Genomic DNA, 57,671 nt, shown 5'->3' with positions numbered 1-57,671 from the left:
GTAGGGGCACGGCACTGCCCATTGGTGTCAACTTAAGCTAAAAGCTTTGTCAAATATCGTTTCCAGCCTCTGGGCTGGAAATGCAACTCAAAAAGCGGCTCTGCCGCCAGCAAAGGAGGCGGAGCTTCTAAGATGGCATTCCCAGTCTCCGACTGGGAACGAGGCAATGAGACAATATGTAAAAGCTGTTTCTAGACAGGCTTTCAGGTCAAAAAATCTCACAAAATGGTCGTGTAGGCAGACTCAGTTACAACGGACAAAATTTTTGTACTCCTCTTTTGTTTCTCAGTGGTATCTTTAATGCATTCGGCTATAACCCAAAGATGCTGTGCAAGTAAAGATTTAAACGAATTCAGAGGTTAGTTCATGGATTTTCTCTCGGACACCGTTGCCCTCTCACGGATGCAGTTTGCACTGACGGCGATCTTTCACATGCTATGGCCTGTTCTCACCACTGGGATGGGGATTTATCTGGTCATCGTCGAAGGAATATGGCTCAAAACACGCAATCCCGATTACTACTACCATGCTCGTTTCTGGGCAAAGTTATATGTGTTGAACTTCGGCATTGGTGTAGCATCCGGTTTGCCGATGGAGTTTCAATTTGGCACGAACTGGGCACCGTTTTCCGAAGCGGTAGGCGACTTTTTTGGCAGCATTTTAGGCTTTGAGGCTTCGATGGCATTCATGCTCGAAGCTGGATTTCTGGGGATTATGCTGTTTGGCTGGGAACGAGTAAACCCAGTGATTCACTATTTTGCCACGATTATGGTTGCCTTTGGTGCAAACCTATCTACCTTCTGGATTTTAGCTGCAAACTCTTGGTTGCAGACCCCGGCAGGCGGAGAAATGGTGAACGGGAAGTTTGTTGTCGATGATTACTTTCAGGCAATTTTAAATCCTTTCATGCTCAACAGCGTGTCACACATGTTTTTAGCGACGCTGGAAACCTCTCTGTTTGTGATTGGGGGAATTAGCGCTTGGTATATTCTCAACAATCGTCATCAGGCTTTCTTTGCGCGATCGCTTAAAATTGTCTTAGCAACTGCGATCGCTGTCACCCCATTACAAATCTACGTCGGACACCTCAGCGCCGAGCAAGTAGCTGATTATCAACCTACCAAACTCGCGGCAATGGAAGCGAAGTGGGAAACTAGTCCAGCAGGACAACCTGCGCCTTGGAGTGTGGTGGCATTACCCAATAATAAGACTGAGCAAAATGATTGGGAAATCTCAATTCCCAACGGCTTAGGCTACATTTTGGAATTCAAACAGAACCTCTCTAAACCCGTTCTCGGACTGAAACATTGGAAACCTGAAGATCGCCCCCGGATGGTAGGTTTGATTTATTATGCCTTCCGTATTATGAGCGGTATTGGCTTCTTCTTGGCTGGATTGATGGGTATCAGTGTGATTCAATGGTTGCGGGGCAAACTTTCACCAGAAGCGATCGCCGGGCAGAAATGGCTACTGCGAATCTGGATTCTGGCGGCTCCATTGGGCTACATTGCTGTCGAATCGGGCTGGATTGTGCGTTGTGTTGGGCGGCAACCCTGGATCGTTTATGGGCAAATTCGCACGGCAGACGGAGCCTCTCACCTACCTGCTAGTGAGGTTTTAACATCCCTGGTGATTTTTGCTGGAATTTATACAACCCTGTTTATTTGTGCCTTATTCTTTGGTAGTCGGATAATTCGTCAAGGCCCCAATCTGGAGCTTCCGGTTCCAGGTATTGACACCCAACCTGGTGTAGAAACTACTCCGGCTAAATTTGTCCCAGATCAACGTCCTGTAGAAGCAGAGCAATGAAATCAATTCGCAATTCGCAATTCGCAATTCGTAATTCGTAATTCGCAATTCGCAATGAAGAGTGCTGAGTATGGTAAATCAATAGGTAACTGTATGGAGAATCTGGAACACTTTTTAGCGCAAGTTTGGTTTGTCATTTTGGCTCTGTTTTTATTTCTCTACGTCATGTTAGATGGGTTTGATCTAGGCGTAGGCATCCTATCACTAACAAGTTCTAATGACGATCGACGCGACATCTTAATGACGAGTTTGGGTAATGTTTGGGATGCCAATGAAACCTGGTTGGTGTTGATGGGGGGTGCGTTTGTTTGGGGCATTTCCTCTTGCTTATGGCACTATTTTAAATGCGCTCTACATTCCCATTTTTGGGATGATCTTTGGCTTGATTTTTCGGGCTGTGGCCTTTGAGTTTCGAGAGCATTCTACAAACAAAGTGTTTTGGAATGTGGCGTTTGGAGTCGGTAGTTTCATGGCGGCGCTATTTCAAGGATTCGCCTTGGGCACGATTTTGGAAGGCATCAAGGTGGATGAAGCGGGTCACTTTATCGGCGGTATGTGGGATTGGTTCGATTGGCGATCGCTCTTGGTTGCCTTGACATTGATCCAGGGTTATGTATTGATTGGCTCCACCTATCTCATCTTAAAAACTGAGGGAGAACTGCAAACGTCCCATTACCGCACAGCCAAACTCGCTGCCTGGACAACGCTCTTAGGTGCAATTTTTATCACGATTGCTACCCCTGTTGTATATGAAAATGCCAGAGCAAAGTTATTTCATCAGCCAGAAGTTTATCTATTTGCACTCATTCCAGTGCTAGGTGTGCTGCTGATTTGGTTATTGATTCAAAGCCTAAACCGCAAAGCAGAAACTACTCCCCTCGTTTGGACAGTGCTGCTTTTTCTACTTACCTTTGTAGGGTTAGGATTAGTTGTTTTTCCCTATATTATTCCCCCAAGTATCACAATTTATCAGGCAGCCGCAGCACCTAGCGCGTTAGTGTTCATGATTATTTTCATTGGATTTCTTATTCCCATTATGTTGTTCTATAACATCTACAATTACATTGTGTTTCGAGGGAAAGTAGCAGGCACACATTATGGGGAATAGGTCATACAATTTTGGATTTTAGATTTTAGATTTTAGATTATTGTAGAGACGGCGATTCATCGCGTCTCTTGCCTTAGAGGTTGTTTGAAAAGTGTTTCGCTGTGACTTTAGGCATTTTGAGATCCCCCCTTTCCCCCCTTTTTAAGGGGGGAACCAGAATCAAAGTCCCCCTTTTTAAGGGGGATTTAGGGGGATGAAAATATGTGCAACTTCACATTAAATTGGTATGATTTAAAAGCGTTTAGTGCAGCCTCACAAAAAAATAGTGTCTATCCAAAATTCAAAATTTGGTAAATTTGTGTTTTTTTATTGATTAATTCTAGGCAAATATTGCTAACTCAGTTTCCGGATCAAAAAAGTGAATTTTCTCTGGAGTTAGCGATAACCATAGTTGCTCTCCAGGTTGTACAAATCTGTCTGGCGGTATTCGCACTTGTAGGGAATTGGCTGTATTAGCAGGTTGAGAACCAGGTTCGGCAATCCTAACAGATAAGAAAGAATCGTTACCTAAATTCTCTACCAAATCTACTTGCACGGGTAAATTTTTGGTTGCAGGCATACTCAAGTTAAAGTGTTCTGGACGAATGCCTAAAATTAAAGTTTTCCCATCATATTTTTGTAAAGCTTTTCCCCAAACTTCTGGCAGGGTGAAACGCAACTGGGAATGAGTAATCAACTGCGGGGCATGAAATTCTACAGGAATAAAATTCATCGGTGGTGAACCAATGAATTCTGCTACAAAAAGGTTAGCAGGACGGTTGTAAAGTTCTAGGGGAGAAGCGACTTGCTGAATTTTACCCTCAGACATAATTGCAATGCGATCACCCATCGTCATCGCTTCTGTTTGATCATGGGTAACGTAAATTGTCGTTGTCCCCAGTTGGCGCTGCAATTTGACAATTTGAGCGCGGGTTTCCGCCCGTAGTTTGGCATCTAAGTTAGAAAGCGGCTCATCCATTAAGAATACTTGGGGGTCACGTGCGATCGCTCGTCCCAATGCAACCCGTTGTCTTTGTCCCCCAGATAGCTGTTTGGGTAAACGATTCAACAATGTTTCGATTTGCAACAGTTGAGCAACACTACGCACCTGCTCATTTACCGCTCGTTCTTTGTCAGAAATATAACGGAGTCCTTTAGGTAACTTTTTTGTCGCACCCACAAAAAGATTTTCTGCCCACGCCCAAAGATATTGAGACGAGGAAGTATTTTCTCCTCTGCTCCCCTGCTCCTCTGCTCCTCTGCTTTCCCTACGCCGTAACCCAAAAGCAATGTTGTCATACACCGTCATGTGAGGATAAAGGGCGTAATTTTGGAACACCATTGCGATGTCGCGTTCCTTGGGTGGCAGGTCATTGATTAAGCGATCGCCTATCCAGATATTACCGCCAGTCATCACTTCTAACCCAGCGATTAATCGCAGCAAGGTGCTTTTACCACAACCAGAAGGGCCTACCAGCACCATAAACTCGCCATCTGCGATCGTCAGGTTAATCCGCCGCAAAACGTTGACACTTCCTGCACGTTCTTGCGCTGCATCGATTTTCTCCCCAGATGTAAGGGAAGATTGGCTTTGTGAGGTAACACCTTCCCCTTTACGCGGGGAAAAACTTTTATAAACGTTTTCTAAAACAACTTGGGACACAATGACTAATGACCAATGACCAATGACAGTTTAGCGCCAATCATAATATACGTTCTATGTAAATACGAAAAGTTAAAAAAACAGCTTGCACCATCAAAAGCAAACTACGCTAGATTTTAGGGCTGTCAGGAGGTGTTGTTATGACTACCGATCTACCTCAAAATCTTTCCCCAGATCCAAGTATTAACCCTGTCCATGACATTGTAGACGTACAGGCCACAGATTGTTGCATTGTGGGTGGGGGGCCAGCAGGAGCAGTATTAGCGCTGTTGTTAGCGCGTCAAGGCATTTCTGTGATGCTGCTAGAAGCACACAAAGACTTCAATCGTGACTTTCGCGGCGATACGATTCATCCATCGGTGATGGAAATTATGGAAGAATTGGGACTTAGCGATCGCTTGCTAGAACTCCCCCATGCCAAAATGCGCCAAATTAGGTTTAAAACTCCTGAAGATACTGTCACTTTGGCAGATTTTAGTCACCTAAAAACTCGCTACCCTTACATTACAATGCTTCCCCAGGTGAAATTTCTAGAGTTCATCACCCAAGAAGCACAAAAATATCCAAGTTTCCATCTGGTAATGGGTGCAAATGTGCAAGAATTAATCGCCGAAAATGGCGAAATTCAAGGTGTCCGCTATCGGGGAGGCGGTGGCTGGCATGAAATCCGAGCAATCCTAACAGTTGGTGCAGATGGTCGGCACTCACGTTTACGCCACCTGGGTGAGTTTGAATCCATCGAAACCTCGCCACCAATGGATGTCCTCTGGTTCCGCCTACCCCGTCAGCCAGAAGACCCTGAAGGGGGAATGGGGCGCTTTGGTAAAGGTAAAATTATTGCTATGCTTGACCGTGGCGATGAGTGGCAAGTTGCCTATGTCATCCCCAAGGGAGACTATCAACAACTGCGGGCTGCGGGTTTAGAGCAATTAAAAAAATCTGTTGTGGAAGTAGTGCCAGAATTTGAGCAACGCATCCAGAATTTACATGATTGGTCACAAATAGCTTTTCTTTCAGTCGAATCCAGCCGTGTCAAGCGCTGGTATCGTTCAGGACTGTTACTTATTGGTGATGCTGCCCATATAATGTCCCCCATTGGTGGAGTTGGCATTAACTACGCCATTCAAGATGCTGTCGTCGCAGCGAATGTACTCAGCAAACCGCTCAAAAACGGACAAGTACAACTTAGCGACTTAGCAAAAGTACAACGTCAACGCGAGTTACCCACACGCATCATTCAGGCGTTTCAAACTTTTATCCAAAAACGGGTATTTGCCCCAGTTCTCACCTCAAATCGCACCTTTGTACCACCTGGGTTTTTGCGCTTACCCATCTTGCGCGACCTTCCAGCCAGGTTGATTGGTTTGGGGTGTTTTTCCAGTTCGCGTCAAGACTTAATTTTTGGCAAAAATTTTTTCTATTTAACTAATGGATGGTACAATTATACTACTCAAATGCAGAATCCAATGCTCATTTAGTCAAGCGAGGGTGACAGGCGGCATATTCAATGCTGTTCAAAGCGCTCGCTTGGCTTTTATGCTAGAAATAACTAAAAACTCAGGCATTATTAAAAAATGCAAACAATTAAACATATCTAGATATTAATTGGCACTACATAGAAAAACCCTCTCTTTTTCAATCAGTACTTTTTGCAGTCAGGAGTAATTTTAATGAACAGCTGCGTTTTGATGGCGGAAATTATTAACGAGCCGCAACTCCGCTATACAGCCGATAATTTGGGAGTTACGGAAATGCTGGTGCAGTTTCCCAATTCCCTAAAACCAGAAGACCCGCCAGCCACCTTGAAAGTTGTCGGCTGGGGGAATTTAGCGACAGAAATTCAGCAAAACTACCACCAAGGCGATCGCGTCATCCTGGTAGGACGTTTAGGCATGAATACTGTTCCGATGGAAGGTTTTAAAGAAAAACGCGCTGAATTGACGGTGCAACAAATTCAACCTGTTGGAGGCAGTTTTAATAGCGATCCGTTGCCCTCAGCAACCGTAACTCCATCATTCACTGAAACTACTCCACGACAACCATCAGCATCTCGTCCTGCACAAAAAGACGTTCCCAGTTACGAGTCACCACGTCCAGCGCCTACCCCAGCGACAAATCCTGTTGCTGTTACTCCCCAAGCAACAAGTTACGAACCCATACCCCAACCCACTTATCCAGCAGTGAAACAGGAAGAACCAGATCCAGATGATATCCCGTTCTAAAGTTGGTAGTTGAGTGTGTATTAAATTTGCTAACTAATTCTCTGAAAGAAAATTATTTTTACAAATTTGTACAAGAGACACCCACCTACTGCCGAAGCTATGACCGCTCCTACTGGTGTAACAGCTACTGCTACGTTTGCGATAGTGAATAAAATAGGTACACTACCTGTTGCAGCAGCTAGACCACCTAGTAAAGTTGGTGCTGCTACAGCTACTCCTGTGGCAGCCTGGATACCTGGTAACACTGTAGCAGCAACAAATCCTTGCACTGCCACTGAAGATGCTGCACTACCGATTGCTCCAGTAGTAGCACTTAGAGCTGCTCCGCTTAATAGACTACCAGCTGTTTTAATACTAGATTCAACAATTACGTCTTTGTTACTTACCACTTGTTTTCCTTTTATCTTCTGTATCCCGTCTGGATAAAGCTACAAAAGCAAAAATGGCTATTCCGCAACAATGCCATTAAAAAGTGAATTTTCTTTTCATCAAGAGTTCTTTGCATCGCAGACCGTAATTTTTATTAGACCTATTGCATAATTATTTTGTATCGTTCCCAGTCTCCGGCTGGGAATGCCGTCCGTCCTAGACGCTCCGCCTCTCTTGCTGATGGCAGAGCCACCAGGAGCAGCATTTCCAGCCCAGAGGCTGGAAACGAGATTTGAAATATACTAAGTAGGGGCGCAAGGACTTGTACCCCTACGATGGGATATTTTTTAACTGCAAGTTCTTTATGCTGACATTTACCCAACTTAAACCACCTAACCCCGATGCTACAGTCGCTTTTACTCTGGCGTTGACAGCAGAAGAACGCACCCGCAGTCGTCATCGTTTTGAAACGGAAGCTGGTAAAGTTGTGTTTTTACATTTACCCAGAGGAAGTGTTTTACACGATGGCGATATTCTTCAAGAAGAAACCCATAGCAGTTTAATCAGAATTACCGCCAAACCAGAAGTAGTGCTGACTGCCTTTGCCCAAACACCGCTTTTGTTATTACGGGCGGCATACCATTTGGGAAATCGCCATGTCCCTGTAGAAATTACTCCGACTTATTTACGCTTGTCCTCAGATTCTGTTTTACGCACAATGTTGGAACAACTGGGGTTAGAAGTTAAAGAGGAAATTTCACCGTTTCAGCCAGAATTGGGAGCTTATGGACAACACCATCATGCTCACTGATAGCCATTTTTTAAGTATTTTGCAGTTGGCTAGCCCTGCTTTGCCTGTAGGAGCATATAGCTATTCTGAAGGCTTAGAAATGCTAGTGGAAAATGGTACGATCGCTAGCCAGTCACATCTCAAACATTGGCTAGAAGCGGAGTTGCTCTATGGGGCAATTCGGTTGGAGGCGGCGGTGATGGTACGATCGCAACAAGCGGCAAAAATAAGTGATGTTGAGTCCATATCCCGTTGGAATCTGTGGTTATCCGCAGCCAGAGAAACAGAAGAGTTACGCGCCTCTAGTTGGCAGATGGGGCGATCGCTCATCCAATTACTTGGTAAACTAGAGCCGCAGATTATACCTATTGCTAATGCTGTAGGCAATCCTTGCAATTATGCGATCGCTTTTGGCATTGCCGTTGCCCATTGGCAAATCAGTATCCAAGCCGGATTACTCGGATATCTGCATAGTTGGGCAAGTAACTTAATTACTGCTGGCGTGAAACTTATCCCCCTTGGACAAACAGCAGGACAGCAGTTATTGCTAGATTTGCAGCCATTACTCATTGCTGCGGCGTTAGAAATTTTAGCGTTGGAAGACGATCAACTCGCCTGTTGTAGTTGGGGTTTATCACTAGCAAGTATGCAGCATGAAACGCAATATACAAGATTGTTTAGAAGTTAGTCATTGGTCATTTGTCATTGGTCAAAAACTAAGAACTAATAACCTGTACCAAGGAAAAGTGACAACTAACAAAGGACAAAGGACAAAGGACAAATAACAATGAATGCATTTCGAGTAGGGGTTGCTGGGCCAGTGGGTTCGGGGAAGACAGCTTTGGTGGATGCTTTGTGTAAGGGGCTGCGTGAGCAGTATCAAATTGCAGTGGTGACAAATGATATTTATACTCAAGAAGATGCCCAGTTTTTAGTGCGTTCTCAGGCGTTGGCTAGCGATCGCATTTTGGGTGTAGAAACTGGTGGTTGTCCTCACACAGCTATCCGCGAAGATGCTTCAATGAATTTGGCGGCAATTGAACAGTTAGAGGAACGTTTTCTTGATTTGAATTTGGTATTTTTGGAAAGTGGTGGTGATAATTTGGCTGCTACCTTTAGTCCAGAATTGGTGGATTTAACAATTTACGTCATAGATGTTGCAGCAGGCGATAAAATTCCCCGCAAAGGTGGCCCCGGCATTACTAAGTCTGATTTATTGGTGATTAACAAAACTGATTTAGCACCTTATGTTGGTGCAGATTTAAATGTGATGGAACGAGACGCTAAAAAAATGCGCGGCGATAAACCTTTTATTTTTACTAATTTGAAAACTCAGTCTGGACTTGCAGACGTAATTAACTTTGTTTGCACAAATATCTGTTAAAAAGAAAATGAGAAGGTTATTGCTCACTTTTTAAGGATGTCTAGGAGAAATATTGGTACAACGGTAGACTTTTTAAACAACATCGTGAATGCGATCGCACAGTTCTTAAACGACAAAAAATTTGTCACTGTACAAAAAAGGAAAAAACCGTTAAACACTATGTTTCCCGGTTTTCCGTGTGGTGTAAGGAGCTTAACTGTATATCATCATAAAGTAACTACCAAACCACAACGCCCTCGTAACAATTTTGGTAACAGAATTTTTTTGCGTAGGCGTAGCCCGCCGTAGGCATCGCATCTCAAGGGCACACCTGACTTTTCACGGTATCTGAAAAACCTCTCTCTAAATCTCTCTCCTTTTAGGAGAGAGACTTTGAATTTTCCCCATTCCGTGTCGGGAAGGGGGTTAGGGGGTTAGGTTTTCGTGGACACACCGATATTTCAGATTTCACGACAGCAAACTAGCAGAATTAACATCCAAAAATAACCTTGCTTGGGATTGTTGACGGAGAATAGAAGCCGGACAATTTGTACTTATAGACCCCTGCAACATTTGTTTTACCACATTCGCTTTACGTTTTTCTGGAGCAAGACAGATAATTTTTTTAGCTGAACAAATCATTGAGATGGTGACAGTAAAAGCATATTGTGGAACAGTTTCTAGATTCGGAAAGTGACCTGTACTTACTTGTTGCTGACGGTTTACCGTATCTAATTTGACTAGTTTCACACTGTAAGGGTCTTGAAAATTTACGACTGCTGGATCGTTAAAAGCCAAATGTCCATTTTCGCCAATACCGAGACAGCATAAGTCAATTGGTTGTGCTTGCAATAGTTTAGTGTAGCGATCGCACTCTGCCACTGGTTGCAATGCATCACCTTCTATATAATGAAATTGCTTAGGATTAACCCGCTTTTCTACACGTTCTCGCATATAGCGGCGAAAACTGGCAGAATGATCAGCAGTAATTCCTAAATATTCATCTAGATGGAATAGAATAATCCGTGACCAATCTACACCACCCAATGCAATCAAAGCATCGAGAAATTTGAGTTGGGAATTACCTGTTGCTAACAATACAGCAGCTGTATCCTGAAGATTAAGAACTTGCTGTAAATGCTTTTGCGCGATTTCGGCAACATCCTGCGCCATTTCGACTTCAGAGTTGTAAATCTGCACGAGTAAATCATCAACGCGAAAAAAGTTTGTAGCGGCTGGCATTTGCTTACACAGAAGGTTATCAGTTATATGGCAGTTTGTTGAAAGGCTTTATCTGTCTGCCCTTATATGCCCTATCCAGTATAGATTTTAGATTTAGCAGATTAATTCGTGACTCTTAAAATTTGCTTAAAATCTCACCCTTCGAGGACGATTTTTTCCTCAGTTCCCTGTATTAACGAAGGAAAAATCACTAAGTAAAAAAAACAATGTAAACTATTTAAATTAAGTTAACAATTATTTACACTTTACCAAAAAATCATGCTGGCTGCAATTCTCTTTGACCTAGACGGCACTATTGTCAACACTGACCCCATACACTACCGGGCGTGGCAGGAAACGCTGTCACATTATAGCATTGAAATTGACGAAACATTTTATAAATCTCGAATTAGTGGGGGGCTAAATCCAGAAATTGTCAAAGATATTTTGCCACAATTATCAACAGCAGAAGGGCAAAAATTTGCAGACGATAAAGAGGCGCTTTTCCGCGAACTTGCCCCGGATCTTCAGCCATTGAATGGATTTTCTGAACTACTAGCCTGGACAGACACACATCAGTTAAAACGAGCATTAGTAACTAATGCCCCTAGATTAAATGCAGAATTTATGCTAGAGGTTTTGGGAATAAAAGAAGCTTTCCATACAGTTGTTTTAGCAGAAGATTGTATTGCAGGTAAACCCGACCCTGCACCCTACCAAGTCGCCCTGAATAAATTGGGAATTACAGCAGAGGAAGCGATCGCTTTAGAAGATTCTCCTTCTGGTATTCGTTCAGCAGTAGGTGCAGATATCCGCACTATTGGTATAGCCTCTACCCACGATCCGCAATTTTTGCAGTCAGTCGGCGCATTTATGGCAATTCCAGATTTTACTGATTTGCAATTGTGGACATTGCTGAACTCATTGATTGATCCAAATTTAAGTGCAATCGCTTCTAATTTTTGAGGTTCAAATTGCAAAGGACTAATTCCTGCATCTGCGATCGCAGGCACTCGTTATGATGAACGCGATCGCTAACCCTATCAACAGCGTGAGCAAACTATTAGAGGGTTTGTAGTAAGCAGTTTAGTCCTGAGAGAATAATGCCAAGCTAACTTTGCTAGGTTAAATAAAGAACCACAGAGACACAGAGAACACAGAGAGAAAGATTTTAAAACTTGGTTTACTCTGCGAAGTTAGCTTGATAGACGACTAGTAGTCTGTCCCATTAATTTTGAGGGATAAGAGAACGAACCGCAGAGGCGCAGAGAACACAGAGAAAGAGGATGAGAAAAAGATTATTAAATTTCGTTTACCCATCAAAATTAATGCGATAAACCACTAGTCGAGGCTGTTCATATAGCTACGAGTCTGCGCTTGTTGGACAAAAGACTCTATCCGTTGCAAATATTGTGAACCACCAACGACTGCGGTGTTGTTATGATCTGCTCCTGGAACCAAGAATAGTTGTTTTGGTTCGGGAGCAACGGCATACAGTTTTTCGCTCATGAAAGAGGGTACAGTCAAATCAACAGCACCATGAATGAATAAAACTGGCATCTTTACATTTGGCAATTTTTTAATGGATTCAAAGCGCTGTGTCAAGATTAAATCCACAGGAAACATCCGAAACATATTTCGATAAGTGATTAAATCGCGGATGGAAGTAAAGGAGCTTTCCACGATTAAACCGGCGGCTTGTGGGTGTTTCACAGCCAAATCAATGGCAATCGCACCCCCTAAAGAATGACCATAAATAAAAATTTGGTTGGGTGGAATCTCTTGTTGCTGTACCAAATAATTCCAAGCTGTAACTGCATCTTCATAAACCCGCTTTTCATTGGGAAAGCTGCCTTCACTGCGACCATAACCCCGATAATCAATCAGCAACACCGAAAATCCTAGTTGATGAAACCGATTGGCATGAGTTATATTTGCGCCAATATTGATACCATTACCGTGCAAGTATAGCAACACCTTAGCATTGGGTTTCTTGGCTTTTATCCACCAACCGTGGATGCGTTCTACCTTGCCTGTTTTAACTGGTACAGCTAACCACACCTCTTCATAAGGGAGATTAAAAAACTCTGGTGTCTTTTCAATCACAGCAGAGGGAACGAAAATGAACCGAGGTTGCCCAATAAAAAGAAATAGACAGATTGCACTATAAGCGATCGCTGCAATTATCCCAGCCCAGAGTAGCCGTTGGGAAAATACTTGTATTAGAAATTGCAACCTGTTAATTTTCATACCCAATTTTTTTAGTTTTCAAGGTATGTATTCTAACAAAAAAAATACTTAGCTTAAGCCGCCTTAGCATTTTAAAATGAAGGATTAAGCCATGAACAAAAAATTTTATCCAAAAATCAAATATTCAGTAAATTTACGTATGCACATTTCAGCCTATGAATGAATAGTAGAATTAGCCTATAGAGGAGAAGACTGTGACGCTCTTAAACGAAGCTCAAGTAGAGCAATTAAAAGAAATAACCACACACTTGCGACAAGTAAGACAAGAAAAATCTATCTCCATAGAAGAAATAGCTGCTCAAACATTGATTAGAGCAGGTGTTTTGCAAGCTTTAGAAGAAGAACGATTTGAAGAATTGCCTGAGCTTATTTTTCTGCAAGGATTCATCCGTCGTTATGGAGATGCATTAGGGCTGGATGGAAATGCTTTATCATACAGCCTTATAACCAATGTTGTCCCTCAAGAATCCAAAAATGCTCATAATAACTTAGACAACAAGGGAAATTCATATATTCCTCTTGTTTTGACCTATATTTTATTATTAGTTGGTGCATCTGCTGGTCTTCTTCATATACTGAATCCACAACTTACATCTCAATCGGTGACTCCAGAAGACAATAATCCACAGTCAATAGTTAGCAATCAGGCTAACAAATGACCAAAAGGGAGTGGGGAGTGGTAGAAGCAGAATCAATGACAAATGACAAATGACAAATGACAAATTTCAAGATATTTTCGGTTTGTGCAGATGCCAACTAGTGGATTGCTCATAAGCATAAGCTACTTGAAACAGTAGCTCTTCTCGCAGCACATTGCCGATTAGCTGTAATCCTATCGGTAGTCCCTGATCATCAAAACCACATGGCAAACTTAAACTAGGTAAACCAGCAAGATTTACAGGAATAGTCATCAAGTCATTTAAATACATACTTAGGGGGTCAGTAGTTTTTTCCCCTGCTTTGAATGCTGTAGTGGGAGATGTGGGACAAACCAATACATCAACCGCGCCAAAAGCCTTTTCAAAGTCTTGCTTAATCAAAGTACGGACTTTTTGCGCTTTTAGATAGTAAGCGTCATAATAGCCAGCCGAAAGAGCGTAAGTGCCAATCATAATTCGGCGCTTGACTTCTGTACCAAAACCAGCCGCACGGGTACGAGTGTACATCGATAGGAGGTTATCTGCATCAGGAGCGCGATACCCATATTTAACGCCATCGTAACGAGCCAAGTTTGCTGATGCTTCGGATGGGGCGATGATGTAATAGGTGGGTAAGCCATATCGAAAGCGGGGACAGGAAATTATATGAATTTCTGCTCCCAAACTTTGTAGTTGATCTACTGCTTTAGTAACAGCTTGTTCCACTACAGAGTCTAAACCTTCACCAAAAGTTTCTTTAATGATACCAATCCTTAGCTGACCTCTGGGTTTGAAGTCTGGTTTTAAGCTAGCAGCATAGTTGGGAATGGGAACTTTCAAGCTGGTAGAGTCTTTAGGATCGTAACCTGCGATCGCACTTAATAATATCGCAGCATCTTCTACTGTGTTTCCAAATGGGCCAATTTGATCCAAAGATGAAGCGTAAGCCACCAAACCATAACGAGAAACCAGACCATAAGTTGGTTTCATTCCCACAACACCGCAAAAAGATGCAGGTTGGCGAATCGAACCGCCAGTATCAGAACCGAGAGCAACCACACATTCTTGAGCCGCCACCGCCGCCGCAGAACCCCCTGAAGAACCGCCCGGAACTCGTGACAAATCCCAAGGATTAGCCGTGACTTGGTAGGCAGAGTTTTCTGTAGAACTACCCATTGCAAACTCATCCAAGTTGGTTTTGCCTACCATTACCGCCCCAGCATCTGCCAGTTTTTGTGTCGCTGTTGATTCATAAGGCGGCACGAAGTTTTCCAAAATCCGGGAGGCGCAGGTTGTGGGAACTCCCTTGGTACATAAATTGTCCTTGATACCCACAGGAATCCCTGCTAATAGGCCAATTTCTTCTCCTGCGGCAATTTTGGCATCCACAGCACCTGCCTGCTCTAATGCTCGTTCTGCCGTCACACATAAAAAGCTGTGCAATTTCGGCTCTAATACTTGAATGCGCTCTAAAGCTTCTTGGGTAATTTCAACAGCAGAACGTTCTTTTTTAACCAGTTGTTGGTGCAACTCGCGGATAGATGCCATGATTGCTCTCTTTGTGACTCAAGTCATTGATTTTAGTACATATTGGCCGAAATTGGGTATAGGGTATTGGGCATTGGTTATTCTCCTTGTACCCCTCATCACCCTTATCTTCCACTGTCTTCCCTACTTCCTTATCCGCCACTCTCCGCACATCTGACTAAGCAAATTAATATGTATTTAAATGTGTTTAATAGGTTCTAAAAACAGCAAATATATAGCTATCAACCATCTATTGAAGAGTTTACTAAAGTTTTGATGTAAATTGATATATATTTACTACTTTGTCTAAGAGTATAGCAGTGTTTTCTAGTGATATAATTTTATATTCTGAGGGCTATCAAAACTAGAAAGTTCATAATTTTATCAATTAATTAATTTTGCAAAATTTTTTTTAGGGGTAGGGTAGGATGATCAAAATAGCCACACGCAAATATTTAGGCAAACAAAATGTTTATGACATTGGGGTTGAGCGTGACCATAATTTTGCGATTAAAAATGGCTTGATAGCTTCCAATTGTTTCAATAAATCCCATTCAACAGCATACGGTTATGTAACTTATCAAACAGCATATTTAAAAGCTAATTACCCATTGGAATATATGGCGGCACTGTTAACGGCTAACAGTGGTGATACCGATAAGGTACAGAGATATATTACTAACTGTACAAATATGGGGATTTCCATAGATCCGCCAGACATTAATCGTTCTGGTGTTGATTTTACGCCGACGGCAGGAAAGATTCTGTTTGGATTTTCGGCAGTGCGTAACGTGGGGCAAAATGCGATCGCTTGTATTTTGGAGGCGAGAAATGATACAGGAGAGTTTAAGTCCCTCGCTGATTTTTGCGATCGCGTAGATTTACGTGCCGTTAACCGCCGAACTCTGGAATCGCTGATTTACTGTGGAGCCTTTGACAAAATTGAACCCAACCGTCAACAGTTAATTAACGACTCAGAATTAGTGTATGATTGGGCACAATCTCGCGCTAAAGACAGAGCCAGTGGTCAAGGGAATCTATTTGATTTATTGGGCGACGGCTTTTCTTCGACTCAAAATAAAAGAGCAAATAATGCTTTTGAAACTGCTCCTAAATCTAAACCTGTGACAGATTTACCCCCACAGAAAAAGTTGCAGATGGAGAAAGAACTACTAGGCTTTTATGTATCAGATCATCCACTGAAATCCTTACGGCAAATAGCACCACTTTTGACTCCAATTAACCTTTCACAACTGGGAGAACAAAGGGAAGATACAAGGCTTTGTGCAGTTGTCATGTTAAATAACGTCAAAAAGGTGGTCACGAAAAAAGGCGATCAGATGGCAATTCTGCAAATAGAAGACCTAACTACACAATCAGAAGCTGTAGTTTTTCCGAAAACTTATGAACGCATTAGTACGCTACTCCAAGTTGATACTAGATTGATTATTTGGGGAAAAGTAGATCGACGTGACGAGCAAACTCAATTTATTCTTGAAGATGCAGAACCAGTGGAAACAGTACAAATGGTGATGGTCGAGTTAAATCCCCAACAAGCAGGTAATATCGAAGAATTACATCGCTTGAAAACAATTTTGCAAGACCATTCAGTAGACAAAGAAAAGGCAAGAATGCCAGTGATTGGAATTATCCAAACTGAAACTTCTCGTAAGCTTGTTCGTTTAGGTTGGCAATTTTGCGTACAAGATTCTAGAATAACCGTTCAAGCTTTGCAAAATGCTAGTTTTCCTGCTCATATAAAATCGCTGACTGGTAGCTGAGGCCAGGAGTGATAAATCCACCAATACTGAAAAGCAGCTTAAAAATTAGTTTTATTGAACTGTCAACAGTAAATTACCCTAAGTACTTGGGATTTTTATCGTTTTTTTAGTTACTTATGCGGATGATGATTTCCTTGAGGGAGTGGTATCTTTTTATGCTAATACCCTTAAGGTTGCGAATGGGGGAAGGAGTTAAAACTTGATGATTGTAAACGAGCTACATAAATTTGTCTCATACTGTAAAAGAATTCAACCCCAAACTCACGAGGACATTCAAAAATTTTTTGAAGGAGTAATATTGTTTCCTTATGACAAGGAACTTTTATTGCAAGCTTATTTATTTCTGAATATTAAAGAATTGTTTCCCTCGTGCGCTGAATTGCTGTTATTTGAAAAGTCTCCAATTTCAGATTATACAGATTTAGGAAAGTGTGATTTTGTCTTTCTGACCTTTAAAGGTAGCCTGTTTTTAATTGAAACTAAGTTTATTGATACAGAAGCAACTGGAGCAACAGAACGAAAAAGAAGAAATAAACATAGAAACAAGGTATTTGAGCAAGTTATTACCTTAAAAGGTCGATTTAGCGAATATTGGAATATGAGGCTAGATCAATTAGAGTGCGGGGTTTTCACAACAGATTCAGAAGTTGCTTGGCGAGGAAATGGTGTGAATGTCGTATCTAAATCAATATCTATAGATAAACTCGAACAATGGCGAAGGAGTTATCACAGTAGTGAAAAGTTTTTATCTCATCAAGATGTGTCAAAGTTTGAGGGAAAGGTTAATTTAAAAAGTTGAACCAATACCTAATTATAGTTATTACAGTGAATGGTGTATGGGGCATAAAAGTAATTAATAATGCCCCATACACCAACCCAGATAATTTATCTGGGTTTTTATCCCATCAATCTTTACTGCCAAACGTAGATTAGGATAAACAAAATAATCCAGATAACATCGACGAAGTGCCAGAACAATGAAGTTGCATTCACGCCGAAGTGGCCTGTGTCGTAGTTGCCAGGGATGAAAGAACGTACCAAAATAATCGACTGCAACAGAATGCCGGTGAAAACGTGCAAACCGTGGAAGCCTGTTAGCAGGTAAAACGTCCCACCAAATACCCCTGTGGTGAAGCCAAAATCGAGGCCGTTCCATTCAATCGCTTGCCCAACCAAAAAGTAAGTACCCATCGCCATTGTTGTCAAGAGAAATAGGCGAAATTTCACTAAGTCATGGCGTTGAAGGGCGCGTTCGGCTAAGTAAATTACAAAGCTACTGGCGACAAGAATTACTGTGTTGATTGTCGGTTCTTTTACTTCTAGCCCGGAAACACCTGCTGGTAGCCAGTTAGGCGTTGTTGTTTTGTAGATGGCATATCCGGCGAAAAAACTCAAGAAAATGACGCTTTCAGACAGGAGGAAGACAATGAAGCCAAACATCTTGTTGCCTTCTTCGTCGTGGGTATGTTCTGCGGCTGTGTGCTGCAATTCATCTGAATTGATATAACTGTCCATTGGTGGAGTTTTGCTTTTAGCTTGAGGGTTGAATTTAAAACGCAAAAGAGACGTAGCTTGTTGCGCTACGGTATACACACAAGTCTTTTGACCTTACCTTTATTGCATTGACCTGCAAGTTTGTTGTATCAACCTGCAAGTTTGTTGCATCGACCTGCACCTTTATTACATCGACTTGCAAGTTTGTTGTATCGAGTTGCACCTTTTTTGTATCAACCTGCAAGTTTGTTGCATCGACCTGCACCTTTATTGCATCGACCTGCAAAAATTAACTTACCCTAAGTTACGGAGTAACCTAAAAGATTTGTGTGTATACGGTAGGATAGCCTGGGTTATTCTGAGAGGTTAGCTGTCAAGGGTTCTGATTTGCCGTAGCCGTAGGGTTCAGAGATGATGATGGGGATTTCTTCAAAGTTTTCTACTGGGGGGGGTGAAGAAACTAACCACTCTAGTCCGATTGCTCTCCAAGGATTAGCAGGTGCTTTCTCGCCTTGCATCCAAGAAATCACCATGTTGAAAATGAAGGGCAAGGTGGACATTCCTAAGAGGAATCCGCCCAAGCTAGCGATGATATTCCAGAATGTGTACTCTGGGGCGTAGGAAGCAACTCGGCGTAACATTCCTTGCAATCCTAATGGGTGCATGGGCAAAAAGTTGAGGTTAGTGCCGATGAAGGCTAACCAGAAGTGGATTTTACCCCAGCTTTCTGAGTACATCCGCCCAGTCATTTTGGGGAACCAGTGATAGATGGCAGCATACAAGCCCATCGTCACAGTTCCGTAGAGGACGTAGTGGAAGTGTCCCACTACAAAGTAGGTATTGTTAACGTGGACATCAACGGGCACGGAAGAAAGCATGATGCCTGTGATTCCTGCAAAGACAAACATGATTAATGCACCTAAGGCAAACAGCATGGGGGTAGTTAGCCGCAGTTTACCGCCCCAAATAGTTGCTACCCAAGCAAATACTTTAATTCCCGTGGGGACAGATACAAACATCGTCGTCAACATGAAAATCAACCGCATCCAGCCGGGTGTACCACTGACGTACATGTGGTGTACCCAAACGATACCACTGACGATCGCAATCAAAATGGATGAAACGGCAACTACTTTGTAACCAAATAAGGGTTTACGTGAATAAACTGGAAAGATTTCCGAGAAAATGCCGAAGATGGGCAAAATAATCACGTAAACGGCGGGGTGGGAGTAGAACCAGAAGTAATGCTCAAACATTACTGGATTACCACCCTTGGCGGGGTCGAAAAAGGCAGTGCCTGCTGTGAGGTCGAGTAGCAGCATTACCGCACCTGCTGTCAATGCAGGTAGTCCGAATAGTTGGATAATCTGGGCGCTAAATACTGTCCAGACAAACAACGGCATTTTGAAGAAACCCATTCCTGGGGCCCGCATCTTCACAATTGTGGTGACAAAATTTACTGCCCCCATAATTGAAGATACGCCAGATATTGCTACTGCTAGCAACCAGATAACTTGACCATTAATTAAGTTACCTGTGGGATTCTGGAGACTGACTGGCGGGTAAGACCACCAGCCGGCTTGGGCAGGGCCTCCAGGGACAAAGAAGCTACCCATCATCAAAATCCCAACTACTGGCACCATCCAAAAGGCGACGGCGTTGAGGCGGGGAAATGCCATATCTCGCGCCCCAATCATTAGGGGTACTAAATAGTTGGCAAAACCAACCAGTGAGGGAAATGTCCACAAAAACAGCATCACAGTGCCGTGCATGGTGAACATACCGTTGTAGACGGTGCGATCGACTAAATCTGATTCGGGTGTCATCAGTTCTCCCCGCATCACCATCGCAAAGATACCGCCGACGAGGAAGAAGAAAAAGGAGGTAACGAGATACTGGATACCAATTACCTTGTGGTCGGTACTAAAGCTGAAGTATTCTTTCCAATTACTTGGAGATTCGTGGTTATGCTTCTCATCAGGGAGAAGAATACCTTCAATAGGAACATTAGTCATGGTTACTTTCCTTTCAACCAGGTGAATTGACTAGAGGAGGTGCAGCAGGTGGAACTGTAACCCAACCAGTTTGGACTGATTGATGGGATGTTTGGGCATACTCAGAAGCTGCCTGATTTTTTGCTACGGATGGCTTTTGGGTTGCAGCTTGTGCTAGCCACTGCTGATAATTTTCAGGAGATTCGACAACCACATTCGCCTGCATCGTCGCAAAGTATGTACCGCTATATTGGGAATCGGTCAATCGGTACTTGCCGGCGCGGATGGGAGTAAATTCAAAGTCGATCGCGTGGTTGGGAATAATATCCTGCTTAAGGCGAAATGCAGGTATATAAAAGCCGTGGAGAACGTCTTGCGATTTCAGCGCTAAACGTATCCGGCGATCGCTTGGTAAATGCAATTCGGTACTGGTAATATCTTTTTCTGGGTAATGAAAAACCCACGCCCACTGTTTAGCTAGTACGTCGATTTTTTCTACAGGTTCTGCTAAAGCGTTAGCTGGTAAATCATTTGGTTCTGCATGAGCCGATTGCATTGCTAGCGGATTATGCAAATGAACTAATTCCGATGGGCCTTGAATTCCCATTTGTTCGTAAACTTGATAGCTGTAACCCGCAATCCAAAACACTAACAGAATTGGGATTGCTGTCCAGACAACTTCTAAGGTGATATTCCCTTCAATTGGGGGGCCGTCAGTGAAGTCATCTTTGACTGCCCGATGGAAGATCACAGAATACATTAAAGTACTTGTGACTCCCAAGAAGATGAAGGAACCGAGGGTTACTAAGAAGCTAATCAAATCATCAATTAGTAGGGATTCGGCTGCTGCTTGGGGAGGAAGCCAGGAGTAAGCCTGCTGCCCGATCCAGAGACTGATAACAGTGATTGCGATCGCGCCTGTAAGCAGCGTCAAAATATTTAAAATCTTCTGGATTTTCATGGTCATTGGTTATTGGGCATTGGGTATTAGTCAAAGGACAAATGACTAAGGACTAAGGACAAATAACTTACTTGAGTGTTGTATTGAGGTCTTGGTGCGATCGCAGCAAATTATCTGCTGTATTGTGTACGCCAAACTCGGCAGCCATTTGCGCCCCTAGTGTCCCGTGGACGTACAGAATGAACATAATTGCTATGCCTGCCAACAGATAGATCCATTGCACTTCTCTATCTGTCTCTTTATATTCTTGTTTGGCCCAAACCAAGCGCTGCCATCCTCTCCAGATGGTCAAGACAATAATCAGCGCTAATAAGAACACACCACCCACACCATGCCAAAGCATAGTTTCCATTGCCTGCAATCCCCAGGCACTTTTCATATCAGCTGGTGGTGTTGCCAACAGCATTTCGTAAAAGCCTGCTGCGACTGTGAAAAATGTGATGATGCTGGCAGCTAGCATATTGTACCAGCCAACATCAAATAAGTTCTGACGTTCCACAGTAATTGCTAAATATTTGAAGACCCATTTTTCAAAGGGGAACAGAACACCGACAATATCAAAGGTCATCCCAATGATGAACAAACCTATTGTCAGATGGACTAAGTTGGGATGAATGGGAATGGTGTAAGGTAATCCGTTTGCGCCTAAAGAGCCGCTCAATTGATCAATTAATTCTGAGTTCATTGCAACAGACCATCCTTTACTGCTTCCACAACTGGCACTGTATGCAATCCATACACCCAAACAAGTTCATCTCCAAGATATACTTGTAAGCCAACTATTAGGGTTAAAACTAGTCCGGCTCCCAAGTAATAAATTGGTACTTTTTGCGGATTCCGGGCACGAATTACATAGCGCCAAGCTGTAATTGCTGTGATGATTCCCGAAAGTGACCAACCAATCAGCGTATGCAAATTTAGTACCGATTTAGCTACGCTGTAAGGCTGTGCTAAACCCGCTTCAAACTGACCGAAAATAATGGCCACGAAGATGGCGATCGTGGCAACTACCATATTCCACCAACTCACCTCAAAAAGACCGGATTTGCCAGTAAAATAGCCAATTACATCACAGACAAAGGAAAACAATACCATCGCAATTACAAAGTGGACAACGATGGGATGAATCGTATCTGGATAAGGTAAATTGTGGTCGTTCAAAGATGTAAAATACTCAAGCATTGTTTCTCCTGGACATATCTACCGTGTTTTAGTCAATAAATTTTGGATTTTAGATTTATTCCGTCCCTGACGAGGATAAACCAGAAGACCCTAATCCAAAATCACTAGTCAAACTTCAATAATTGATCGATACTCACTAACATCACCACAAGTATCCATCGATAATTGACTGGAATCTGTTCAATTTATGCGCTGTGCAATACGCTTAATCTTGTCTTAGCTTTTTGTAGCAAAATCAGGTTTAATTGCCTACATGGAATAATTTGGATTTCGATTCATTCCCTCATGCGGATAGTCTACAACAGCAATTCTTGATGTAGCTAAATCAAATTGCTGTTGTTTGTTGATTTGCTTAACCTATCCTTTAGCTTAAGTAAATTTTTATGAATTGTCAAAACAATAAATATTAAACTTTTAACAGTTAGTTAGCTAACAAATAAATATTTCTACAATGTATTTATTTTTGCAATAATTTAAATACTACAAAACCTAAATACAAGATTTGTCTGTAAAGTATTTCACAATCATCAAATATTTGTTTGTGATGCAAACAACAAAATTATTTGAACTGTTCAAAATGCCCCTTAAAATGACAAGAGTCAAAAATTAACACATAAAAGTGTCGAACCAAGTAAGTCAAAATCTAGAAATACAGTGGATTGCCACAGGTTCGCTTTTTACTTCTTAGAAAATTATCATAATTCTTTCAGTTTTATCTTGCTTCTGCTAAAGTGAGACAAAAGTGAGAAGATTATGAAATTGCTATAATGAGATTTAATATCAATAATTTTAAGATGCAACTACCGCAGTACGGGCAAAAATTGGCTATAGCATCTGGGCTGCTATTAAGTCTATGTTTGGGTGGATGTGGCGCAACCTCTAACTCTCAACCACAGTTAAGTTCAAATCCAGGCACAACTACTACCAAGCTAGATAAAAAAGTAGTTCTTACCACCTTTACAGTCATTGCAGATATGGCGCAAAACGTGGCGGGAGACAAGGCGATTGTCGAATCTATCACTAAACCAGGACAGAAATTCATGGTTACGAACCAACTCCTAGCGATTTGGTGAGGGCGCAAAAAGCAGACATAATTTTGAATAATGGTCTGAATTTAGAGCGTTGGGCACAAAAGTTATATAACAGCGTCCCCAAAGTGCCTCACATTACCCTAACTGAGGGAATTAAACCTGTAGAAATTGCGGAGGATGCTTACAAAGGAAAGCCTAATCCCCATGCTTGGATGTCACCACAAAACGCCTTGACTTACGTAGAGAATATTCGCAAGGCATTGGTTAATTTAGACTCAGCGAATGCAGAGAGTTATAATACCAATGCCAAAGTATACAGTCAAAAGATTAAGGAAGTTGATGAGAAACTGCGAAAAGCTGTTTCGGTAGTTCCAGCAGACAAGCGCTACATAGTAAGCTGTGAAGGCGCATTTTCATACCTTACCCGCGATTATGGCTTGAAAGAAGCTTATCTCTGGGCGGTCAATTCTGAACAGCAAGCTACTCCCAAACAGCTAGAAAAAGTCATTGATATAGTTAAAAAAAATAAAATACCTGTAGTTTTCTGTGAAAGTACAGTAAACGATGGAGCGCAACGTCAGGTAGCTAGAGAATCAGGAGCAAGGTTTGGTGGAGTGTTTTACGTTGATTCTCTATCTCCAGCAGATGGGCCAGCACCAACTTATCTCAAGTTGTTAGAAGGTAATATTAATACTCTAACTCAGGGATTAGAGGAAAAGTGAGCAAGTATGCAAGAATAAATCTAACTATTGAAAATAAGCTTGTAGTAACGAATTTAGTCTTATTTTGTTCTCTGGAAAACGTTACGTCTTTGGAAAGAGGGCTGAAGCTGCTCACTACAAACTATTAATTAATTTTAGAGGTGATTTTTAATGAAATCCATTAGCATTGATGTCGAAAATTTGACAGTTGCTTACCACGGCAAAGTTGCTTTACATGGTGCTTTTTTGCAAATTCAAGCAGGTTCAATCAGTGGTTTGGTGGGGATGAATGGTAGCGGTAAATCAACCCTATTTAAAGCAATTATGGGTTTTTTGAAGCCAGTCACAGGAAAGGTTTTGATTAATGGTTTACCGATAAAAACTGTGCAGAAAAAAAGCTTGGTGGCTTACGTACCCCAGTCGGAAGAGGTGGACTGGAATTTTCCAGTAAGTGTCCATGATGTGGTGATGATGGGACGCTACGGATACATGAATATACTACGAATTCCATCGGCGAACGATCGCTTAGTGGTGCGGGAGAGTTTGGAAAGGATGCAAATGTGGTCAATGCGCGATCGCCAAATTGGAGAACTCTCAGGTGGACAGAAAAAACGTGCCTTTCTCGCCCGTGCTTTAGCACAACAGGGAACAGTTTTACTATTAGATGAACCTTTCACTGGGGTAGATATTAAAACAGAAAAAGCGATGATTGATTTATTGCTGGAATTGCGAGAGGAAGGTCATACAATTTTAATTTCTACCCATGATTTAGCATCTATCACTACTTTCTGTGATCAAGTAGTACTCATTAATCGTACTATTTTAGCTTATGGTGATACATCAGAAGTCTTCACAGAAGAAAATCTCTCACGGACTTTTGGCGGTTCTCTGGGAGATTTATCTCTCGGCAAAAGTCAGATAATCCGTGGAAATCAAGGTGAATCTCATTGATTGAGAATTTTTAATTGATATTGCTTGGATTAAAGTTATAAAAATATGAATACTCTCGCATTATTAGACTGGTTCACTACACCCCTACAGCATGAATTCATGGTGAAGGCAATTTGTGTAAGTGCCTTAGTTGGGGTGGTTTGTTCTGTTTTATCTTGTTTTATGACCCTTAAAGGTTGGGCATTAATGGGAGATGCTGTTTCTCATGCGGTAATGCCTGGGGTTGTAATTGCTTATGTTTTAAATATCCCTTTTGCTGTGGGTGCTTTTGTCTTTGGAGTGGGTTCAGTTATTGCGATCGGTTATATCAAAGCGAAGACAAGGATTAAAGAAGATACTGTCATTGGACTTGTATTTACAGGATTTTTTGCTCTGGGTTTGGTACTAGTTTCCAAAACTCCCAGCAGCGTAGACTTGACACATATTTTGTTTGGCAATGTTTTAGGTATTTCTAATGAAGACATTATCCAAACGGTGATTATTAGCGGGATTACTTTAATAACAATAGCTATCTTACGCAAAGACTTACTATTATTTTGTTTTGACCCCACTCACGCACGTTCCATTGGCTTGAACACAGGAGCGCTGCACTATATTTTACTATCATTACTCTCGTTAACTGCTGTCGCCGGACTCCAGACAGTGGGAATTATTCTGGTTGTAGCTATGTTAGTAACTCCGGGAGCAACGGCTTATTTATTAACAGACCGTTTTGACCAGATGATACTAATTTCAATGGCATCTGGAGTATTTTCTAGTGTTATGGGCACTTACATCAGCTATCATATCGATGGTGCAACTGGGGGTTGTATAGTAGTGTTACAAACCTTGTTGTTTGTTATAGCAATGATTTTTGCACCTAAACATGGGTTACTGGTAAGAGCAAAGAAGCAAGAAAATACTGACTGATTCAGTATGAAATTCCCTTTGCTATTTATATAACCCCCATTCATAGGTGTGAGGGCGAAATAAGTGTCGTTTAAAATTGTGGTAATTGGTACTTCTTTAGGCGGATTATCAGCATTAAAAATTGTCCTAGGGAATTTACCAGTAGATTTCCCTGTGCCGATCGCGATCGTCCAACACCGTCATAAAGAGTCAACTAACACACTCCAGGATTTATTACAACAATCCACTTTGTTGAAAATTCGAGAAGTGGAAGACAAGGACGAAATACTATCAGGATATATCTACATAGCCCCAGCAGATTATCACTTACTAGTTGAACCAGGTCATTTTGCCCTCTCAACTGATGAACCTGTTTCTTATGCCAGACCATCTATTGATGTGCTGTTTGAGTCGGCAGCCGATGTCTACACAGAGCAAGTTATTGGTGTAATATTGACAGGAGCAAACCAAGATGGTATGCAAGGTCTCAAGAAAATAAAAGCGCGGGGAGGAACTACTATTGTACAAGAACCTGCCACAGCTGAGAGCGACGTTATGCCAAAGGCCGCAATTTCTGCTGTTACAGTAGACTGGATTTTGACACTCTCAAACATTGCTTCCCAGATGGTCAAGCTTTGTTATTCATCATAGAAAGAAACCGATGCAGATGGAACCCAAAGTAAACATCCTCCTAGTGGATGATAAACTAGAAAATTTGCTGGCACTAGAGGCAATCCTAGAAAAACTAGGGGAGAATCTAGTGAGAGCTACTTCTGGGGAAGAAGCTTTGCGGTGTCTGCTGCATCAAGACTTTGCAGTTATTTTGCTTGATGTGCAAATGCCTGGGATGGATGGCTTTGAAACTGCTACCTTAATTCGCAATCGGGGGCGATCGCGTCACACTCCAATTATCTTTCTCACCGCCTTTAGCAGCAGCGACCAAATGCTATTTAAAGGCTATGCCTTGGGTGCAGTAGATTATTTACTCAAACCACTAGACCCCAATATTTTGACTTCTAAAGTCACAGTATTCGTAGAACTTTTTAAGAAAACAGAAGCCGTCAAGCAACAAGCAGCGCAGTTAGTAGCTGTAAATACAGAACTCAGGCAAAGTGAAGAACGATTGCGATCGCTAAGTACTTGCTCACCCGTTGGCATTTTTGAAATTGATACTGAAGGAGGATGTAGATATACAAATCCTCGCTATCAGGCAATTTGTGGTTTAAAAGCGGCAGAAAGTTTAGAAAAAAGATGGCTAGAATCTGTTCATCCAGAAGACAGAGAACGAGCGATCGCTAGTTGGTCTGCTTACATTTGTGAAGGTCGGGACTACTCGGAAGAATTTCGCTTTCAAACTGCTCACGGTAGCGTCCATTGGGTTCAAGTTCGCTCATCACCGATGCTTTCCGGTCAAGGGGAATTACTGGGATATGTAGGCACTCTTGAGGATATTACCGAACGCAAACAAGCAGAAGAAGTCCGCGCTCAAGTGATTCGAGAACAGACGGCAAGACAGGAAGCAGAAGCAGCAAATCGGATGAAAGATGAGTTTCTTGCTGTTCTTTCCCACGAACTCCGCACACCTCTCACCTCAATGCTGGGCTGGTCAAAAATCCTCCGCGCCAAGAAACTTGACGAAAAAGCCACTTCTCGCGCCTTGGAAGCGATCGAACGCAACGCGATGTCTCAGATGCAACTAATTGAGGATATCTTGGATGTATCCCGGATTATCCGTGGTCAGTTGCGGTTAAATGTATCTGCGGTGAATCTGCTCACGGTAACGGAGGCAGCCTTAGAGGCAGTTCGTCCCCTCGCAGAACCGAAAGATATTAAGTTAAATACTGTCCTGGATACTTCGCTAGGATCAGTATATGGCGATCCAGCCCGTTTACAGCAAGTTGTCTGGAACCTACTAACTAACGCCATTAAGTTTACTCCTAAAGGTGGTAGGGTAGAGGTTAGGCTATCAAAGCATTGTGGATTTTCGATTTCAGACTTCAGCGTCAGCCCTCAGTCAAACGGTTTGGGATTGGGATCTGATGGTAAAAATTTAGCCTCTTCAAACACTGATGAAAGCAGTAATGTACAATCCCAAATTCAAAATTTAAAATCTCAGTACGCCCAAATTGAAGTTATCGATACAGGCATTGGTATTAGTTCCGAGTTTTTACCCAAAGTATTTGAGCGTTTTCGGCAAGCAGACAGTACCACAACGCGATCGCACAACGGATTAGGACTAGGATTAGCGATCGTTCGTCATTTAGTGGAACTGCACAAAGGTACAATCTTTGCCCAAAGTTCAGGCACTGGACAAGGAGCAACTTTTACTGTGAGACTACCACTGCTACAAGACAATAGGGGGAATAGAGAAGCAACAGGAAAAAGTTCCTCCCCTGTAGCATCTACGCCCCTTGCTGGATTAAGAGTGTTAGTTGTAGATGATGAGGCGGATACCCGTAACTTTCTCAGTTTTATGTTTGAGGAGTATGGGGCTTTTGCCACTGCGGTAGCATCAGTTGATGAAGCGCTAGCAGTACTTGAACAAGCAAAACCAGATATTCTGATTAGCGATATCGGGATGTCAGGACAAGATGGTTATATGCTGATTCGGAAACTGCGCTCTTTAGAACCAGAAAAAGGCGGACGCATCCCCGCGATCGCTTTAACAGCATACACGCGAGAGGAAGACCGCTTGGAAGCACTTTCAGCAGGGTTTCAGCAGCATTTATCTAAGCCAATTGACCCCAATAAATTGATTGCTGCGGTTGCCAATATATTAGAACTGCCTTTGGAAGCTCCAGTGAGTTGATTGGGGACTGGGGACGAGAATAAGCAATGCCCAATCAAGATCAAGTTAGAGCATGTTTTTTCAAATCATCTAGAGAAACCACTTCCAAAGCCCTAGCATGAGTTGCTGAAAGTATTACGGGTGGAGCAACGCCAGCTTCGAGAGCTTCTTGCCAGCGAGAAGCACACAAACACCAGCGATCGCCAGGCTTCAATCCAGGAAAATTAAAAGCAGGAACAGCTGTGCCAAGATCGTTCCCTTGCGATTTGGTGAACTCCAAGAATTCTGATGTCACTTGGGCACATACAACGTGCGATCCGAAATCTTGACCACCCGTGCGACAAAAACCGTCGCGGTAAAACCCAGTCACGGGAGAAGTACAGCAAACCTCTAGGTTTCCATCGATTACGTTTTTAGCGTCTGTCATCGTTAATTCGTTGTACTTAATTTTTCCACTTATATATAAGCTTATATTTATTGTCAGTTCCCTGGTTGAATTAAAATCGCTATGTCTGATTAATTCCGAAAAGCAGGTAATTATAGAATAATGTGTATCAAAATCGTTAAAAATAAACTTTTCAGCAGAATATTTAAGAGCGATCGCTCTCAGTTAAAATAAAAACCCCTGGCAAACTACCAGGGGTAATGCAAGTCAGTACTTTCGCATGGAATGTATCCTACGCCAATACCATAGCAACCCTCTAATTTACAGATATGCCATTTTGCCAAACAAAAAAAGCCCTCAGCTTACTACTGAGGGTTATTTTTTATAAAATAGCGGTAATAGACCTCTTACAAAAAAGTTTTGTGACGCTTTGATTCCTGAAATTATTTGCGTAGGGAGGGAACAGGGAACAGGGAAGAAGGAATAAAAGTGTACTGAGTTTTTTCAAAAATCAAATACGAGTCCTATATGATTTCTCAGTATAACAAGCTGCACATAAACGAATTGGCTCTAGCTTCATTTTTTCGCCTTTTGGCGGCAGCATTTGAACTATGTTGTCTGCGTCCAAGCTTATTAGTTTTGCGATCGCATCTAATTCCTTTTGACTGGGAACCGGATTCAATCGAAATTTCTGCCACCTTGCTAATACTGGGGCAATTCCTGCGGCTTTACTCAGATGCAGTGGTTACGTGAAGATGTTACTTATCATACATACTATCAATCTTTTACAGAACTGATTGAACAGGTTCATTTATTTGAACAAGATATTAATTCCAACCCCTTTGCAATTGGTGATCGCTTGTGGGTGAAAAATCATCTTGACCCTGACGAGGAAAAACTACAGGTTTCAACGTAGACGAGGTTTAATTTCCTCAAAAACCCAACACCTGTATTGATTTTTCAAGTACTTCTTTGGGGCGAAATGGTTTAGTTAGATATAAATCTGCACCAACCTCAATTCCTTTTTGTTTATCAAATTCCTGTCCTTTAGCTGTCAAAATGACAATATAAACATCAGCCATTTGCAGGTCGTGTTTAACAATGTGACAGACTTGCAGACCATTCATTTTAGGCATCATCACATCGAGAAAAACCAGGTTTGGTTTTTCAGTTTTAATAATTTCGAGAGCTTCTTCTCCATTTCTAGCAGTTATAAGTTCAACACCCTCGTCTTCTAATGATTCTAGGGCTTGTTCCATTAAAGTTAAGATATTGGGTTCATCGTCAACAATCAGAATTTTCTGGGTCATAGGGATTGGAGATTGGGGATTTTTTTTACTGAAAGTCCTTAAGTGGAGCAACTGGGGTGTGGAATGTTAGGGACTTTTGCAAGATATCTATTAGAATAACTCCTTGCCAGTCCCCACCAGTCCCAGCAATTACTGTTCTGACAGCATAATAAAAAATACATTTTCCAACTCCTTCTCAAACCGTAGGGTTTTCACCAAATCGGCTTCTTGAGAGAAGATAGAATCGATGATGATCATGTCAGGTTTGGCTGATAGGGCTTTATAAATGCATTCTTGGGGGTTGGAGGCTTCAATCACGCTGTATCCCTGAGTTTGCAGTACATCTGATAGGGTTTTTAAAGCTGATGCATTTTTATCTACAACCAATACCTTTTTACTAGAAGTTCCCTGGTAAAGCAGTGAGCCAATTTCGTTGAGGAGTTTCTCTGTGTTGATGGGCTTAGTGAGATAGCGATCAATGCCAATGTGATAGCCCCGTTCTTTGTTTTCAATAATTGACAAAATAATGATCGGAATGTCTGCGGTTTGGGGATCATTTTTGAGAACGGCTGCCACATCGAAGCCGTTGATTTGAGGCATCATCACATCCAAGAGAATTAGATCGGGGCGGGCTGTTTTGATTTGATGAATTGCATCCACGCCATCTTTCCCTTCCCGCACGTTGTAGCCTTCATTTTCCAGTTGTTGACGAAGCAGTTCTCGAATGTTGGCATCATCATCTACAACCAAGATGGTTTTACGGCTTTGGTTCAGCACAGGGTTGGTGGTGATGACGTGTTCTTTGAGTTGTTTGACTAGGGTATCCAGATTCAGGTTAGGAGTGGTTTTTTGATCGCTGGCGTAGGTGGGAATGATGAATGAGAATACGCTGCCGTTACCTGGCTCACTCTCAACCCAGATTTTACCGCCGTGATGATCGACGATTTGTTTACAGATGGGCAGTCCTAACCCTGTGCCTTTGGGTTTATCGGTAAGGGTGTCGCCAACTTGGCGGAATTTCTCGAATACTTTCGGTTGGTCTTCAAGGGCAATACCAATACCTGTGTCAATGACGCTGATGCAAACACCGTCGTTTCCTTGTTTAACGCGGCAGGTGACACAACCAGATTCAGTAAATTTAACGGCATTGGAAATCAGGTTGATTAAAACTTGCAATAGACGGTTGCGATCGCCTACTATCTGAGACACTCCAGGTTCAATTTCGCACACCAGCTGTAAGCCATTGGTTTCAAACAACGCGGCTGTAGAATTGGTTGCCCAATCAAGCAATTCGCCAGGATCAATGGGCTGCATCTGCCATTCCACTTTACCTGCTTCCATCTTGGCGATGTCTAGGACATCGTTAATCAAAGAGGTGAGACGTTCTGCTTCAGATACAATAATGTTGAGATTGTCACCCACCCGCTTGATAATTTTTTGCAGCTTGCGGTCTTCAGTAGGAAGTATTGGGAACACGTCGGTTTCCAGCTTTTCTTGAATGATGGAAGCAAAACCAAGAACAGAAGTGAGTGGTGTCCGCAACTCATGGGAAACTGTTGAGATGAAGTCGGTCTTCATTTTGTCAATCTCCTTTTCTGCCGTCACATCCCGAATCAGTAGCGCCGAACCAAAACAAGCTGCGGGTTCATCATCTGGGGTCTTTTTGAAAATGGCGGTTGCAACTGCCTGACCAATGCGTTCCTTTGTCAGTGCAACTTCGGCAGAGAAAACCTCTGTGGGATGGGACTGAGTTTGGGCAACTAGTTCTACTAAACCAGATATCGGCAGTTCTTGGTAGTGACCTTTAAGGGCGGTAGCTGTTAATCCATACATAGCTAAAAAGGCAGGATTGAAGTGGGTGATTTGTCCTGCAATGTCTGCCACTAACAAACCATCTGCTAAGTTATCTAAAATGGCATTTAATCCCTGCGCTTCTGCTAGGGTATTTTGCAGGGCAGATGTCCGCTCTACAACTCTGGCTTCTAGTTCTTGATTCAGTTGCCGCAGAGCGATTTCTGCTTGTTTGCGGGCAGTGATGTCGGTATTGATTTCTAGCACCGCGCAGGGCTGATGGTCGATGTCTCGTTGCAATGTCCATCGGCTCTGCACAGTAATCAGTTTTCCATGATGGGTGAGGTGTTGTACTTCTCCTTCCCAATTACCTTGCTCTAATAACTCTGCGATGATTTCTTCTTTTGGCTTGAGAAAGGTTTTTTTGATAAATGCTTGAATGCATTGACCTTTCACTTCGTCCCGCGTCCAACCGTACAGACTTTCAGCCCCCTGATTCCAATGAGAGATTTTGTCGCTCATGTCGCGGACGATGATGGCATCGCTGGAATGATTCAACATATCCATTAAACGCTCATTTTCAGCTTCTGCCTGTTTGCGATCGTGAACATCGGTAGAGGTGCCAATCCATTCTCGAATGCTACCATCTTCTTTTAAAACGGGGGCACCACAGACAGAAAAATGGCGGTAGTTGCCGTCTTTGCTCCGAAATCGGTATTCAGTTTGAAAAAGACTTTGATTCGCCATAGCATTACTCCAGGCTTGGGCTGTGCGGTTACGGTCATCGGGGTGAATCGGATCGAGCCAGCCCAAACCCTCGATTTCATCTGCACTCTGACCTGTGTACGCTAACCAGGTAGGCATTTCACTGCTCACCGCCATTCCTTCTGGCGTAGCTACCCAGACAATTTGTGAGCTGGCAGTTACCAGAGAGCGAAACCGTTGTTCGCTCCGTTGCAGAGTTTGTTCTCCTAGCTTGCGATCGTGAATATCTGTGCAAGTGCCAACCCACTCTCGAACGCTACCATCTTCTTCTAATACGGGAGCGCCACAGACTGAAAAGTGGCGGTAGCTGCCGTCTTTGCCACGAATTCGGTACTCAGTTTGATAGAGGCTGCGGTTAGCCACGGCGGCACTCCAGACTTGAAATGTGCGATCGCGATCTTCGGGATGAACGGCATCAATCCAGCCCCCATTTTCCGCTTCAGCTATACTTTGACCTGTATAAGCTATCCAGCTTGCCAGTTCAAAGCAAATTCCTTCTGGTGTGCTTACCCAAACAATTTGTGTAGTGCTAATTACCAAAGAGCGGTATCGGGCTTCACTCTGTTTCAAGATTTGTTCAGTACGTTGACGTTCCTGCTGGGCGCGTCGAAGGTCACTGATGTCCTCCACGCTACACCAAATTACTTGCTCTCCATCTTTGTCAATCATCAATCCAGAAATCCTGACCGAAACCAGATGCCCGTCTTTGTGGATTAACTCTTTCTCATAAGGGCCGTAGCGACCAGTTTTTTCTAGATTTTCTAGGCTAGCTCGGTCAGAGGCGGTATAGTTTTCAGGAGTAATCTGGCGATCGCACAGATTTAGGGTTTCTGGAACAGTGCGCCCCAAAATGGCAGCATAAGCGGGGTTGATGTTAATTAGCGTCCCATCTGTTCGGCATAGTAATAGCCCAATCGGACATTTTTCAAATAGCTGGCTGTTGTATTCATCAAATTGCTTAAACATGGTTAAGATTTTTTTTAATGGCTTATTTGGGTAGGTTAGAACAACAGAACCAAGACAACAAAGTGGCGTACAGTTTTAACGAAATTGGATGACGTTGGAACATTTGATAAATTTGCTCCGGTGATGCACCTTCCAAATCTGGATTCTGCTGTGACATTCGCTGGATCAGTTGAGTATGGCGGATTAGCAAATCCGCCGGTTTGAGCATTGGAGTTGTTGAGGGAATGAAGCCGTCGCTATCGAAAGTAAGGGCTAATTTGGTTGTGGGAGTTGGCGAGGCAGAGGTGCAATTCTCTTTTTCAGTAGCGTTTACCAATGCACAATTTAACGGAATCTGAATCCAGAACTCTGTGCCTTCACCCGGTTGCGACCGACACTTAAGCATTCCCCCATGTTTGTCTACAACAATTTGGTAGCTGATTGCCATGCCTAAGCCTGTTCCCTTACCAACATCTTTCGTGGTAAAGAAGGGATCGTAAATGCGGCGGATAACCTCTTCCTTCATGCCTGGGCCGTTGTCAGCAATGCGAATCACAACCCACTGGCGATCGAGTATTTTGGTACAAATAGTGATGGTCGGAAGTATGATTTGTGATTCGTTGGATGCCAATGACGAATGACTAATGACTAATGACTCTTCGAGCGCATCAATGGCATTTGCCAGGATGTTCATAAATACCTGATTCAACTGTCCGGGATAACATTCAATCAGAGGAAGTTTTGCATAATCTTTAACAATTTCAATTGCCGGACGATGAACATCTGCTTTCAGACGATGATGAAGAATCATTAGGGTTCCATCAATGCCATCGTGGATGTTGACGGCTTTTATGTCGGCTTCGTCATGGCGGGAAAAGTTTTTCAGGGATTGGACAATTTCGACGATGCGACTTGTGCCTAATTTCATTGAATCTAGCAGTTTGGGAAGATCCTGCATGATAAATTCCAGGTCTATATTGTCTAACTCTGATTCGAGTTCTGGAGGAGCAACAGGTAGAAATGTTTGATACTTTTCCAACAGGTGCAATAAGTCGTGGGCGTATTCGGCAACATACCTTAAATTGCCGCAAATAAAGTTAACCGGGTTGTTGATTTCGTGGGCAACTCCAGCAATGAGTTGCCCTAAACTGGACATTTTTTCGCTTTGGATTAACTGAGTTTGGGCCAATTGCAACTCATGAAGAGTTTGCTGAAGCTTCTGTGTCTGGGCTTGTGCTTGGACAGCTGCTTGAGTGCTTTGCTCGTAAAGCACAGCTTTGTCAATAGCGATCGCTGTTTGGGAGGCAAAGATACTCACAAGTTTCAGGTGTTCAGCCTTGTATGAGTCAGTTTTGGGCGTTCCAATAGCGATCGCTCCTAGTACCCGCTCTTTAGCTCGCAACGGTACACAAATCATTGCATTAACGTTTTTCTGCATCTCTAATCGAGGATCGGCTTGCACATCATTGACCAGTTCTGCCCGATTGGATTGCACAATGTTGCCAATAATTCCCTTACCCGGTTCCGGCTGACTGTGGTCAAAAAACACTCCAAATTGGGCAATGGTTTCAAATGCGGTTGCATCTGGACTCAAAAGCAAAATCATTCCCGCAGATGATTCAATTAATTGGCTCAATTCCTGAAGCACAAGTTGGCCAATCTGTCGCGTATCTAAACTTGTTGTGAGTTGAGTTGAAATATCATCAAACAAGTCAATTTCCTGGTATCGCTCCAGCAATTCTTTAGCAAGTTCTTTCTTCTCAGCTTCCTGCTTTGCCAAAAACGAGAGCAAAGTCGCAAGTAGAGTTGCTTGTTCTTCTCCAACAACCCAACCGATGATTTCTCCTGACACCTCGATGGGATATCGGTTTTCCGTAGTTTGTTTGCCAATGCTAATCAGTTTTGTGCCGTCTACCAGTTCAACATCAATTGCGATGTTGAACTGGTAGACTAAGTTATGAACGAGAGATGGTAACTCTTTTTTGTTGAGAATCTTTCTGAGGCTAACTGCGGACATCAAACACCTCATCTAGAGCGAGTTGCAAATTGACCACATTCAAGCTAACAGGGTAACTAATTTTATCTGCTACCTCTGCCGCTAAGTTTGCCAAGATGGACATTTTCTCACTTTGTACCTGCGATCGTCTAAGCAAGCTATGCCCTGCATCTCCAGAAAAGAGAAGGATTGTCATAATAAATCTAGGGAATATAATAATTTACTAATTAAGACTAGTCTTCCCAGAAACATTTGCGATATAACAGCAAAGTTGAACAGTAGGAAAAAATACCTTTATAGCTATTCTCATTTGAATGAGGTGAATAGTTAGAGGCGCACAGGTAGTGAAGTGATGTGCCCTACGTTTATATTTGTGGTTAATTATTTCTTTCTGTACAGCGTATTTCAGGTAAATGAAGTACACGGGTAGGGGCACAGCCATGTTGACTACGATTATCTGTACCTCACGCCTGTTGCTGCTACATCTTAACCCATGCGGTAACTGCTATAAACTCAGTAGCAGAGGCATCCCAAGACTTCTGGAATTTTGGGGAAAGGGGAAAGGAAAAGTGAAATCATCTGCTTTAGGTTACAAAAAGAAGCTGCGATCGCAGCTTCTTTTGGTAATTTTAAAAAGTATTTAGGTAAGCGGTAGCATCAGTTATATCCGAGAGTAGCGAAAACGAAGTCTGAGTAACCGAAGCCAGCGTAACCACATTTGTGCAGGTTGTTCAAAGAAGCTGAAAATATCACCGAAACCTAAATTAGTTTTGTGATGATGTAACCAGTGTCTCTCAGGAGTAGTAATAAATAGAATTTTGCATAAAATATTTACAGGCTTTGGAGTTTGCCAACCTAGTACACTTATGTGTCTCCACCATACATGAAACTGACCAAGCAGTAATCCAGAGATTACACCAATGGGAGAGAAAGGCCACAAAACTACTGCTATGACTATATAAGGCAAAGCTCCCAAGATACCATCTAAAAGAACCTGGGGATTAAAAGTCAAAATAGCGTAGTGGCGGAAGTCTTTCTTCCAGGAGTGGTGCGTTTTTAAATGAAGGCTACCAAAAACGTGCTCGGGTACGTGGTAAAAAAATGTAGATAGAAAATCGCCAAAAAACAGTAATAACCAAGCAACAGCGATAGCCTCAAGCATTTGTACTCCTCAAGTAAGTTAAGAAAACTCCACAGAAAATATGCCAATGTCATGCTGTCGGCGTAGACACTTAGTTTTACGTTATGCAAGCAGCACCTGTGTGTCTTACGTGTCTACGCTCCAGTTAATTTTGCTCAGAGTAGATGTAATTGGATCAGTTGCAGTTTCATGAATCTCCGCTCCTTAATGCAGTAAACAGCAACTCGTAAGAACCTCCAATTTGACTTCTAGCTCTGGGTTAATGGTAAAAATACATCTAAAACCCGATGGAAATACAGTATTTTACCATAGTTACTACACAATCTTCTTACTAAGGCATACAGCGTAAGCAAAGGTTGAGTTAAAATTAGTACAAATTTAGGTTAAGAGGATGTTTTAAAATTATTAATTTTAAATTGATTGCAATTAAGCTTAAATTATGAGTTTAATCAGAACGATATAAATAGCCATTCTCCCAACATAAACTGGGTTATGGGGGTGAAGAAAGTAGGTTTATAATACAATTAAGAGGCGGCAAATTTTAGAAAATCTAGTATTAATTAGATGCCATTGTTGCTTTGCGTTGATCTAGCACGAATGTCGCTCTAGAACCCCGCTTTCAATAATGAATTTTGAGAAAGCATAAGGATTCTAAGAATTTATCAAACAGAATTCAGGAGTCAGGAGTCAGAATTCAGAATTAATTCTGTATGACTGGCGGATAGCGCAGCGTATACCCTTCGGGATGCTTCGCTTAGAGCAAGTACTCGATAGCGTAGCGTTAGCGAGTATTCGAGCGTCGCGTCTGAATAATCGGAGTTTTTGCACCCCCACCAAATTGAAAATTTGGTGGTCTTCTCTACGAGACGCAAGCGCGAACAATTCCTGCGCGGTCTGAATCCCCGACTGATAGCGTTCGCGTAGCGTCTCGTAGAGAAGCGTTAGCGAGTCCGCGAGCGTCTTGATTCTGACTCCTGAATTCTGACTTCTGAATTCTTCTTCAACTTTTTTGCCGAGCGCGTTTGAATTCGCTTGTCCGTGTTATGCAAACAGCAAACTCTGTGCGTCACCCTTCTCCTGTGGTCGCTGTTGTGCGTATTTTATTTACTTAAAGGTATCGGAGTACACCAAAAGTTTCACCGCGTCAAGAACAAGGGTGAGCGTCTTCTTTGATAACGTGGTTCCGAAATCTTAATTGTTCCTGTATCATAGGAGTTCGCGGGATGCGGGAAACTCAGCGTCTTCAGACCTGAGGTGCGATTCGTTCACTCGAAATGAATAGAAATGTTCAGGGATGAGTGACATTTGAGAGATAACCCTTAATGGGTGGAGTCCGCACTTTAATCTCTCTCAGATGATAACTGAATCACCCTCATGGTTATTCCTATGAAAAGTCCCTCTCCATAGGTGCAACGGTAACAGCATCATCCCTACGGTAGCGACTAGCCATCAATCCGTAAAGCGGGATGAAAAGGAGGAACAACTGGCAGCCTAAGCTGGTTCCCCCTGCCTCTTATCAACCGATTAAATTCGGTAATAACAGGATGGTCTAACTACTACTCAACAGTTGTAAGTAAGGTTATCTTTTCTGACTTAGATAATCTCATGTATCCAAAGCTAAAGGCTTGGGCGCAACACCGCCACCCCCAGAAGTCCGGGGGATGGGTGTCAAAGAAATATTGGCAAACTATAGGCGGTGATAATTGGGTATTCGCAACCAGGCAGAAGGGTAAAAACCCGATGCGGTTACGGTCACACACGGAAACAAAGATTATCCGTCATGTGAAAGTTAAAGGCGATTCCAGTCCCTACGATGGAAACCTAATTTACTGGAGTTCAAGAATGGGAAAACATCCCGAAACGACCTTAAGAATGGCAACGCTCCTAAAGTCACAAAAAGGGAAATGTACCCACTGCGGAATGTACTTCCGAGAGGAAGATGTACTTGAGATTGACCACATAACCCCCAAAAGTTTGGGAGGCAAAGACGAATATAAAAATCTCCAGATATTACACAGACACTGCCACGATGAAAAGACAACTGAGGATGGTTCAGTTGTGAAGTACACATGACAATGTGCCGAATCATTGAGGAGCCGTGTAATGGGAAACTATTAAGCACGGTTTTGAAGACCAACGGGGTTGGTGACAACCTCGTTGAGTTTACTAGGGAAGCGGCACGGGTAGTTTTAACCACCGAGGCATTTAAGTCTTTCAAAGAATTGAGAAACTTATACTTAAAAGGTGAATTACCTTTCAAACCAAAACCGCCTAGCTACCTAAAAGGGTCAAAGTTGTTCAAAGTTGCTTACCCCAATTCAGGAGGTCAAAGACCACTGATTGTTAATGGGCAGATTAGATTTTCTTTAGGGCTAACAGTTAGAAGATGGTTTGGAGTGTCTGAGTTTTTTCTCCCAATGCCATCAAACATTGACTACTCAAAGGTAAAAGAGTTTACGATTCTACCCAAGAATGGTGCTTTTTACCTGGAAATGTCCTATGAACAAGCCTTGCAAAAACACGAACTAGACATCAATCAGGCGTTGTCTATAGACCTTGGAACTGCTGACAATTTAGCTGCTTGTGTTGATACATTGGGTAATTCCTTGTTGATTGATGCTCGTGCAATGAAAGCGATGAATCAACTATGGAATAAAAAGGTATCAACACGTAAAGAGAACAAGCCAGAAGCCTATTGGGACAACTGGTTAGACCGTGTAACCCGTAAACGCAATCACCAAATGCGGGATGGTATCAACAAAGCAGCAAAATTAATTATTAACCACTGCCTTAGACATGGCATTGGCACTCTAGTAATTGGGTGGAACGAAGGCTTTAAATACTCTGCCAACATGGGTAGAGTTAATAATCAAAAGTTTGTTCAAATGCCTTTGGGTAAGCTAAAAAAACGATTGGAACAACTGTGTGATTTGCACAGCATTAGATTTATTGAAACAGAGGAATCCTACACGAGCAAGTCGAGCTTTTTAGATGGAGACTCCCTACCTGTTTATGGTCAAAAGCCAGAAGGGTGGAAAGCATCTGGAAAGCGAGTTAAAAGAGGGCTGTATAGGAGCGCGAATGGTTCAATTGTGAACGCGGACTTGAACGGTAGCGCGAATATAATGCGAAAAGTAGCCAGCAATCTAAGCTTAGACTTAGGCTTACTGGGTAGGCGGTGTTTGACGACCGCAACGAGAGTTAGGCTTTGGACACTACCTAAGTTTACTCTGTCTGTAGAATCTCAGACCCTAAAGGGGCTGAGAGTGTCAAAAAACCTTCTGCCCCTCTCAAGGCAATTTCTCTGGACTTCCAAAAAATAAAAGGGGAGAGAAAACCAGCCAATGGCTACTCTTCCCCAATAACCATAAATTTACTGTGAATCGGATTTTTCACTTTGAGTTTTTGCAGATGAATTATTAGCATCATTTGCACTGTCTTTGTGTAACTGGCTTTTTAACAAATTAATTAAACCTTCAGAAAGTTGTGATAATGAATTTTCTAATTGTGGTGAAAGTTCTAAGGGTAAGCTACCAGTACGCAAATGTAGAGAGCGTTGGGGGAAGGGAATATTGATGTTTTTTTGTCTGAGAATTTCATCAATCTGAAAATATAAGTCGCTCTTAATTTGAAACTGCTTGCGGGGTTTAGAAATCCAAACTAATAACTGAAAATTTAAAAAATCTTCACCATATCCTTGAAACCAAACAGTAGGATGTGGTTTTTTTAAAATATCAGTATTTTTCAGCGCCACTTCTAATAATGCAGAGCGTATAGTATTGATACTCACACCATAAGCAACTCGTATTGGTAATACTAGACGACATGCTGAAGTCTGATGGTTCCAATTGACTACTTCTGTATCTAAAAAACGGGAATTTGGCACAATCACTACTATATCATCTAAGGTGCGGAGGTAGGTGCTGCGAGCATTTAAACGCTCTACTGTTCCCATAAACTCGCCAACTTGTACAAAGTCGCCAATTTCAATAGCGCGTTCAAAAGTAATTACAAAACCGCTTACCAATTCTTTAGCAACTCCCTGCAAGCCAAAGCCGATCGCTACACCAAATACACTGGCTACTATTGCTAAAGAACTGATGTCTAAACCCCAAATTTGTAGTAATAAAACTGTTCCGATAAAAATTAGACTGTAATAGATAGCAATGGCAATTGATTCTTGTACACCACGGCTAACATTTGTCATGCGTAATACGCGCGATCGCAGCAGATTAGTTAAAGTTCCAGCAATCGCTAATACTCCAAAAAGTAAGCTGATGAAGATAATTATATTGATGACTGAATAAGAACTTTCACCAATAGTAATCACTGGAGAAGTTAAGCTCATCCAGAGAATATTGGCAATGCTTCTGCTCCATTCTCGCGTTAAGGGGAATAAGTCGGTAATGTAGATAGCTATTCCTATCCACAGTAGCGATCGCACTACAACCAGCGTCAATTGTAAAAATAGCTCGATTCCTTTGGGTTGCGCTCCCGTTTCCGGGTGATTAGCTTCTCTAGGAACCAGTCGCCGTAACCAATAGCGCCCAACCCAACCCAAAAGGAAATGGAGTGCGATCGCGCCTAATACAGATAAAGCTACTACTAATATTGCCCGCCAAAAATAATCTAATCTGCGTTCTTCTTGACCTTGTTTAACTGCTTCCCTAATTCGTTGCGCCCAAATTTCTGCTTGTTCCTGTTTTGTTCTCCCAGTAAAAGTATCTTGTTGAGTCACCGTTAATAGGTGACGATTATTTACCAGAATTACAGGTAATTGATTAGTTTCTACAATCTCTACCTTCACACCACCTGGAGAACGGACTGCTTCTCTTAAAATTAAGTTGGCATCACCAGCACGATTTTCTGCGCTAAATTGTCCTGCTTCTGAAAGTTCAAATAACTGACGACCATCTACTGTAATATGAGCAGTTGGTCTTGATTGAGCTTGCACCGACATTTCAGTAGTTAATAGCCATCCAATCATCATGAAGACAATTACCAGGATGGCAATGGCTTTCCGAAAGTGATGAAAGCTATTCATAACATCATATTTTTATAAGGAACCTTTTTTAATGAAATAAAATCGTAAGCATTTTTCATTATTGCATATTTTAAACAATCATATATCTGTCATTAGTTTTGCTGTAAAAGATTATTCTTCTATCAAAAGTTATAATTAAGATCAAAGCCTTGATCTAGATACAAGATTTATCGTGTTTTTAAATATCAATTATCTATGCCAATAACCTTTAGGTGAAGAACATTCGATTATTGTAGCTGGAGAAACCAAGAGATAAAAAATTTAAGATTATATAGATTCGTGGCGATCGCACTTTAAAGTTATGCTACTTTTAATGGAACTGTTGCCGCAGATATGGTGTTAGTGGAATTCCAGCTATCCTCAAAAAGTAGTATATAACTTATTTAAGATATAAGAATCCTATTTGATGTTTAAAAAACCTAAGTTAAAATACTACGTACGGACTGTACAAGTCTAACAGCGAACAATGATTTTTTGTCACGAAGCACTGTACGTAAAATGTTAAGTCTACCGATGGACGATCATCTTTAAATTTTATTCCTAGATATTTTATAATAATTCAATGACACAGATTAAGCCTGAAGTAAAGCGCACAGAAGAATTGCGCCAGTTATTGCAACAAGCAAGCTATGCTTATTACGTCCTAGATGCTCCAATCATGGAGGATGCAGTCTATGACCAGCTATATCGAGAATTGCAACAACTAGAAACTCAATATCCAGAATTGACAGCACCCGATAGTCCAACTCAGCGCGTGGGTGAGAGGCCAGCAACACAGTTTAACTCGGTGCGGCACAATATCCCCTTGTACAGTCTGGAAAATGCATTCAATATTGATGAGTTGCAAGCATGGGATCAGCGTTGGCGGCGACAAGTACCAAAAATAGATGCAGTGGAATATGTCAGTGAACTGAAAATTGATGGTTCTGCTTTGGCTCTTACTTACCAAGATGGTATTCTAGTTAGAGGCACAACTAGAGGTGATGGGGTGACGGGTGAAGATATCACCCAAAATGTGCGGACAATTCGCTCAATTCCCTTACGTTTGAATTTTGAAGGGTTAGAAATTCTCGAAAGGGTAGAAGTTCGAGGTGAGGCGTTTTTGCCGTTGGAAGTGTTTAAACAAATCAACGAGGAAAGGCAAAAAGCCAGCGAACAATTATTTGCTAATCCCCGTAATGCCGCAGCTGGTACACTCAGGCAACTAGACTCCCGCATTGTCGCTAAACGGCGGTTAGATTTCTTTGGCTACACTCTGCACATTCCTGGTAGAGATGACACCAGTATTGCTAATACGCAATGGGAAGCGTTGGAGTTGTTGGAAAAGATGGGTTTTCGAGTCAACCCCAACCACAAACGCTGTGCTTCGATCGCAGAAGTGGCAAAATATTATGAATATTGGGACACGGAACGGCTGAATTTACCCTATATGACTGATGGGGTAGTGGTGAAGCTGAGTTCTTTTAAACTTCAGGAACAGCTAGGGTTTACGCAGAAATTTCCCCGTTGGGCGATCGCTTTAAAGTACCCAGCCGAAGAAGCACCTACCCGTGTGGAAAATATTGCTGTAAATGTTGGGAGAACAGGCGCGTTAACCCCATTAGCAGAGATGCGCCCAGTGCAATTGGCGGGAACAACAGTTTCCCGCGCGACTTTACATAATAGCGATCGCATTGCTCAATTAGATATCCGCATTGGTGATACTGTCATCGTTCGCAAAGCCGGAGAAATCATTCCAGAAGTGCTGAGGGTAATCAAAGAACTCCGTCCCCCTGACACCGAACCTTTTGTTATGCCCACCCATTGCCCAGTCTGCGGCCAATTGGTGGTGCGAGAATCAGGCGAGGCGGTGACTCGGTGCGTCAATGCTTCCTGTGCGGCGATTCTTAAAGGTTCCATTGAACATTGGGTAAGTCGTGATGCCTTGGATATCAAAGGCATGGGCGAAAAGCTGGTATATCAACTTGTTGATAAAGGTTTGGTGCATTCCGTTGCCGATTTATATGAGTTGACAACAGAGAAATTATCTGCATTAGAAAGGATGGGGCAAAAGTCAGCAGAGAAATTAGTGGATGCGATCGCTCAATCAAAAAATCAACCTTGGTCAAGGGTATTGTATGGTTTAGGCATCCGTCACGTTGGCAGTGTAAATGCCCAATTGTTGACTCAAAAATATTTCACTGTAGACCAGTTAGCGGCAGCAAAGCAATCAGATATTGAAGGAATTTATGGTATCGGTGCTGAAATTGCCCAATCTGTCTACCAGTGGTTTCGGATTGATGCTAACCAAAGGTTGATAGAACGCTTACAAGCAGAAGGATTGCAATTAACTGCCACAGAGGAAACGCAAATAGTTGGTGATGGTAATCAAAAATTCGCAGGTAAAACTTTTGTAATTACGGGAACATTGCCAACTTTAAAGCGGGATGAAGCAAAGGCTTTGATTCAAAAATCTGGGGGAAAAGTGACTGATTCGGTGAGTAAAAAAACCGATTATTTACTGTTAGGAGAAGATGCCGGCTCTAAGTTAGAAAAAGCAGTTTCATTAGGAATTACGCAGTTAAGCGAGGCGCAATTTTTGGAGATGACTGAAGGTTGAAATAAGTTATTTCTTCTGCAAATAACAGTTCAGATCATCTCAAAAAACTGATGTAAAGACGCGATTTATTGCGTCTTAAAATACCAATCGTCTACTCGAACGGGGGCAAATTATTCGGGTCAATACCCTGTGATTGTAAATAAGCAATCAGCCGTTCTTTTTGCTGGCATTCTTGTTCGGCGCGTTGGCGTTCTTGTTCAATCTGTTCTACAGCCCACGGTAACAAATTACCAGCTTGATCCCACCAGCGTAACCAATAACCAGTGCGACCTTCTTTTGTTCCTTGCCAAGTTCCTAAAAATAAGCCCATCACATTAATCCAATGACGACCATTTTCGTCAGGTTGCTTTAACTCATAGCGTTTATTTTCCAGTTGATAATATTCTAATAAACCGCCATAAGGTTCAAAAACCACGTAGATGGGAATCTGCAAAATCTGCTCGTAGAAAAACCATTTTCCTGGTGGATAAGCTCGTTTTACCGAATATTCTCCACCTTCAGTATCGGATAAAAATTCGATAGCGATCGCTGGAATATCTCCTTCTAAATTTGGTGTATAACTTTTGCGATTACCCACAACTTCATTCACCGATGGCACATAAACCCAGTCAGGTGCTTTAGCAATAAATTGACCGTTGACTGTCGCACAAAGACCCAAGTTGGAAGCTATCAACATTTGGGGTTGGATGAATCCACTGATTTCTAGGCTTTCACGCAAAGCACCAGCCAAAAGTGGCTGACTTGTATTCTCCACTGGTTCATCCTCTAGTTGAAAATCCTTGGGCAAGGCTTCCCAAGAGATTACCAGTTCAGTTTGGGATTTGCCTTCACTGAGTTGGGTTGCCATAAACACAGTATGAATTTATTTTTGATTTTATCGCTTCTAGGATGGTATGGAGTCATTCTTGACCATAGGTGTCAACTTAAAACTGTCTCATGGAATTCGCCGCTATATAGGCAAAATCCACCTCCGCAAACTAAAGGAAAATTAAGGTTTTTTAACCCACGGAGGAGGATTTTGTTTGTGTAGATGCCGTTTTTAACCGCCCATTGCACCTTAAGTTGACATTAATGATTCTTGACACTCTCCGCCATACATAGGCGGGAATTCTTGAATCTTTTTTGAGTATTTTAGCTGATTGACAAAAAACGCTTTCTTCTAAACTGTTACAGGTGAATCAAGAGTAATTGCTGTTGGATAATAAAGAATGTCTAGAGAAACACTAGCTTCTACCGACTGAAGACCACCAATTATAGGAGTTGTAGCACCTGCTGCAAAAGCTCTATCTACGTTAAACACCAAAGGAGACGGGCTGAAATTGTCAGATGAGTTAATATCAATGTCAATAATCTCTCCGGGGGTTAACTTCAAGGTACTAAAAACAGCCTGAGCTTGCGCTTGAGCATCTTTAACAGCTTCGCTAAGAACTTGCAGACGTGCCTGCTGCAATGCTTCGTCTGAAGCAGTAAAGCTTATATTCTGTATTACATTTGCGCCTGCTTGGATAGCTGTGTCAATTGCTGCTCCAGATTGATCTGTTGGTAACTCAAACTGAAGTGTGTTCAACCCTTCAAAGCCAGTTAGGGTTTGAGTCCCATCGGCAAAGCTAAAGACGGGATTTAGTTGAATAGATGTAGTTTGAAGTTCTTGCGCCCCAAGGTTTTGCAGCACATCAACTACTGCTGTTGAACGTCGAGCAACTTCTTCTTGAACTTCGGTTGCGGTTTTTCCTTGTACTTGAATCCCTAATTGCACCTCAGTTAAAGTAGTGGCAACAGTGACCTCTCCTCGACCGGTAACTTCCAATATCTGAGAAGGTTTTGGATTAGTGCTACCAGTCAGGGAATTGATGATCACAAGAGCCTGCTGACTCCCACCTATGAGATTATCAGTAGCCGAAGGGAGAGTGAGTGCTGAATTTGGAGAATAACCGATATCTAGAGAAACACTAGCTTCTACCGACTGAAGACCACCAATTATAGGAGTTGTAGCAGCTGTTGCTACCCTATCTGCTGCTGCAAACACCAAAGGAGATGGGCTGGGATTGTTAGATGAGTTAATATCAATGTCAATAATCTCTCCGGGGGTTAACTGCAAGGTACTAAAACAGTCTGAGCTTGGGCTTGGGCATCTTCAACAGCTTCGCTAAGAACTTGCAGACGTGCCTGCTGTAATGCTTCGTCTGAGGCAGTGAAGCTTATATTCTGTATTAAATTTGCGCCTGCTTGGATAGCTGTGTCAATTGCTGCCCCAGCCCGATCGGTTGGTAACTCAAACTGAAGTGTGTTGATCCCTCTAAAGCCAGTTAGGGTTTGAGTCCCATCTGCAAAGCTAAAAACGGGATTTAGTTGAATAGATGTAGTTTGAAGTTCTTGCGCCCCAAGGTTTTGCAACACATCAACTACTGCTGTTGAACGTCGAGCAACTTCTTCTTGAACTTCGGTTGCGGTTTTTCCCTCTACTTGAATCCCCAATTGCACCTTAGTTAAAGTAGTGGCAACATTGACCTCTCCTCGACCAGTAACTTCCAATATCTGAGAAGGGTTTGGATTAGTGCTACCAGTTAGGGGGTCAATGATCACAAGAGCCTTCTGACTCACACCTGTGTTAGTCATCTTATTCTCCTTGCTTAGATGATGTTTAAAACCTGTTGTTTTAATCTTAGAAGATGTCTAAAAAGTGAGAAAGGGCACTCAACGGTATCAGAACTTACACGTAAACACGATTTATATTACTGCGTATAGCTGTTTAAAAGTAAATTTGTATAAATCTGAGGCTTTTTCAGCATATATATTTGTAGCAATTCTTCACTATTCGTAATTTAACTCTCAGGTTAAATCACATATTTAATGATAAGCCGCTCAACCTCAAATATAAGAAGATTAAGAAAATCCAGATAAAAATTTTGTTTTATTAACAAAAACAATGCAGTTGAATCAAAGTAATTTCCTTAGATTTCTGATCCAGTCAGAGCCAGTAAAACCAGCAGTATCCAACGGCTTACGAGCGGCATTAGCATTGGGGGTTCCCATGCTAATTGGGCAACTTATCAACCAAAGGGAAAGCGGATTATTTGTCGGTTTAATAGCTTACTTTGTCAACTTAGCGAATGTTGGTGGCCCTTACCAGATAAAAGCTAAGGCGATGACGGGGGCTACATTGGGAATCGCTATTTCAGTATTTGTGGCTACTCTAGTTGCTAAAATTCCAGTGCTAACTGTGGTGCTGGCATTTCTCTGGGGACTTGCTTCAGGTTTTGCATCGCTGTACGGTAATGCTGGGGCAAATGTTGGTCTGGTAGTAGGGATATCATTTATTTCCACGATCGCACAGCCAGGAAACTTGGAAGTTGCACTGATGCGATCGCTGTTATGTCTAATTGCAAGTGGATGGGCGATGTTACTTTCGTTGGTAATGTGGCCTTTTAGACCTTATGATCCAGTACAGATAGCTTTGGCTGACTGCTTAAAGGCAATCGCCAACTACATTCAAAAATTCGTCGGTAAAGTCGCAACACCGGAAAATATTCTCGAAATTAGAAAGGCATTAGAGACAGCACGCACTACTTTAGGTACTACACGGATTGGACAGCCGGCTAGGAGTTGGATGGATGAGCAGTTATTGGTATTAATTCAGGATGGCGATCGCTTGCTTGGCTCAGTTATTGCCTTAATAGAATTACTAGAAACTCACTTTCAACATCAGCAATATTACGCAGTCCAGCAATTAGTAGACGATGCACTTGTGGAAATATCAATTATTCTTCAAGCCATAGCGAAAGTCATATCTCGCAAGCCTGCTAGTATCGATCTAGGAAATCTCAACCGCATCTATGAGGCACTGAAGGAACAAGAAAATCTGCAAAGAAAAGCAATTGCTGGGAGTGAGACAGACTACACAACTCTTGTGGCTTTCACTAACTTGGTGCTGATGATCGAAAAGCTGATCAAGCAATTGCAATACACGGCTCAAACAGCTAAATCTCTGGTAGATCGCAGCAAAATGAGTCGCCGAGATGTAGATACACTACTTTTAGTTGCAGGCGAACAGCGATCGCTTTTAAGTTTACTCAAAGAAAATCTCACCTTAGACTCAGCAATCTTTCGCCATGCTCTCCGTATTGGTGTCAGTCTAGCTGTAGGCGTAATATTATACAGCGTTACCAATCTACCAATGGGGTATTGGGTAACACTAACAATCATGCTAGTTCTCAAACCGAACTTGGGTGCAACTTTCCAGCGATTTTTCCAGCGTGTTGGCGGGACTATTTTAGGAGCTGTGTTAGCAGCTATCATAGTTGCAACTATCACAAACAAGGCTGTATTAGACATAATCATTTTACTGACAGTCTTTTTTGGCATTTCCCTGATCGGTTTCAACTATGGGTATTCGGTGGTTTTCTTGTCAATATTTGTTTTACTTATTATTGATGTTGGTAATCCCATTGGTTGGCAATTTGCTGGCTTTCGGGTGTTAAATACATTAATTGGAGCGGGACTGGCTTTTGCAAGTCATTACTTTATATGGCCAAACTGGGAACGCGATCGCTTACCCAGTCAACTCGCCACTGCCCTGCGAGAATGTCACAAATACTTTAGCGATGTGATGGCTGTTTACCAGGGGACAAAAGAGGGTGACTCTAGCATTATTAGTCAACGGCGACAAACTGGACTAGCCATTGGCAATGCTCAAGCTTCCTTCCAAGGATTGCTGCGTGAACCCCAAATGCACAAAGAGTTAGTAGAACCAGTGATGACGCTGCTGGTGTACATGGGACGTTTTACTAACGCCGTGACAGTTTTGGCAGTGCATCTCGAACATTTTCGAGCAACTGTGCCACTCCCAGAATTAGAAACCTTTGTCCGCCAAGTTTCGCTACTGTTAGAGCAATTGGCTGATTCAGTACAGCAGGAAACTACCCCTTTGCCCTTACCTGACTTAGAAGAAACTCTGCACAAAATCCAACCGCATCTGCAAGCACTGCGTACAGCCCGGATAGAAGAGCTAGCTGTCAATCAAGGACATACACCTATTCGTCAAGCAGTGATTGATTACAGCATATTAGATTTGGAGATTGAGCAGATTGTCCGGCGGTTGACTGCTATGCACTCAGCTATGATAAGGCTAACATCAGGTAAGTGAACTACTCAGACTTGCCTACGGCTGAAGTCTGAGCTTCCCAATTCATCGGGAATAGCCTCTAAAACCCTGTAGTTTTTTTGGTCTGACATTCCCTCCAAGGGCAGGAGTCCTAGTTCCCAAGACCCAAATTTTTCTCTTGCAACATATACTTATTAGCTTGGTTTTCGCTTGCGGCATTGATGGTGAAAAACGCGGTCTTGGGGTCTCCCCAAGTAGAGCGATTTTGAACCCGGAGGGTCAAGACAATAATATATCTTACCAGAAAATTTTGGGGATTCGTCATACATTCCCACCTTATGAGTACATTGTTCGCGTAGCGTCTCCAAGAGTTGGTGGGGACTTCCGCGACACGTTAAAGCGATACCTACGGTAAGCTACGCTAACGCATGGTGACGAATATGATCTTCAATAAAAGTAGAGATGAAATAATAACTGTGGTCATAGCCTTCTTGGTAACGCAAGTTTAGCGGCTGATTAACATCTGCACAAGCTTGCTCAAACACTTCAGGCATTAATTGTTGTTCAGCTAAAAATTTATCAGCAGTTCCTTGGTCAATGAGGATAGAACTGTGATATCCTAATTTTTTGACTAATTCACTAGCATCATAATCACGCCAACTTTCTTGATTACTGCCAAGATAACCATTGAAAGCCTTTTGACCCCAAGGACAACGCATAGGTGCAGTGATAGGTGCAAAAGCTGATACTGATTGGTAGAGTTCTGGGTTTCTCAAGGCACAAACTAGCGCCCCATGTCCGCCCATTGAATGACCGAAAATACCTTGTTTATCCGGTTGGGTTGGGAAGTTTGCAGTAATTAAAGCAGGTAATTCCTGAACGACATAACTATACATTTGGTAGTTTTTACGCCACGGTTGCTCTGTAGCATCAACATAAAAGCCAGCACCACTGCCAAAGTCCCAATCATCATCCTCACCTGCAATCCCAGTATTACGCGGACTCGTATCTGGTGCAACCAATATCAAACCGTACTCAGCCGCCAAGCGCTGCACTCCTCCCGCTTTTGCCATAAAATTTTCTTCGGTGCAAGTTAACCCAGAGAGGAAATAGAGAATTGGTACAGGTTTTTGAGTTGCTTGTGGCGGTTGATAGATAGCAAAACGCATTTCACCGTTACAGGTGGAGGAGTGATGACTATAAAAGCCGAGTTTGCCACCAAAGCTTTTGTATTCGGAAATGAGGTTGAGGTTAGACATTGGTTATATTTTCTTTCCTAAACGGCTGTAGAGAATGATTTAGCAAGTCAAATCTCCCTATTGCATTCTGTATTTTGACTTCTGAATTATCTTTTAACAAGAAAAACAGAATTAGGACTTACGCATTGACACAAAATACAAAATATGCATCTTTGAAAAACCAGAGATGTCGTAGGGGCACAGCAGTGCTGTGCCCTCCATAGCGCGGGTTTATGTACGTACCATCAAAGAATAATTAATCAAAGCCGGAAACGACCTATTTTCGTGAATTCATACCATGATTAATTTGTACAGTGCGTAAGTCCTCAGAATTTACAGCACTTCCGGCAGCTATGAGGTACATCCTCAAAGCTAAAAGCTATGTTAGGAGAGAGGCAATAAGAAAAACTGTATTGCATAATAGCGGGAAGCGCTGTATCAAACAGAATTCAGGAGTCAGGAGTCAGAATTCAGAATGAATTCTGTATGACTGGCGGATAGCGCAGCGTTAGCGAGTATTTTCGAGTCGCGTCTGAATAATCGGGTTTAAGACCCCCACCAAATTTTCAATTTGGTGGTGCAACAATTCAGTCGCGGGTCTGAATCCCCGACTGATTTATTCTGACTCCTGAATTCTGACTTCTGAATTCTGACTTCTGAATTCTTCTTCAAAAATTTTACTTTAGAGGCAAATAAATTTGTAAAGTTGTACCTTCCTTGAATATACTCTTAATAGTAATTTTACCACCATGAGATTGAACTATTTGTTGGGCAATAGCTAACCCCAAACCAAATCCTCCGGTTTGACGAGAGCGCTTTTTATCCACTCGATAAAATCGTTCAAAAATGTATGGCAAATCAGCTTCAGGAATACCAATACCATTATCTATAACTTGAATTACAGCCCAATGTGATTGGGTAAATAATTGCAATTTAACTTGACCACCATTAGGAGTATATTTACAAGCATTATTAAGTAAATTTATAATTATTTGACGGAGCAAGTCGGCATCGCCAAGCACAGTTATATTATTATTTGGTAGTTTACAAACTAAACCAAGATGTTGTGCATCTGGTTGAGTGGCATAATCATCTGTTATCTGCACAAGTAAATTATTTAAGTCAATTACTTGTAATGATTCAGTCGGTAATTTACCTTGATAACGTGCCAGAAAAAGCAGATTATTTACTAGAATGCTCATTGACTTAGCGATCTCAAAAATCTTTTGGAAACGCTGACGTTGCATCTCCAGATCAGTAGATTTAGATAAAAAGCCATACTGAGCATTACTAATAATAGCTGTCAGAGGCGATCGCAATTCGTGGGAAGCATCAGCTGTAAACCTTTGCAGATGATCGTAGCTGTGGCGAATTGGTTGCATTGCCAGTCCTCCCAACCACCAACCTGTGAGAGCAATCACAGCTAGAGTAATCGGCGCTGAGATAGCCAAAACCATACGGAATTCAGCTAAAGCGCTTTCAGTAGTCGTCATTGGCATCGCTGCTTGTAAATAACCAATTAATAAACCATTTTGGTAAACAGGCAACGTTACCTGACGTAGCCAGACTTTGCTATCAGTTTTGATCGTATCAAACCCACCTGAGATTAAAAGGCGATCGCTAGGAATCGTACCAAAAAATTGTACCAGTTGCTTTTGCTCATTGTACCAACTTGCATACACTAGTTGACTATCCAGCAATGGTTGCACCATACTTCCCAAAAATGGTACATATTCTAAGTTTAACTGTCGCTGACCATTATGCATCTCCGACTTAACATTAGCTGCCATCAAACTTGTTTTTTTATAAAGTAATCGATCTAGTTCCTCCAACTTATCTATCACTTCCCAATAGTAAACTCCCGCCGCAAACATAATTAAAATACTGCCCATTGTTAGCGTGAACCAAGTTGCGAGATTGCGACGGCTGCGATTAAACATAAGTACTCATTGGTAATCTTCTAATTCTTCTCACTCTCCCAGTTTTTACTGCCTAATTCTAATTTTATTCTTGTGGATTTAAGCGATAACCCATACCATAAACTGTTCTAATCCAGTCTCCTGCACCCAATAGTTGCAAGCGCTGCCGCAACTTGCGTATTAGCACAGTTAAGGCATTGCTTTCTGGTTCCATACCGTACTCCCACAAAGCGTCTTCAATCTGGTTGCGAGTTAAAACCTGATTGGGATGACGCATCAGGTATTCTAGTAACTGTCCTTCACGTGGAGATAATTCTACTTTTACCTGACTCCGTTCTACACTTAATTCAGCTAAATGAAATTGTAAATCTGCTATACGTAAACTATACCCCTGCCAATTAGGGACTCTTCGTCCCAAAGCACGGACTCGTGCTAAGAGTTCTACCAAGTCAGCAGGTTTAACTAGGTAATCATCTGCTCCTGCATCTAAACCCATAACTTTGTCGGCTGTGGTGTCTTTAGCAGTTAACATCAATACTGGTGCATTTTTACCAGAGAGACGATACTGACGACACAGAGATAACCCATTAATTGTTGGTAACATCCAATCGACAATCAATAGATCGTAATCTTTTTGTGAAATCAGCCATTGTGCAATTTCCCCATCTTCCGCAGCATCTACAATATATCCTGCCTCGGACAGAATACCTTGTAATGGTTCTAACTGTTCCAAATCGTCTTCTACTAGTAAAATCCGCATAAAACTTTTTAGCGTCAAGTTTTGCCATAAAATCATTAACTCTCTTTTAAGATTAGATATGTTAACTACCTCTATGTCTTCTACCTAATTTGAGATTTTAACTTTTAGATTATTCTCCATAAAGGATAAGGTATATCTGCCAATGGGTAGTTATAAACCCTGCTATGGCTTCGCAACTATAAAAAAAATTAATAGGACTTACGCAAAACGGCTTATACCATTTCACGAAAATCTTGATACATATAGATTTTTCGTAGGGGTTTAGCAGTGCTAAACCCTTACCCACGTATTTGTATCATTATTAAAATGAAATGGTATTACCGCAGGGTATTGCCTCTACATGAATAAAGCGCAGCCTCATATAGAATTGGCATTAGGATTATTTATAAACTGATATATTAAAAAATATGCCTGATTTACGTCCACAACTTTTACTACTGACTTTGCCTTTGCTATTTGTAGGAATTGCTTTTTGGGCTGGTAGTGATTTTCTCACAAAGCAATTATTAAGTCTCTCTTACAGAAGCCCAGATAAATTGCAAGCTGATACACTACCACAGGTTTTACTTGCGCTGAATTTTACACTAATTGATATAAATCTAGACCAAGAAGATCAGGTTACTCAAGTTAAAATTATAACAGCAAACTCCATGCTTAAAAAATTAGAGCTAGAAATTCCTAACTCCAGTTTTTCCGAAGTAGCGATCGCACAAAAATTAGGATTGTATCCTCAAATCAAAAAATTAGAACCTAATCAACAAATAAAGGTAAAAATTCCCCTGAAGTTGACAGCAATCAAAGCTGAAATTGAAAAAAAGCAAGGATTTAGCTTGGTTGAGATTATAACTACTAATAATGCTCTAAAAAAGTTGAATTTTGTGCTGCCAGTCACTGAAGTTAATATGTTAGAAGTCATGACTGCTCAATTGCTTAATTTATCTCAGGAAGATATTAGGAAACTTATCAGTTATCAAGTCAAAAATTAATCGCAGTTTAAACTATAACCTAAACAACGCATACAAACCGAGAAAGCCGCTAAAACTGAGACAATCTCAATTAGTAATTGAAATGCCAAAGAAGCTAGAGCCAAAGCCCAAATAAAAAGAATCCTCCCGTGAATCATAGCAGTCATGGAATTCATCTCGTCTTAAGTATTCATATACCAGTACGGTTCAGTTAACGATTATACATATGCTGCTTTTCGTACAGTTTGTTATGTGCATTATTTTAGTGCAAATAAAATTACTACCTTACTGTCACTTTTTGATCACATTCTTTTTGTAGATTGAATAAATCAGTTGGAATGTTTAGCTACTAAACTAATTTGCGATTATATTCAATTTTCTCTAAAGGACTAATATAACAGGAATAATCAAATTGGATAAGAGGTAAATAATATGTCAGCAAATGAAATTTTAGGACAATATACACCAGCCCAATTAAATCTTCCTCTATTCAACAGTCAAGCAAACCTATCTAGAGCAAGTTTGAGTAGAGAAAAGCGTGATAGCGAGAAGCTTAATATAGAGGATACAAGTGCTATAATAGCTTCCGAGCCATCTCTGATTTTGGCTCCTTTTATATTTTTAATAATGGGCGGGATAGTTTTTTTTCATAAACTCAAACTATCTGATCAGACTAATAAGCTAAATAATTTAGATGGCTTTCCCTGTCAGAATTGTCATTTCTTTTCAAAAAACAGTTATCTCAAATGTGCGGTAAATCCTTCTAATGTTTTGACAAAAACAGCAATTGATTGTTGTGATTACCAGCCGTTACAAAATATACAGCACTTCCGGCAGCTATAAGGTACATCCTCAAAACTGAAAGCTATGACAGGAGAGGGACAAGGATAAAAACTGTATTGCATAATAGCTGGAAGTGCTGTAAAAAAGTTAGGTCTTCCAATATTTTGGAGCAAAAAGAAAGTTAATTAAAAAATAGGAGGTTCATTATGATAGGTTTCATCATTACTTGGTTAGTTACTGCTGTGAGCTTTTTGATTATTGCTAGGCTGCCATTTTTGGGGATAGAAATAGATGGCTTTGGTAAAGCAGCAATTTCCGCTATAGTTTTTGGAATTCTGAATGCTATTTTGCTGCCAATTCTGACATTTTTTACCTTTCCATTCATTGTCTTGACATTAGGATTATTTTTCTTTGTCTTAAATGCCATTATCTTTGGATTGTCGGCTTTAATCGTTCCAGGTTTTAGATTACGTCATGGCTTTTGGAGCGCTTTGCTAGGTTCTATTACTTTAGCAATCATTAACTCAATTCTATTAAGAGTTGTGGCTTCAATTACCTGAACCAAATAAGTAAATGGGCGTAAATAAATATAATATGTTCCGTCATTGCGAGTGAAGCGAAGCAATCGCAAAGTCTCTGGGATTGCTTCGCTTCACTCGCAATAACATCTTATATTTAATCATGCCTACCTACTTACAACAATTTTAGCAATTTTATATAACTGGTAAAAATCTTATGTGCGTCTGGTAAAACCTTGGTTAATGCTGAAAAAGCCTTATCTAGTAGAGGAAGTACGCCCCGAAGTCGGTAACGTTTGGACACTCGCACTTAGACCGATAGGACACGAAGGTTTTTGCTTCCAACCCGGTCAATTTGCTTGGATTACTCTCGAAATTTCTCCGTTTCTGATGCGAGAACATCCTTTTTCGATGTCTTCCAATGGCGACAACACAGAAAAGATTGAGTTCAGTATCAAAGCTTTAGGAGACTTTACCAACACTATTAAAGATGTCTCACCCGGAACCAAAGCTTTCTTGGATGGCCCTTATGGAGTGTTTACCACCGATCGCTACGAAGACACCTCCGGTTTTGTTCTCATTGCTGGAGGTATCGGCATTACTCCCATGATCAGTATGTTGATTACTCATGCTGAACGAGGAGATGAACGCCCTTATTTGTTAATCTACGCTAGCAAGAATTGGAAAGACATTACATTTCGTGAAGAACTGGATGAATTGAAGAAAAAATTAGACTTGACTATTATCCATGTTCTCAAAGAACCAGCAGAAGATTGGTCAGGAGAAAGTGGTTATGTAGACAAGGAACTTTTACAACGTTACGTACCTAAACGACGCGCAACACGGCAATACTTCATCTGTGCATCGCCAAAGATGATGGAACAAGTAGAAATAGCCTTGCATCAACTTGAAGTTCCACCGATGAACATTCACATGGAACACTTCAACCTTGTTTAACTCCTCATCTAAAATTTCATTATGCGTTTACAGTATTATGCTGCAAATTGTCACAAGTATCACTCTAATTTTAATAGGTGGTGCAGCCTTGTTTGCTTGGATACAAAACCGTCCTTCTGAAACTACAGAACCGACTGGAAACAAAAATTTAAATGAACGCACAATTTTAAATTAAGAATATTTTCTCATGTTTTTTGACAAACATAAAAATCATGATTTATAAAGAATATATATTGTTATTTATTGCTGGAATTAGTACTATATTTAGTCTTAATAGTTGCACCTTAGAACGTAATTTCGAGGCAGAAAAAGAAGAGTCTGCGATAATAATTCAATCTCAAGGAAGCCGAGCAGATATACCTTATGTAGCAACACCACCACAAGTAGTAGATGCTATGCTAAAACTAGCAGAAGTTAACAGCAATGATGTAGTATATGACTTTAGGTAGCGGTGATGGGCGAATTCCCATTACTGCTGTGCAAAAATATAATGCGCGTAGTGCTGTTGGTATAGAAATTAATCCCCAACTTGTACAAGAAAGCCTTAGTAATGCTCAAAAAGCAGGAGTAAGCGATCGCGTCGATTTCCTGGAACAAAACCTGTTTGAAACTCGGTGCGACTTCTAATTCAATGGCTTATTTGCTCGTTATTGGTCAATACGGTTCAGTTAAGGCTAAAACTTTGTTATTCCAAGTCAATTTTTTAACGTAGACGCTTCGGCTTGCCGCAGGCTACCGCCTTCTCTACGAGAGGCTTTCGCCAAC

At 41.8% G+C, this 57,671-nt stretch carries 52 protein-coding genes and 2 pseudogenes; 31 read left to right on the top strand and 23 right to left on the bottom strand.

Features of this window, described 5'->3' with window-relative positions; genetic code table 11:
* The first annotated feature begins 366 nt into the window (after window positions 1–366).
* Window positions 367–1,809 (top strand): cytochrome ubiquinol oxidase subunit I, encoded by a 1,443-nt coding sequence (locus ANSO36C_RS23335; RefSeq protein WP_251956445.1) that lies wholly within the window; start codon window positions 367–369, stop codon window positions 1,807–1,809.
* A gap of 93 nt (window positions 1,810–1,902) precedes the next feature.
* Window positions 1,903–2,917, top strand: a pseudogene (gene cydB / locus ANSO36C_RS23330) (cytochrome d ubiquinol oxidase subunit II).
* Window positions 2,918–3,236: 319 nt separating this feature from the next.
* On the opposite strand, the gene ANSO36C_RS23325 reads toward cydB, so the two are convergent.
* Window positions 3,237–4,559 (bottom strand): ABC transporter ATP-binding protein, encoded by a 1,323-nt coding sequence (locus tag ANSO36C_RS23325; protein ID WP_323374487.1) that lies wholly within the window; start codon window positions 4,557–4,559, stop codon window positions 3,237–3,239.
* Window positions 4,560–4,699: 140 nt separating this feature from the next.
* On the opposite strand from ANSO36C_RS23325, the pseudogene ANSO36C_RS23320 reads away from it, so the two are divergent.
* Together ANSO36C_RS23320 and ANSO36C_RS23315 are read left to right on the top strand one after the other, a co-directional pair.
* Window positions 4,700–5,957, top strand: a pseudogene (locus tag ANSO36C_RS23320) (FAD-dependent oxidoreductase).
* 272 nt (window positions 5,958–6,229) lie between these two features.
* The gene (locus ANSO36C_RS23315; protein WP_251956443.1) at window positions 6,230–6,781 is read left to right on the top strand and encodes a single-stranded DNA-binding protein; all 552 of its coding nucleotides are present in this window, start codon (window positions 6,230–6,232) and stop codon (window positions 6,779–6,781) included.
* A 29-nt stretch (window positions 6,782–6,810) separates the two neighbouring features.
* On the opposite strand, the gene ANSO36C_RS23310 is transcribed toward ANSO36C_RS23315, so the two are convergent.
* The gene (locus ANSO36C_RS23310; RefSeq protein WP_251956442.1) at window positions 6,811–7,170 is read right to left on the bottom strand and encodes a hypothetical protein; all 360 of its coding nucleotides are present in this window, start codon (window positions 7,168–7,170) and stop codon (window positions 6,811–6,813) included.
* A 344-nt stretch (window positions 7,171–7,514) separates the two neighbouring features.
* Between ANSO36C_RS23310 and ureE the strand changes: the two genes are divergently transcribed.
* From ureE to ureG, 3 genes are all read left to right on the top strand, one after another.
* On the top strand, window positions 7,515–7,961 hold the full coding sequence (ureE, locus tag ANSO36C_RS23305; RefSeq protein WP_251956441.1) for an urease accessory protein UreE: 447 nt from the start codon (window positions 7,515–7,517) through the stop codon (window positions 7,959–7,961).
* Entirely contained in the window at window positions 7,936–8,628 is a 693-nt protein-coding gene (locus ANSO36C_RS23300; RefSeq protein WP_251956440.1) for an urease accessory protein UreF, read from the top strand. The genes ureE and ANSO36C_RS23300 overlap by 26 nt, the downstream gene beginning before the upstream one ends.
* 99 nt (window positions 8,629–8,727) lie before the next feature.
* Complete coding sequence (ureG, locus tag ANSO36C_RS23295; protein ID WP_251956439.1) at window positions 8,728–9,324, top strand: urease accessory protein UreG; 597 nt, start codon at window positions 8,728–8,730, stop codon at window positions 9,322–9,324.
* 447 nt (window positions 9,325–9,771) lie between these two features.
* Here ureG and ANSO36C_RS23290 read toward each other — a convergent pair whose 3' ends face one another.
* The gene (locus ANSO36C_RS23290; RefSeq protein WP_251956438.1) at window positions 9,772–10,545 is read right to left on the bottom strand and encodes a glucosamine-6-phosphate deaminase; all 774 of its coding nucleotides are present in this window, start codon (window positions 10,543–10,545) and stop codon (window positions 9,772–9,774) included.
* Between the two features lie 258 nt (window positions 10,546–10,803).
* Here ANSO36C_RS23290 and ANSO36C_RS23285 point away from each other — a divergent pair, with 258 nt between their 5' ends.
* Window positions 10,804–11,490, top strand: coding sequence for an HAD family hydrolase (locus ANSO36C_RS23285; RefSeq protein ID WP_251956437.1), 687 nt, complete (start codon window positions 10,804–10,806; stop codon window positions 11,488–11,490).
* A 375-nt stretch (window positions 11,491–11,865) separates the two neighbouring features.
* Here ANSO36C_RS23285 and ANSO36C_RS23280 read toward each other — a convergent pair whose 3' ends face one another.
* The gene (locus ANSO36C_RS23280) at window positions 11,866–12,774 is read right to left on the bottom strand and encodes an alpha/beta hydrolase (protein WP_251956436.1); all 909 of its coding nucleotides are present in this window, start codon (window positions 12,772–12,774) and stop codon (window positions 11,866–11,868) included.
* 194 nt (window positions 12,775–12,968) lie between these two features.
* Here ANSO36C_RS23280 and ANSO36C_RS23275 point away from each other — a divergent pair, with 194 nt between their 5' ends.
* Window positions 12,969–13,433: a helix-turn-helix domain-containing protein gene (locus ANSO36C_RS23275; protein ID WP_251956435.1), complete on the top strand. Its 465-nt coding sequence runs from the start codon at window positions 12,969–12,971 to the stop codon at window positions 13,431–13,433.
* 66 nt (window positions 13,434–13,499) lie between these two features.
* Here ANSO36C_RS23275 and gatA read toward each other — a convergent pair whose 3' ends face one another.
* Window positions 13,500–14,960, bottom strand: a complete 1,461-nt coding sequence (gene gatA / locus ANSO36C_RS23270) for an Asp-tRNA(Asn)/Glu-tRNA(Gln) amidotransferase subunit GatA (RefSeq protein WP_251956434.1) — start codon at window positions 14,958–14,960, stop codon at window positions 13,500–13,502.
* Window positions 14,961–15,367: 407 nt separating this feature from the next.
* Here gatA and ANSO36C_RS23265 point away from each other — a divergent pair, with 407 nt between their 5' ends.
* Window positions 15,368–16,720, top strand: coding sequence for a helix-hairpin-helix domain-containing protein (locus tag ANSO36C_RS23265; RefSeq protein ID WP_251956433.1), 1,353 nt, complete (start codon window positions 15,368–15,370; stop codon window positions 16,718–16,720).
* 202 nt (window positions 16,721–16,922) lie between these two features.
* Window positions 16,923–17,519 carry a hypothetical protein gene (locus ANSO36C_RS23260; RefSeq protein WP_251956432.1) on the top strand — a complete coding sequence of 199 codons (597 nt, stop codon included), beginning with the start codon at window positions 16,923–16,925 and terminating at the stop codon, window positions 17,517–17,519.
* 113 nt (window positions 17,520–17,632) lie between these two features.
* Here the strand turns inward: ANSO36C_RS23260 and ANSO36C_RS23255 are convergent, their stop codons facing one another.
* Window positions 17,633–18,235 carry a cytochrome c oxidase subunit 3 gene (locus ANSO36C_RS23255; RefSeq protein ID WP_251956431.1) on the bottom strand — a complete coding sequence of 201 codons (603 nt, stop codon included), beginning with the start codon at window positions 18,233–18,235 and terminating at the stop codon, window positions 17,633–17,635.
* A 123-nt stretch (window positions 18,236–18,358) separates the two neighbouring features.
* On the opposite strand from ANSO36C_RS23255, the gene ANSO36C_RS23250 reads away from it, so the two are divergent.
* Complete coding sequence (locus ANSO36C_RS23250; protein ID WP_251956430.1) at window positions 18,359–18,517, top strand: hypothetical protein; 159 nt, start codon at window positions 18,359–18,361, stop codon at window positions 18,515–18,517.
* 50 nt (window positions 18,518–18,567) lie between these two features.
* On the opposite strand, the gene ctaD is transcribed toward ANSO36C_RS23250, so the two are convergent.
* The 4 genes from ctaD to ANSO36C_RS23230 all read right to left on the bottom strand — a co-directional run bounded on the left by ctaD (window position 18,568) and on the right by ANSO36C_RS23230 (window position 22,351).
* A complete protein-coding gene (gene ctaD, locus ANSO36C_RS23245) occupies window positions 18,568–20,229 on the bottom strand; it encodes a cytochrome c oxidase subunit I (protein ID WP_251956429.1) in 1,662 nt (553 codons plus the stop codon).
* Window positions 20,230–20,242: 13 nt separating this feature from the next.
* Window positions 20,243–21,169 carry a cytochrome c oxidase subunit II gene (locus tag ANSO36C_RS23240; RefSeq protein ID WP_251960423.1) on the bottom strand — a complete coding sequence of 309 codons (927 nt, stop codon included), beginning with the start codon at window positions 21,167–21,169 and terminating at the stop codon, window positions 20,243–20,245.
* A 67-nt stretch (window positions 21,170–21,236) separates the two neighbouring features.
* Window positions 21,237–21,854, bottom strand: a complete 618-nt coding sequence (locus tag ANSO36C_RS23235) for a DUF2231 domain-containing protein (RefSeq protein ID WP_251956428.1) — start codon at window positions 21,852–21,854, stop codon at window positions 21,237–21,239.
* On the bottom strand, window positions 21,851–22,351 hold the full coding sequence (locus ANSO36C_RS23230; protein ID WP_251956427.1) for a DUF2231 domain-containing protein: 501 nt from the start codon (window positions 22,349–22,351) through the stop codon (window positions 21,851–21,853). Before ANSO36C_RS23230 ends, ANSO36C_RS23235 begins: the two co-directional genes overlap by 4 nt.
* A gap of 767 nt (window positions 22,352–23,118) precedes the next feature.
* Between ANSO36C_RS23230 and ANSO36C_RS34405 the strand changes: the two genes are divergently transcribed.
* The 6 genes from ANSO36C_RS34405 (at window position 23,119) to ANSO36C_RS23205 (ending at window position 28,731) form a co-directional block, all read left to right on the top strand.
* Window positions 23,119–23,424, top strand: a complete 306-nt coding sequence (locus ANSO36C_RS34405; RefSeq protein ID WP_323374486.1) for a hypothetical protein — start codon at window positions 23,119–23,121, stop codon at window positions 23,422–23,424.
* Complete coding sequence (locus ANSO36C_RS23225) at window positions 23,421–24,104, top strand: metal ABC transporter solute-binding protein, Zn/Mn family (protein ID WP_323374611.1); 684 nt, start codon at window positions 23,421–23,423, stop codon at window positions 24,102–24,104. Before ANSO36C_RS34405 ends, ANSO36C_RS23225 begins: the two co-directional genes overlap by 4 nt.
* A 150-nt stretch (window positions 24,105–24,254) precedes the next feature.
* On the top strand, window positions 24,255–25,034 hold the full coding sequence (locus tag ANSO36C_RS23220) for a metal ABC transporter ATP-binding protein (protein ID WP_251956426.1): 780 nt from the start codon (window positions 24,255–24,257) through the stop codon (window positions 25,032–25,034).
* Window positions 25,035–25,079: 45 nt separating this feature from the next.
* Window positions 25,080–25,943, top strand: coding sequence for a metal ABC transporter permease (locus ANSO36C_RS23215; protein ID WP_251956425.1), 864 nt, complete (start codon window positions 25,080–25,082; stop codon window positions 25,941–25,943).
* 63 nt (window positions 25,944–26,006) lie between these two features.
* Window positions 26,007–26,573 (top strand): chemotaxis protein CheB, encoded by a 567-nt coding sequence (locus ANSO36C_RS23210; protein ID WP_251956424.1) that lies wholly within the window; start codon window positions 26,007–26,009, stop codon window positions 26,571–26,573.
* A gap of 10 nt (window positions 26,574–26,583) precedes the next feature.
* Window positions 26,584–28,731, top strand: coding sequence for a hybrid sensor histidine kinase/response regulator (locus ANSO36C_RS23205; protein WP_251956423.1), 2,148 nt, complete (start codon window positions 26,584–26,586; stop codon window positions 28,729–28,731).
* Window positions 28,732–28,771: 40 nt separating this feature from the next.
* Here ANSO36C_RS23205 and ANSO36C_RS23200 read toward each other — a convergent pair whose 3' ends face one another.
* Window positions 28,772–29,137 (bottom strand): DUF2237 family protein, encoded by a 366-nt coding sequence (locus tag ANSO36C_RS23200; RefSeq protein WP_251956422.1) that lies wholly within the window; start codon window positions 29,135–29,137, stop codon window positions 28,772–28,774.
* A 486-nt stretch (window positions 29,138–29,623) separates the two neighbouring features.
* Between ANSO36C_RS23200 and ANSO36C_RS23195 the strand changes: the two genes are divergently transcribed.
* Entirely contained in the window at window positions 29,624–29,848 is a 225-nt protein-coding gene (locus tag ANSO36C_RS23195) for a hypothetical protein (RefSeq protein WP_251956421.1), read from the top strand.
* Window positions 29,832–30,011 carry a hypothetical protein gene (locus tag ANSO36C_RS23190; protein ID WP_251956420.1) on the top strand — a complete coding sequence of 60 codons (180 nt, stop codon included), beginning with the start codon at window positions 29,832–29,834 and terminating at the stop codon, window positions 30,009–30,011. The genes ANSO36C_RS23195 and ANSO36C_RS23190 overlap by 17 nt, the downstream gene beginning before the upstream one ends.
* A 16-nt stretch (window positions 30,012–30,027) precedes the next feature.
* On the opposite strand, the gene ANSO36C_RS23185 is transcribed toward ANSO36C_RS23190, so the two are convergent.
* The 5 genes from ANSO36C_RS23185 to ANSO36C_RS23165 all read right to left on the bottom strand — a co-directional run bounded on the left by ANSO36C_RS23185 (window position 30,028) and on the right by ANSO36C_RS23165 (window position 37,043).
* Window positions 30,028–30,405, bottom strand: coding sequence for a response regulator transcription factor (locus ANSO36C_RS23185; RefSeq protein WP_251956419.1), 378 nt, complete (start codon window positions 30,403–30,405; stop codon window positions 30,028–30,030).
* A 129-nt stretch (window positions 30,406–30,534) separates the two neighbouring features.
* Window positions 30,535–33,906, bottom strand: coding sequence for a PAS domain S-box protein (locus ANSO36C_RS23180; protein ID WP_251956418.1), 3,372 nt, complete (start codon window positions 33,904–33,906; stop codon window positions 30,535–30,537).
* 22 nt (window positions 33,907–33,928) lie between these two features.
* Window positions 33,929–35,902, bottom strand: a complete 1,974-nt coding sequence (locus ANSO36C_RS23175) for an ATP-binding protein (RefSeq protein ID WP_251956417.1) — start codon at window positions 35,900–35,902, stop codon at window positions 33,929–33,931.
* On the bottom strand, window positions 35,889–36,077 hold the full coding sequence (locus ANSO36C_RS23170; RefSeq protein WP_251956416.1) for a hypothetical protein: 189 nt from the start codon (window positions 36,075–36,077) through the stop codon (window positions 35,889–35,891). The genes ANSO36C_RS23175 and ANSO36C_RS23170 overlap by 14 nt, the downstream gene beginning before the upstream one ends.
* A 465-nt stretch (window positions 36,078–36,542) precedes the next feature.
* Window positions 36,543–37,043 (bottom strand): fatty acid hydroxylase, encoded by a 501-nt coding sequence (locus ANSO36C_RS23165; RefSeq protein ID WP_251956415.1) that lies wholly within the window; start codon window positions 37,041–37,043, stop codon window positions 36,543–36,545.
* 1,485 nt (window positions 37,044–38,528) lie between these two features.
* On the opposite strand from ANSO36C_RS23165, the gene ANSO36C_RS23160 reads away from it, so the two are divergent.
* Window positions 38,529–39,095, top strand: a complete 567-nt coding sequence (locus ANSO36C_RS23160; RefSeq protein ID WP_323374610.1) for a group II intron maturase-specific domain-containing protein — start codon at window positions 38,529–38,531, stop codon at window positions 39,093–39,095.
* A 53-nt stretch (window positions 39,096–39,148) separates the two neighbouring features.
* Window positions 39,149–40,345, top strand: a complete 1,197-nt coding sequence (locus ANSO36C_RS23155) for an RNA-guided endonuclease InsQ/TnpB family protein (RefSeq protein ID WP_251956414.1) — start codon at window positions 39,149–39,151, stop codon at window positions 40,343–40,345.
* A gap of 50 nt (window positions 40,346–40,395) precedes the next feature.
* Here ANSO36C_RS23155 and ANSO36C_RS23150 read toward each other — a convergent pair whose 3' ends face one another.
* On the bottom strand, window positions 40,396–42,066 hold the full coding sequence (locus tag ANSO36C_RS23150) for a mechanosensitive ion channel family protein (RefSeq protein ID WP_251956413.1): 1,671 nt from the start codon (window positions 42,064–42,066) through the stop codon (window positions 40,396–40,398).
* Between the two features lie 562 nt (window positions 42,067–42,628).
* Here ANSO36C_RS23150 and ligA point away from each other — a divergent pair.
* Complete coding sequence (gene ligA, locus ANSO36C_RS23145; protein WP_251956412.1) at window positions 42,629–44,665, top strand: NAD-dependent DNA ligase LigA; 2,037 nt, start codon at window positions 42,629–42,631, stop codon at window positions 44,663–44,665.
* A 91-nt stretch (window positions 44,666–44,756) separates the two neighbouring features.
* Here the strand turns inward: ligA and ANSO36C_RS23140 are convergent, their stop codons facing one another.
* The 3 genes from ANSO36C_RS23140 to ANSO36C_RS23130 form a co-directional block, all read right to left on the bottom strand.
* On the bottom strand, window positions 44,757–45,512 hold the full coding sequence (locus ANSO36C_RS23140; RefSeq protein ID WP_251956411.1) for a Uma2 family endonuclease: 756 nt from the start codon (window positions 45,510–45,512) through the stop codon (window positions 44,757–44,759).
* Between the two features lie 312 nt (window positions 45,513–45,824).
* Window positions 45,825–46,763, bottom strand: coding sequence for an SIMPL domain-containing protein (locus tag ANSO36C_RS23135; RefSeq protein ID WP_251956410.1), 939 nt, complete (start codon window positions 46,761–46,763; stop codon window positions 45,825–45,827).
* A complete protein-coding gene (locus tag ANSO36C_RS23130) occupies window positions 46,754–47,281 on the bottom strand; it encodes an SIMPL domain-containing protein (protein WP_251956409.1) in 528 nt (175 codons plus the stop codon). Before ANSO36C_RS23130 ends, ANSO36C_RS23135 begins: the two co-directional genes overlap by 10 nt.
* A 310-nt stretch (window positions 47,282–47,591) precedes the next feature.
* On the opposite strand from ANSO36C_RS23130, the gene ANSO36C_RS23125 reads away from it, so the two are divergent.
* The gene (locus ANSO36C_RS23125) at window positions 47,592–49,808 is read left to right on the top strand and encodes an FUSC family protein (protein WP_251956408.1); all 2,217 of its coding nucleotides are present in this window, start codon (window positions 47,592–47,594) and stop codon (window positions 49,806–49,808) included.
* Window positions 49,809–50,182: 374 nt separating this feature from the next.
* Here the strand turns inward: ANSO36C_RS23125 and fghA are convergent, their stop codons facing one another.
* From fghA to ANSO36C_RS23110, 3 genes are all read right to left on the bottom strand, one after another.
* Entirely contained in the window at window positions 50,183–51,025 is an 843-nt protein-coding gene (gene fghA / locus ANSO36C_RS23120; RefSeq protein WP_251956407.1) for an S-formylglutathione hydrolase, read from the bottom strand.
* Window positions 51,026–51,681: 656 nt separating this feature from the next.
* Complete coding sequence (locus ANSO36C_RS23115; protein WP_251956406.1) at window positions 51,682–52,944, bottom strand: sensor histidine kinase; 1,263 nt, start codon at window positions 52,942–52,944, stop codon at window positions 51,682–51,684.
* Between the two features lie 64 nt (window positions 52,945–53,008).
* Complete coding sequence (locus ANSO36C_RS23110; RefSeq protein ID WP_251956405.1) at window positions 53,009–53,683, bottom strand: response regulator transcription factor; 675 nt, start codon at window positions 53,681–53,683, stop codon at window positions 53,009–53,011.
* Between the two features lie 407 nt (window positions 53,684–54,090).
* Between ANSO36C_RS23110 and ANSO36C_RS23105 the strand changes: the two genes are divergently transcribed.
* The 7 genes from ANSO36C_RS23105 to ANSO36C_RS34395 all read left to right on the top strand — a co-directional run bounded on the left by ANSO36C_RS23105 (window position 54,091) and on the right by ANSO36C_RS34395 (window position 57,533).
* A complete protein-coding gene (locus tag ANSO36C_RS23105) occupies window positions 54,091–54,669 on the top strand; it encodes a hypothetical protein (protein WP_251956404.1) in 579 nt (192 codons plus the stop codon).
* Window positions 54,670–55,080: 411 nt separating this feature from the next.
* Window positions 55,081–55,491, top strand: coding sequence for a hypothetical protein (locus tag ANSO36C_RS23100; protein ID WP_251956403.1), 411 nt, complete (start codon window positions 55,081–55,083; stop codon window positions 55,489–55,491).
* A 146-nt stretch (window positions 55,492–55,637) separates the two neighbouring features.
* On the top strand, window positions 55,638–55,991 hold the full coding sequence (locus ANSO36C_RS23095) for a phage holin family protein (protein ID WP_251956402.1): 354 nt from the start codon (window positions 55,638–55,640) through the stop codon (window positions 55,989–55,991).
* Window positions 55,992–56,168: 177 nt separating this feature from the next.
* A complete protein-coding gene (locus ANSO36C_RS23090) occupies window positions 56,169–56,906 on the top strand; it encodes a ferredoxin reductase family protein (RefSeq protein ID WP_251956401.1) in 738 nt (245 codons plus the stop codon).
* Window positions 56,907–56,943: 37 nt separating this feature from the next.
* A complete protein-coding gene (locus ANSO36C_RS23085) occupies window positions 56,944–57,081 on the top strand; it encodes a hypothetical protein (protein ID WP_251956400.1) in 138 nt (45 codons plus the stop codon).
* 58 nt (window positions 57,082–57,139) lie between these two features.
* Window positions 57,140–57,355 carry a hypothetical protein gene (locus ANSO36C_RS34400; protein ID WP_323374485.1) on the top strand — a complete coding sequence of 72 codons (216 nt, stop codon included), beginning with the start codon at window positions 57,140–57,142 and terminating at the stop codon, window positions 57,353–57,355.
* Complete coding sequence (locus tag ANSO36C_RS34395; protein ID WP_323374484.1) at window positions 57,342–57,533, top strand: class I SAM-dependent methyltransferase; 192 nt, start codon at window positions 57,342–57,344, stop codon at window positions 57,531–57,533. Before ANSO36C_RS34400 ends, ANSO36C_RS34395 begins: the two co-directional genes overlap by 14 nt.
* Window positions 57,534–57,671: the final 138 nt, after the last annotated feature.

It is taken from the genome of Nostoc cf. commune SO-36, assembly GCF_023734775.1.
Classification (GTDB): domain Bacteria; phylum Cyanobacteriota; class Cyanobacteriia; order Cyanobacteriales; family Nostocaceae; genus Nostoc; species Nostoc commune_A.
The sequence above is the reverse complement of the archived record's forward strand: the minus strand, read 5'-3'. Positions and strand labels throughout refer to the sequence as shown.

Bases quoted from the DNA above. Each gene is read 5' to 3' on its own strand.
- ANSO36C_RS23100 (WP_251956403.1), top strand. From the start codon at position 55,081: ATGTCAGCAAATGAAATTTTAGGACAATATACACCAGCCCAATTAAAT.
- ANSO36C_RS23290 (WP_251956438.1), bottom strand. From the start codon at position 10,545: ATGCCAGCCGCTACAAACTTTTTTCGCGTTGATGATTTACTCGTGCAG.
- ANSO36C_RS23240 (WP_251960423.1), bottom strand. From the start codon at position 21,169: ATGAAAATCCAGAAGATTTTAAATATTTTGACGCTGCTTACAGGCGCG.
- ANSO36C_RS23315 (WP_251956443.1), top strand. From the start codon at position 6,230: ATGAACAGCTGCGTTTTGATGGCGGAAATTATTAACGAGCCGCAACTC.
- ANSO36C_RS23235 (WP_251956428.1), bottom strand. From the start codon at position 21,854: ATGAACTCAGAATTAATTGATCAATTGAGCGGCTCTTTAGGCGCAAAC.
- ANSO36C_RS23180 (WP_251956418.1), bottom strand. From the start codon at position 33,906: ATGTTTAAGCAATTTGATGAATACAACAGCCAGCTATTTGAAAAATGT.
- ANSO36C_RS23130 (WP_251956409.1), bottom strand. From the start codon at position 47,281: ATGACTAACACAGGTGTGAGTCAGAAGGCTCTTGTGATCATTGACCCC.
- ANSO36C_RS23175 (WP_251956417.1), bottom strand. From the start codon at position 35,902: ATGTCCGCAGTTAGCCTCAGAAAGATTCTCAACAAAAAAGAGTTACCA.
- ANSO36C_RS23165 (WP_251956415.1), bottom strand. From the start codon at position 37,043: ATGCTTGAGGCTATCGCTGTTGCTTGGTTATTACTGTTTTTTGGCGAT.
- ANSO36C_RS23265 (WP_251956433.1), top strand. From the start codon at position 15,368: ATGATCAAAATAGCCACACGCAAATATTTAGGCAAACAAAATGTTTAT.
- ANSO36C_RS23205 (WP_251956423.1), top strand. From the start codon at position 26,584: ATGCAGATGGAACCCAAAGTAAACATCCTCCTAGTGGATGATAAACTA.
- ANSO36C_RS23185 (WP_251956419.1), bottom strand. From the start codon at position 30,405: ATGACCCAGAAAATTCTGATTGTTGACGATGAACCCAATATCTTAACT.
- ANSO36C_RS23220 (WP_251956426.1), top strand. From the start codon at position 24,255: ATGAAATCCATTAGCATTGATGTCGAAAATTTGACAGTTGCTTACCAC.
- ANSO36C_RS23095 (WP_251956402.1), top strand. From the start codon at position 55,638: ATGATAGGTTTCATCATTACTTGGTTAGTTACTGCTGTGAGCTTTTTG.
- ANSO36C_RS23150 (WP_251956413.1), bottom strand. From the start codon at position 42,066: ATGAATAGCTTTCATCACTTTCGGAAAGCCATTGCCATCCTGGTAATT.
- ANSO36C_RS34395 (WP_323374484.1), top strand. From the start codon at position 57,342: ATGACTTTAGGTAGCGGTGATGGGCGAATTCCCATTACTGCTGTGCAA.
- ANSO36C_RS23285 (WP_251956437.1), top strand. From the start codon at position 10,804: ATGCTGGCTGCAATTCTCTTTGACCTAGACGGCACTATTGTCAACACT.
- ANSO36C_RS34405 (WP_323374486.1), top strand. From the start codon at position 23,119: ATGAGATTTAATATCAATAATTTTAAGATGCAACTACCGCAGTACGGG.
- gatA (WP_251956434.1), bottom strand. From the start codon at position 14,960: ATGGCATCTATCCGCGAGTTGCACCAACAACTGGTTAAAAAAGAACGT.
- ANSO36C_RS23260 (WP_251956432.1), top strand. From the start codon at position 16,923: ATGATTGTAAACGAGCTACATAAATTTGTCTCATACTGTAAAAGAATT.
- ureG (WP_251956439.1), top strand. From the start codon at position 8,728: ATGAATGCATTTCGAGTAGGGGTTGCTGGGCCAGTGGGTTCGGGGAAG.
- ANSO36C_RS23335 (WP_251956445.1), top strand. From the start codon at position 367: ATGGATTTTCTCTCGGACACCGTTGCCCTCTCACGGATGCAGTTTGCA.
- ANSO36C_RS23195 (WP_251956421.1), top strand. From the start codon at position 29,624: ATGATTTCTCAGTATAACAAGCTGCACATAAACGAATTGGCTCTAGCT.
- ANSO36C_RS23190 (WP_251956420.1), top strand. From the start codon at position 29,832: ATGCAGTGGTTACGTGAAGATGTTACTTATCATACATACTATCAATCT.
- ANSO36C_RS23125 (WP_251956408.1), top strand. From the start codon at position 47,592: ATGCAGTTGAATCAAAGTAATTTCCTTAGATTTCTGATCCAGTCAGAG.
- ligA (WP_251956412.1), top strand. From the start codon at position 42,629: ATGACACAGATTAAGCCTGAAGTAAAGCGCACAGAAGAATTGCGCCAG.
- ANSO36C_RS23215 (WP_251956425.1), top strand. From the start codon at position 25,080: ATGAATACTCTCGCATTATTAGACTGGTTCACTACACCCCTACAGCAT.
- ANSO36C_RS23300 (WP_251956440.1), top strand. From the start codon at position 7,936: ATGGACAACACCATCATGCTCACTGATAGCCATTTTTTAAGTATTTTG.
- ctaD (WP_251956429.1), bottom strand. From the start codon at position 20,229: ATGACTAATGTTCCTATTGAAGGTATTCTTCTCCCTGATGAGAAGCAT.
- ANSO36C_RS23105 (WP_251956404.1), top strand. From the start codon at position 54,091: ATGCCTGATTTACGTCCACAACTTTTACTACTGACTTTGCCTTTGCTA.
- ANSO36C_RS23170 (WP_251956416.1), bottom strand. From the start codon at position 36,077: ATGACAATCCTTCTCTTTTCTGGAGATGCAGGGCATAGCTTGCTTAGA.
- ANSO36C_RS23140 (WP_251956411.1), bottom strand. From the start codon at position 45,512: ATGGCAACCCAACTCAGTGAAGGCAAATCCCAAACTGAACTGGTAATC.
- ANSO36C_RS23110 (WP_251956405.1), bottom strand. From the start codon at position 53,683: ATGCGGATTTTACTAGTAGAAGACGATTTGGAACAGTTAGAACCATTA.
- ANSO36C_RS23085 (WP_251956400.1), top strand. From the start codon at position 56,944: ATGCTGCAAATTGTCACAAGTATCACTCTAATTTTAATAGGTGGTGCA.
- ANSO36C_RS23200 (WP_251956422.1), bottom strand. From the start codon at position 29,137: ATGACAGACGCTAAAAACGTAATCGATGGAAACCTAGAGGTTTGCTGT.
- ANSO36C_RS23280 (WP_251956436.1), bottom strand. From the start codon at position 12,774: ATGAAAATTAACAGGTTGCAATTTCTAATACAAGTATTTTCCCAACGG.
- fghA (WP_251956407.1), bottom strand. From the start codon at position 51,025: ATGTCTAACCTCAACCTCATTTCCGAATACAAAAGCTTTGGTGGCAAA.
- ANSO36C_RS23230 (WP_251956427.1), bottom strand. From the start codon at position 22,351: ATGCTTGAGTATTTTACATCTTTGAACGACCACAATTTACCTTATCCA.
- ANSO36C_RS23115 (WP_251956406.1), bottom strand. From the start codon at position 52,944: ATGTTTAATCGCAGCCGTCGCAATCTCGCAACTTGGTTCACGCTAACA.
- ureE (WP_251956441.1), top strand. From the start codon at position 7,515: ATGCTGACATTTACCCAACTTAAACCACCTAACCCCGATGCTACAGTC.
- ANSO36C_RS23255 (WP_251956431.1), bottom strand. From the start codon at position 18,235: ATGGACAGTTATATCAATTCAGATGAATTGCAGCACACAGCCGCAGAA.